44 protein-coding genes and 4 pseudogenes (1 of these 48 only partly in view) are annotated in these 57,417 nt (G+C 68.4%); 23 read left to right on the plus strand and 25 right to left on the minus strand.

Annotated features, from left to right (window positions below):
• Positions 1-146: 146 nt before the first annotated feature.
• Positions 147-707, minus strand: coding sequence for a hypothetical protein (locus ACFVU3_RS19315; protein WP_390067605.1), 561 nt, complete (start codon positions 705-707; stop codon positions 147-149).
• Between the two features lie 569 nt (positions 708-1,276).
• Here ACFVU3_RS19315 and ACFVU3_RS19320 point away from each other — a divergent pair.
• The 6 genes and pseudogenes from ACFVU3_RS19320 (at position 1,277) to ACFVU3_RS19345 (ending at position 5,760) form a co-directional block, all read left to right on the plus strand.
• Positions 1,277-1,798, plus strand: coding sequence for a hypothetical protein (locus ACFVU3_RS19320; protein ID WP_390067607.1), 522 nt, complete (start codon positions 1,277-1,279; stop codon positions 1,796-1,798).
• Positions 1,799-2,255: 457 nt separating this feature from the next.
• The gene (locus ACFVU3_RS19325; protein ID WP_390067609.1) at positions 2,256-3,152 is read left to right on the plus strand and encodes a DUF5655 domain-containing protein; all 897 of its coding nucleotides are present in this window, start codon (positions 2,256-2,258) and stop codon (positions 3,150-3,152) included.
• A 489-nt stretch (positions 3,153-3,641) separates the two neighbouring features.
• Complete coding sequence (locus tag ACFVU3_RS19330; protein WP_179499972.1) at positions 3,642-3,818, plus strand: hypothetical protein; 177 nt, start codon at positions 3,642-3,644, stop codon at positions 3,816-3,818.
• Positions 3,819-3,826: 8 nt separating this feature from the next.
• Positions 3,827-5,038, plus strand: coding sequence for a JmjC domain-containing protein (locus ACFVU3_RS19335; RefSeq protein WP_390067611.1), 1,212 nt, complete (start codon positions 3,827-3,829; stop codon positions 5,036-5,038).
• A pseudogene (locus ACFVU3_RS19340) lies at positions 4,948-5,319 on the plus strand (aldo/keto reductase); the annotation flags it as partial. The gene ACFVU3_RS19335 and the pseudogene ACFVU3_RS19340, both read left to right, overlap by 91 nt.
• Positions 5,320-5,370: 51 nt before the next feature.
• Complete coding sequence (locus tag ACFVU3_RS19345) at positions 5,371-5,760, plus strand: hypothetical protein (protein ID WP_390067858.1); 390 nt, start codon at positions 5,371-5,373, stop codon at positions 5,758-5,760.
• On the opposite strand, the gene ACFVU3_RS19350 is transcribed toward ACFVU3_RS19345, so the two are convergent.
• Both ACFVU3_RS19350 and ACFVU3_RS19355 read right to left on the minus strand, forming a co-directional pair.
• Positions 5,745-6,587 (minus strand): hypothetical protein, encoded by an 843-nt coding sequence (locus ACFVU3_RS19350; protein WP_390067612.1) that lies wholly within the window; start codon positions 6,585-6,587, stop codon positions 5,745-5,747. The two genes, ACFVU3_RS19345 and ACFVU3_RS19350, sit on opposite strands and share 16 nt — an antisense overlap.
• A gap of 122 nt (positions 6,588-6,709) precedes the next feature.
• Positions 6,710-6,955, minus strand: a complete 246-nt coding sequence (locus ACFVU3_RS19355; RefSeq protein ID WP_390067614.1) for a DUF6087 family protein — start codon at positions 6,953-6,955, stop codon at positions 6,710-6,712.
• 338 nt (positions 6,956-7,293) lie between these two features.
• Between ACFVU3_RS19355 and ACFVU3_RS19360 the strand changes: the two genes are divergently transcribed.
• On the plus strand, positions 7,294-7,878 hold the full coding sequence (locus ACFVU3_RS19360; protein ID WP_390067616.1) for a S1 RNA-binding domain-containing protein: 585 nt from the start codon (positions 7,294-7,296) through the stop codon (positions 7,876-7,878).
• Between the two features lie 263 nt (positions 7,879-8,141).
• Here ACFVU3_RS19360 and ACFVU3_RS19365 read toward each other — a convergent pair whose 3' ends face one another.
• The 3 genes and pseudogenes from ACFVU3_RS19365 to ACFVU3_RS19375 form a co-directional block, all read right to left on the minus strand.
• Positions 8,142-8,927 carry an AbiV family abortive infection protein gene (locus tag ACFVU3_RS19365; protein WP_390067617.1) on the minus strand — a complete coding sequence of 262 codons (786 nt, stop codon included), beginning with the start codon at positions 8,925-8,927 and terminating at the stop codon, positions 8,142-8,144.
• Between the two features lie 196 nt (positions 8,928-9,123).
• Positions 9,124-12,378, minus strand: coding sequence for an N-6 DNA methylase (locus tag ACFVU3_RS19370; RefSeq protein WP_390067619.1), 3,255 nt, complete (start codon positions 12,376-12,378; stop codon positions 9,124-9,126).
• Positions 12,379-12,473: 95 nt separating this feature from the next.
• Positions 12,474-12,596 (minus strand): annotated as a pseudogene (locus ACFVU3_RS19375) (IS5/IS1182 family transposase); the annotation flags it as partial.
• 106 nt (positions 12,597-12,702) lie between these two features.
• Between ACFVU3_RS19375 and ACFVU3_RS19380 the strand changes: the two are divergent.
• Positions 12,703-13,287, plus strand: a complete 585-nt coding sequence (locus ACFVU3_RS19380; protein ID WP_390067621.1) for a hypothetical protein — start codon at positions 12,703-12,705, stop codon at positions 13,285-13,287.
• Positions 13,288-13,577: 290 nt separating this feature from the next.
• Here ACFVU3_RS19380 and ACFVU3_RS19385 read toward each other — a convergent pair whose 3' ends face one another.
• From ACFVU3_RS19385 to ACFVU3_RS19400, 4 genes are all read right to left on the minus strand, one after another.
• The gene (locus ACFVU3_RS19385) at positions 13,578-13,994 is read right to left on the minus strand and encodes a hypothetical protein (protein WP_390067622.1); all 417 of its coding nucleotides are present in this window, start codon (positions 13,992-13,994) and stop codon (positions 13,578-13,580) included.
• Complete coding sequence (locus ACFVU3_RS19390) at positions 13,991-14,656, minus strand: hypothetical protein (RefSeq protein WP_390067624.1); 666 nt, start codon at positions 14,654-14,656, stop codon at positions 13,991-13,993. Before ACFVU3_RS19390 ends, ACFVU3_RS19385 begins: the two co-directional genes overlap by 4 nt.
• A gap of 177 nt (positions 14,657-14,833) precedes the next feature.
• A complete protein-coding gene (locus tag ACFVU3_RS19395) occupies positions 14,834-15,124 on the minus strand; it encodes a hypothetical protein (protein ID WP_390067625.1) in 291 nt (96 codons plus the stop codon).
• A gap of 525 nt (positions 15,125-15,649) precedes the next feature.
• Positions 15,650-15,814, minus strand: coding sequence for a hypothetical protein (locus ACFVU3_RS19400; protein ID WP_390067626.1), 165 nt, complete (start codon positions 15,812-15,814; stop codon positions 15,650-15,652).
• A 159-nt stretch (positions 15,815-15,973) separates the two neighbouring features.
• On the opposite strand from ACFVU3_RS19400, the gene ACFVU3_RS19405 reads away from it, so the two are divergent.
• The 3 genes from ACFVU3_RS19405 to ACFVU3_RS19415 all read left to right on the plus strand — a co-directional run bounded on the left by ACFVU3_RS19405 (position 15,974) and on the right by ACFVU3_RS19415 (position 24,038).
• Entirely contained in the window at positions 15,974-19,777 is a 3,804-nt protein-coding gene (locus ACFVU3_RS19405; protein ID WP_390067628.1) for a hypothetical protein, read from the plus strand.
• Positions 19,778-19,951: 174 nt separating this feature from the next.
• Positions 19,952-20,251: a trypco2 family protein gene (locus ACFVU3_RS19410; protein ID WP_390067840.1), complete on the plus strand. Its 300-nt coding sequence runs from the start codon at positions 19,952-19,954 to the stop codon at positions 20,249-20,251.
• 7 nt (positions 20,252-20,258) lie between these two features.
• On the plus strand, positions 20,259-24,038 hold the full coding sequence (locus tag ACFVU3_RS19415) for a trypsin-like peptidase domain-containing protein (protein ID WP_390067629.1): 3,780 nt from the start codon (positions 20,259-20,261) through the stop codon (positions 24,036-24,038).
• A 548-nt stretch (positions 24,039-24,586) separates the two neighbouring features.
• Here the strand turns inward: ACFVU3_RS19415 and ACFVU3_RS19420 are convergent.
• From ACFVU3_RS19420 to ACFVU3_RS19435, 4 genes are read right to left on the minus strand one after another with little or no spacing between them, the layout of a single operon-like run.
• On the minus strand, positions 24,587-24,919 hold the full coding sequence (locus ACFVU3_RS19420) for a hypothetical protein (RefSeq protein WP_390067630.1): 333 nt from the start codon (positions 24,917-24,919) through the stop codon (positions 24,587-24,589).
• Positions 24,916-25,347, minus strand: coding sequence for a hypothetical protein (locus ACFVU3_RS19425; RefSeq protein ID WP_390067632.1), 432 nt, complete (start codon positions 25,345-25,347; stop codon positions 24,916-24,918). The genes ACFVU3_RS19420 and ACFVU3_RS19425 overlap by 4 nt, the downstream gene beginning before the upstream one ends.
• A gap of 38 nt (positions 25,348-25,385) precedes the next feature.
• Positions 25,386-26,117, minus strand: coding sequence for a hypothetical protein (locus ACFVU3_RS19430; protein ID WP_390067634.1), 732 nt, complete (start codon positions 26,115-26,117; stop codon positions 25,386-25,388).
• A 6-nt stretch (positions 26,118-26,123) separates the two neighbouring features.
• Positions 26,124-27,041, minus strand: a complete 918-nt coding sequence (locus ACFVU3_RS19435; protein WP_390067636.1) for a hypothetical protein — start codon at positions 27,039-27,041, stop codon at positions 26,124-26,126.
• Between the two features lie 194 nt (positions 27,042-27,235).
• On the opposite strand from ACFVU3_RS19435, the gene ACFVU3_RS19440 reads away from it, so the two are divergent.
• Entirely contained in the window at positions 27,236-30,295 is a 3,060-nt protein-coding gene (locus tag ACFVU3_RS19440; RefSeq protein WP_390067638.1) for a Tn3 family transposase, read from the plus strand.
• A 100-nt stretch (positions 30,296-30,395) separates the two neighbouring features.
• Complete coding sequence (locus ACFVU3_RS19445) at positions 30,396-30,578, plus strand: hypothetical protein (RefSeq protein WP_390067640.1); 183 nt, start codon at positions 30,396-30,398, stop codon at positions 30,576-30,578.
• 900 nt (positions 30,579-31,478) lie between these two features.
• On the opposite strand, the gene ACFVU3_RS19450 is transcribed toward ACFVU3_RS19445, so the two are convergent.
• Genes ACFVU3_RS19450 through ACFVU3_RS19460 form a run of 3 tightly spaced genes read right to left on the minus strand, consistent with a single transcriptional unit; the run spans position 31,479 to position 36,921 of the window.
• Positions 31,479-32,309: a hypothetical protein gene (locus ACFVU3_RS19450; protein WP_390067642.1), complete on the minus strand. Its 831-nt coding sequence runs from the start codon at positions 32,307-32,309 to the stop codon at positions 31,479-31,481.
• Complete coding sequence (locus tag ACFVU3_RS19455; RefSeq protein ID WP_390067644.1) at positions 32,306-34,792, minus strand: WD40 repeat domain-containing protein; 2,487 nt, start codon at positions 34,790-34,792, stop codon at positions 32,306-32,308. Before ACFVU3_RS19455 ends, ACFVU3_RS19450 begins: the two co-directional genes overlap by 4 nt.
• Entirely contained in the window at positions 34,789-36,921 is a 2,133-nt protein-coding gene (locus ACFVU3_RS19460; protein ID WP_390067646.1) for an AAA family ATPase, read from the minus strand. Before ACFVU3_RS19460 ends, ACFVU3_RS19455 begins: the two co-directional genes overlap by 4 nt.
• 259 nt (positions 36,922-37,180) lie before the next feature.
• Between ACFVU3_RS19460 and ACFVU3_RS19465 the strand changes: the two genes are divergently transcribed.
• The 3 genes from ACFVU3_RS19465 to ACFVU3_RS19475 all read left to right on the plus strand — a co-directional run bounded on the left by ACFVU3_RS19465 (position 37,181) and on the right by ACFVU3_RS19475 (position 38,762).
• The gene (locus ACFVU3_RS19465) at positions 37,181-37,534 is read left to right on the plus strand and encodes a DUF317 domain-containing protein (RefSeq protein WP_390067648.1); all 354 of its coding nucleotides are present in this window, start codon (positions 37,181-37,183) and stop codon (positions 37,532-37,534) included.
• Between the two features lie 110 nt (positions 37,535-37,644).
• The gene (locus tag ACFVU3_RS19470; RefSeq protein ID WP_390067650.1) at positions 37,645-37,935 is read left to right on the plus strand and encodes a hypothetical protein; all 291 of its coding nucleotides are present in this window, start codon (positions 37,645-37,647) and stop codon (positions 37,933-37,935) included.
• A 14-nt stretch (positions 37,936-37,949) separates the two neighbouring features.
• Positions 37,950-38,762, plus strand: a complete 813-nt coding sequence (locus tag ACFVU3_RS19475) for a DUF317 domain-containing protein (RefSeq protein ID WP_390067652.1) — start codon at positions 37,950-37,952, stop codon at positions 38,760-38,762.
• A gap of 131 nt (positions 38,763-38,893) precedes the next feature.
• On the opposite strand, the gene ACFVU3_RS19480 is transcribed toward ACFVU3_RS19475, so the two are convergent.
• The gene (locus tag ACFVU3_RS19480; protein ID WP_390067654.1) at positions 38,894-39,595 is read right to left on the minus strand and encodes a hypothetical protein; all 702 of its coding nucleotides are present in this window, start codon (positions 39,593-39,595) and stop codon (positions 38,894-38,896) included.
• Between ACFVU3_RS19480 and ACFVU3_RS19485 the strand changes: the two genes are divergently transcribed.
• From ACFVU3_RS19485 to ACFVU3_RS19505, 5 genes are all read left to right on the plus strand, one after another.
• Positions 39,539-40,039, plus strand: coding sequence for an HAD hydrolase-like protein (locus ACFVU3_RS19485; protein WP_390067656.1), 501 nt, complete (start codon positions 39,539-39,541; stop codon positions 40,037-40,039). The genes ACFVU3_RS19480 and ACFVU3_RS19485 overlap by 57 nt on opposite strands.
• 176 nt (positions 40,040-40,215) lie before the next feature.
• Positions 40,216-40,665, plus strand: coding sequence for a hypothetical protein (locus tag ACFVU3_RS19490; protein WP_390067658.1), 450 nt, complete (start codon positions 40,216-40,218; stop codon positions 40,663-40,665).
• A gap of 26 nt (positions 40,666-40,691) precedes the next feature.
• Positions 40,692-41,165, plus strand: coding sequence for an NUDIX domain-containing protein (locus ACFVU3_RS19495; RefSeq protein WP_390067660.1), 474 nt, complete (start codon positions 40,692-40,694; stop codon positions 41,163-41,165).
• Between the two features lie 84 nt (positions 41,166-41,249).
• The gene (locus ACFVU3_RS19500) at positions 41,250-41,735 is read left to right on the plus strand and encodes a GNAT family N-acetyltransferase (RefSeq protein ID WP_390067662.1); all 486 of its coding nucleotides are present in this window, start codon (positions 41,250-41,252) and stop codon (positions 41,733-41,735) included.
• Positions 41,729-42,340 (plus strand): nucleotidyltransferase domain-containing protein, encoded by a 612-nt coding sequence (locus ACFVU3_RS19505; RefSeq protein WP_390067664.1) that lies wholly within the window; start codon positions 41,729-41,731, stop codon positions 42,338-42,340. Before ACFVU3_RS19500 ends, ACFVU3_RS19505 begins: the two co-directional genes overlap by 7 nt.
• 663 nt (positions 42,341-43,003) lie before the next feature.
• On the opposite strand, the gene ACFVU3_RS19510 is transcribed toward ACFVU3_RS19505, so the two are convergent.
• On the minus strand, positions 43,004-43,579 hold the full coding sequence (locus tag ACFVU3_RS19510) for a peptide deformylase (protein WP_390067665.1): 576 nt from the start codon (positions 43,577-43,579) through the stop codon (positions 43,004-43,006).
• A gap of 176 nt (positions 43,580-43,755) precedes the next feature.
• Here ACFVU3_RS19510 and ACFVU3_RS19515 point away from each other — a divergent pair.
• A pseudogene (locus tag ACFVU3_RS19515) lies at positions 43,756-43,992 on the plus strand (glycosyltransferase); the annotation flags it as partial.
• 7 nt (positions 43,993-43,999) lie between these two features.
• Here ACFVU3_RS19515 and gltX read toward each other — a convergent pair.
• From gltX to metG, 3 genes are all read right to left on the minus strand, one after another.
• Positions 44,000-45,376 (minus strand): glutamate--tRNA ligase, encoded by a 1,377-nt coding sequence (gene gltX / locus ACFVU3_RS19520; RefSeq protein WP_390067842.1) that lies wholly within the window; start codon positions 45,374-45,376, stop codon positions 44,000-44,002.
• A 127-nt stretch (positions 45,377-45,503) separates the two neighbouring features.
• Positions 45,504-46,208 carry a restriction endonuclease gene (locus ACFVU3_RS19525; RefSeq protein WP_390067667.1) on the minus strand — a complete coding sequence of 235 codons (705 nt, stop codon included), beginning with the start codon at positions 46,206-46,208 and terminating at the stop codon, positions 45,504-45,506.
• A 217-nt stretch (positions 46,209-46,425) separates the two neighbouring features.
• Complete coding sequence (gene metG, locus ACFVU3_RS19530; protein WP_390067669.1) at positions 46,426-48,150, minus strand: methionine--tRNA ligase; 1,725 nt, start codon at positions 48,148-48,150, stop codon at positions 46,426-46,428.
• A 355-nt stretch (positions 48,151-48,505) separates the two neighbouring features.
• Here metG and ACFVU3_RS19535 point away from each other — a divergent pair, with 355 nt between their 5' ends.
• Complete coding sequence (locus ACFVU3_RS19535) at positions 48,506-49,219, plus strand: creatininase family protein (protein ID WP_390067671.1); 714 nt, start codon at positions 48,506-48,508, stop codon at positions 49,217-49,219.
• Between the two features lie 239 nt (positions 49,220-49,458).
• Here ACFVU3_RS19535 and ACFVU3_RS19540 read toward each other — a convergent pair.
• From ACFVU3_RS19540 to ACFVU3_RS19550, 3 genes and pseudogenes are all read right to left on the minus strand, one after another.
• Positions 49,459-49,662: pseudogene (locus ACFVU3_RS19540) on the minus strand (phytanoyl-CoA dioxygenase); the annotation flags it as partial.
• A gap of 71 nt (positions 49,663-49,733) precedes the next feature.
• On the minus strand, positions 49,734-51,878 hold the full coding sequence (locus ACFVU3_RS19545; RefSeq protein ID WP_390067673.1) for a UvrD-helicase domain-containing protein: 2,145 nt from the start codon (positions 51,876-51,878) through the stop codon (positions 49,734-49,736).
• A protein-coding gene (locus ACFVU3_RS19550; protein WP_390067674.1) for a DEAD/DEAH box helicase crosses the window boundary here: on the minus strand, positions 51,878-57,417 show its 3' portion. 1,066 nt of this gene lie beyond the right edge of the window; only the last 5,540 of its 6,606 coding nucleotides appear in the window; the start codon falls outside the window, past its right edge; it ends in the stop codon at positions 51,878-51,880. The genes ACFVU3_RS19545 and ACFVU3_RS19550 overlap by 1 nt, the downstream gene beginning before the upstream one ends.

Genomic DNA, 57,417 nt, shown 5'->3' on the forward strand with positions numbered 1-57,417 from the left:
CACGATCCACGGCCGCGACTGACGTTTCCCCACGGCTAGACCAACGACCAGCCGAACCGAAAGTCACATGATCAACAGCTTCTGTTAGGACCTCTAAGGCAACGAGCATGTGTCTTTCTCCTTGTAAGACGAGATGTGTGCACGGGCTAGTAGACGGGGCGTCTCCACCGCTCGTCTCGGACCTGCTGCTCGATTGCCGCTCTCCGCTGGGCGAATGCGTCAATACCCTCCCCAGCGTCTGGGTAGTGCCGCGCCCGGTATCCGTTCTCGGCGAAGTGCAGCGCCAGGCGGGCGCGTTCGGGAGAGACCAGCCGGGCGTCGAACGTCTCCGTCCATCCGCCCTGCGGCATCTGGGCTTTGGACAGGAACGGGACCCAGCTTTCACGCAAGACGGCTGTAGCGGGAGGCGTTCCGCATGCTTGGCACCCCGCGATGGTGCCGTGCCCTGGGAGCCCGGCCAGGTTGCGTGCCCCCATCCCTGCGGGCACCCATGCCCTGGTCTTCAGTTTATCTAGAACCATCCGCTCGATCGCCTCCGCGTCCCTTCCCGTGGGTACCGGCAGCGCCAGCAACAGCACCCAGTCCTTGCGCTCGTGTGATCGGATTCGCCGCTCCTGCGGCTGCATGCATGCACCGATCTGAACGGCGCCGAGTTCGGCATGGTGCATTGCGTAGACGGCGGCAGGAACCTCAGCCCTCAATCCCATGGAACTATCGCTACCAGCCGCCACTGACAGTGCACCCTTCCGTGACGACCGCTAGCGGCGCGATGTGGACACGACCGAGTATCGGTGTCGCTGAGTCCTGACAGACGACATCGTGAGGGGGTACCCACACGTTGATGGCGGACAGGTCCAGCCGCCCGTTCAGGCGATCCATTGCCTCGGCGGTGCGGACGGCGGCCAGCGCCTACGCCTCGGCGGCTTCCGCGGTGAGGTCGATGACATGTGCGAGGGAGCCGCTTCACCGCCGTCCGGCCGCCCTGGTCCTTCTCGCGGGCCAGCAGTGCGAGCGCGTCCTGGTGGACCGCCACTCCTGTGTCGGGGCCGGTCGTCTTCGGGGCTCCGCCTGGCTGCGCCGACGGGTCGGTGGGCGCGGCGCCCAGGATCGGAAAGATCGGACGTCCGTCACGCCGGCGTCCAAGGGCGTCAGGCGGTCGGGCAGCGGACGGACCACGGTGGCGTTCTCCAGCAGCAGCGCCCCTGCGCCGTAAGTTAGTCTAGCCGCTTCGAAAATCGCTCATGAGGGCCCGTGTCCGCAACCTAGGGTGCGGGCCATGACGAACACCCCTGACACCGCAAGGTGCAACGAGAACGACGGCTGCCGCTCCGACGAGGAGAGCCGGATCCCTGACGCCGCGTGGTGGAACAAGAACTACATGCCGGACGCCCGGACCCGGGACTTCGTGGACATGGCGATGGGCCAGGTCGAGGGGTGCCGCGACTACCTCGTTGCGGGTAAGGACATACCCGGCGTGCTGCGCGTCGCGTGCATCGAGTCGTTCTGGGTGAATGTGCGGCTCCTCGTGGAGTTCCTGGTGAAGCTCACCCACGACAGCCGGAACGCCGATGCCCGCGCCCTCGTGCCCGACTGGCAGAAGCCGACCGGCGACACCGCTGACCGGCTGCTCATGGACTGGAACACAGCCAGCGCGCACGTGATGCACTTCGCCAAGGAACGCGCGCCCGAGGACCTGGCCGACATCGACCCGATCACGGACGAGGACCTCCAGCGGGTCGCCCGCGATGTGCGCACCGTGTACGACCAGTTCTGCCAGACTGCGGACGCACGTCACTGATCGTCCGGCTTCGCCGGCAGCAGCGGCACCGGCGGCACGCCCGGGTCCGCCTCCGGCAGCCCCAGGTGCTCCCGCACGGCCGCGTGGTCGCCGGTTGCGTCCGCGAGGTGTGCCGCACGACCCGAAGGCGCGGCGCTGGATTCGCACGACCTCCTCGGCGGCGGACTCGATGGGATACCCCGCGTCCTGCACCATCCGCACACTGGTCTCCAGGCTCATGACCCCGCATGACACCCTGCTGACGACATCGGCCAGGACCGCCGTGCGGTCGGTCGGGGTGCGCGGGCCCCAGGCCAGGGATGCCGGCAGGGACTTCCCCACGGGACCGTGGCCGCGGGAAGGTGCACCTGGGATCTTGACGCGCCCCCGCACACTTTCTTCACTACAGCGTCGGGCTTGTGCGGAAACAAATCCGCACGCGCCTGACGTTGTTGATCTCCTAACCGAGGAGGGGAAGGTGTCGAGCCTGAGGCTGTTCCGCACGAGCACGACGAATAGCGGCGTGATCGAGGTCACGCCGCGTCTTGCTGAGGTCGAGGCAGATGTGCAGGGTCTCGTCGAAGCGCATATGGAGACGCTGCTGGGGGTCCGTTTCCTGGCGAGCGAGTACAGCACCGGGCCGGTCCACGGCGGCCGGATCGACTCGCTCGGGCTGGACGAGAACGGATCGCCGGTCATCGTCGAGTACAAGCGGGGCGTCGATGCCGGGGTCATCAACCAGGGCTTGTTCTATCTCAGCTGGCTGGTGGACCACCGCGCCGAGTTCGAGCACCTGGTCCGCGGCCGGCTCGGGGGAACGGCCGCCTCCCAGGTGCTGTGGAGCGGTCCGCGTCTGATCTGCATTGCCGGCGACTTCACCCGCTACGACGTGCACGCTGTGCGCGAGCACCGGCGCTCGATCGATCTGGTCCGCTACCGACTCTTCGGCAGCGACCTGCTCGGACTTGAGACCGTGGCGTCCGTCAGCGGCGGCATGCCGGTGGCCCGCCGGGCTCGCCGGCATGCCGCTGCTCGGGCGGCAGCCGATGACCAGGGCGCGTCGATGGTGGAGCTGGCGAGCGCGGTCGATGAGGCGTTGCTCGGGCTCGGGGACGGTGTGAACCGCGTCGAGCGCAAAACCTATCGGGCGTATCAGCGGCTGCGGAACTTCGCGTGCGTCTGCCCGCCGCAGCGGAGCAAGCTCCTGGTCTACCTGAAGGTCGACCCGAAGGACGTTGATCTCGTTCCGGGCTTCACCCGGGATGTGTCTGGTCTCGGTCACCACGGGACGGGTGATCTGGAGGTACAGCTCCGTACGTCGAGGGACGTGGAGCGGGCGCAGGATCTGTTCCGGGCGAGCTACGCGGGGGCGTGATCGGCTGCCGGTCTATTGGCCGTGAGCGCTTCGCGGGTGGTCTCTGGTCGTGCGGAGATGCCTTTCGATGGACGGGCAGGGCGTGGCGGTGGACACCAATGATCTGCGGGATCGCCGGTTTGGCCAACCGGCGATCCCGCCCTATGTTCCCCTGCACCGATTTCGGTGCGTCTGGCCGTGTAAGGAGTTCGTCGCCCCTGACCGACCAGGTCTGCGAGGTGATCTGGAACGTCTGGGGCCACGGAAACCCTGTGGCACTCCCGCAGCGCACCCCACATCTCCGCCGCCTACGCCTTGGGACGGATTGAACGGACGCGAGAGTGCACCGACCGATCCCGCACCACCCTGGCCGGATGTGCGTCGCCGCCGGCGGTGCGGACAGACGCTCCGTATATGTGTCCGAATCGCGCTCTACTGCCATCTGCCGGACGCGGGTTAACTCGTTCCTTCGCCCGGAACCGGGTGGTAGTGGCCGAGAGGAGAGCGTCGATGGCAGACAGGGCGTCCACACAGACGTCGGGGACCAGCCCCGCGCTTCTGATCGCGGTGGAAGAGCTGGCGACCGCGCACGACCGTAGCGAGTCCGAGCGGTCCGACATCACCAGCTCGCAGAACAGCGCGGGCGACGACGGTGAGAACCGTGACCTGAACCTCCCGAAGGAGTAAGGGAATCCATGGAGCACCGGCTCGTCACCCACATCGAGAAAGCTCTCGGCTGGGACGGGCCGGGCTCCGTGGGAGCCGCGTTCGCGCGCGGCCGTCTCACGGACCCGGACCTGCCTGCACGCCTGCTGACCCCGCACAAACTGCTGGACCTGATCAAGCGCCGGCACCTGACCAACCCGCAACTGCGTTGCTACGCCGAGGGCGAGGAGATCCACCCGTCCACGTTCCTGTCCACCAACGTCAACCGGCGCAAACAGCCCGTGAGCCAGGCCGACATGGCGGCCCTCGGCCGCATCCTCAACGAGGGCGGCACCGTGGTGCTGGACCACGTGGACTTCTTCGACCCGACGCTAGAAGTCGCCTGCCGGGCCCTGGGCTGGTGGTCGGGCGAGCTGGCCTCCGCCAACGCCTACCTCGCGGTCGGCGACACCGACGGATTTCATCTGCATTGGGATGACCACGAGGTCATCGCCGTGCAGTTGTCCGGCGAGAAGTCGTGGGAGGTCCGCGGTCCGTCCCGGCCGGCGCCGATGTACCGCGACGCGGAACGCAACCGCACCCCCTCCGAGGAGGTGCTGTGGAAGGGCACGATGCGAGCTGGGGACGTCATGCACATCCCCCGCGGTTTCTGGCACACAGCCACCCGACTCGGCTCCGGCGGCGACGGCCACTCGCTACACGTGACGTTCGGGTTCACCAAGCGGACCGGGGTTACATGGGTCAACTTCCTCTCCGACGCAGCTCGCGCCGATGAGGTGTTCCGCCGCGACCTGGAAGGCGCCGGGGAAACCGGGCCCAAGGCGCTGGCGGACAGGCTCAGCACGCTGGCCGCCGCCCACAGCCCCGAGCGGTACCTGGACGAACTGCGCTCCAGCACCCCGCCCGCACGTCACATGCCCCACGTGGCCGCCTTCGGCCAGCCCGACGGCGTCGTGGCCGTCACCGAGTTCGCCCCCTGCATCATCCGGTCCGGTGACACGGTCCAGGTCCGGGGCGGCGGCAAGCGACTGACCCTCCACGAGCGTGCGGAAGCGGGCCTCCGCACGCTCCTGTCGGGTCACCCGGTCTACCTCGACGGCGCCGACGAGGACACCACCACCCTGGCCGACCTGCTGATCACGGAGGGACTGTGCGAACCACTGACGGAGACGTCGTCCTCGGGCTATACCGGTCTGGTCACGCCCGTGACGTACTCGAAGCAGCCGCCGGCCTCGGCGTAACACGCCTCGACACCGCCTCGAACTACCTACGCCATCGCTCCCACGAGGTACTGAACGCGGTGGCGGGCGACATCCTGCCGAGGTTCTCGGTCTCTACCAAGGTCGGGTACTTCCCCGGGGAACACTCCCTCGCCCCTGCCCGGCTGCGTGCCGCAGTTGAGCGGGCCGCGAAGGATTTGGGGCGGGAACCGGAGGTGGTACTCCTCCACAACCCCGAGCACTCCCGCCCCGACGCTGAGGCGCTGGCACGGGCGTGCGCGGTCCTGGCTGACGCCGTACGAGCGGGACTGTGTGGCGGGTGGGGGGTATCGAGCTGGGACCCGCGTCCACTCGTGGACCTCGACGCGCCTCGTCCTGACGTCCTCATGGTCCGGGCGGGACTACTGGTGGGCGCCGACCTCCTCGACGCGGCCGAGGCACTGGTGAGGCGGTGGAGACCGGCGCAGGTATGGGGCATGAGCCCCTTCGGCGGCAGCACGACTGAGGCGGCGTGGGAGAAGTTCGATCCGCGGATCTTCCTGCGGGACTCCGAGCCGGTCACACCGGTCCAGGCCGTCTACCGCTCCGCCTTCCGACTGCCCCCGGTCGACGCGGTTGCGGTCGGTACGGACAACACCGACCACCTGCGCGAGCTGGTCGACGCCCTGGCGTACGAGGTCGACGACCAGGTCGTCCGGGAGTACAGGCGGCTCCTCCGGGCCCGTCGTCAGCAGTGCGTCTGAAGTTCCACCATCACTTGCTCCGCCGTCTGCCGGGCGGCCCCCAGCCGGGGGTCGTCCGGGTCGGCGTAGGGGCCGAGGATCTTGGCAGCGACGAACAGCGTCATGAGCCGGCCGTCCCGACTCTCCAGATCGTCACGCCGCTCGCTTCGGACTCGGTCGGCGAGGGACGGGACGGCGAGGGACGCCCCCCACAGGTTCGCCGCGTCCAGGCCGCGCGGGGCCATGCCCCAGTCCTCCCAGTCGAATACGCAGAACACCGGTGCTGTCACGTTCGCCCAGTTGAGGTCCGCGTGGGCCGGACGCCACTCACCCAAGCACGTATCGACGCCGGGGAAGACATCGAGGATCGTCCCCGTGACAAGGTCCTGCGTCAGGGTCTCGGTGTCCGGCGTCGCGATCCGGTTGGTGCGCTGCGAACCGAGAGCATCCAGGGAGGCGTTCAACGCGGCCCACCACTCCTCGGACAGCTGAGGCTCCTTTGTCAGCACGGCGCTGCCCACCGGCACCCCGGGCAGCAGCTCCGTCTCGTCCGCCCGCCACATCACCGGCTCTGCCTCGTCCCGCCATCCCACCCCAGCGAGCCAAGCCGGCTTAGCGACCTCGGACAGCGCCTCCGCGGACGCGGTACCGTCTCCGCCCTGGACCCCGATCCGGTCCAGCCCGCGTCGCTCGACACGAACCCATGTTCCACGGTCCGTACGCGCCCCCACCGACCGGCGCTTACGCACCATGGTCTCGCGGTCCAGACTCGTCCCCAGCGACCGTTCGACACGGTCTAGTACGGCTTCCACCGGCTCTTTACGCAGATCCACCGAACGCAGCGTCATGCGCCCGAACGTACCTCAGATGCTGGAGTGGGCATCCCCGAGGACGCGTCGCCTGCCTGCGAGCTGGGCGGCAAGCAGACTCCAGCGGGAACGGTGCCAGCGGTGTCTCCGTCAGCCCAGACCTACTGGTCCCGCTCTTCAGCCGGGGACGGCCTTCGGTGCCGGCCTCGGCCCTTGCCGAGTGGGGGACGGTCCCACTCGGCGGGCTTCTTTTCTGCGGGCGGAGGCGGATACAGCAGGGCCTGGGCGGCGGCTAGATTCTCGACGACGCCGACCACCGTCCACTCTGTGCCGTTCCACTCCTCGATCGCTCTCGGGGTGCCCGGGGCGACGTGGGTCCCGCGGTGGGGGCCACCGCCGAGCGGCACAGCCGCCGCTTGCCCCTCGAGGCATCCTGGCGCGCGGCACGTCGGCGCGCCTACTCCTCCAGCGGTTCGTCATCCTGCATCCGAGCATCGTGGCCGAAAGGCGGTCCGGGCCGCCACCCGGTCACCCGAGCAGGTGATGAGCGAAGGGGGCGGTGCAGGAGCGGCACACGGGATGACCGTGCCGGCGTATGCCGAGGAGCTGTGAGGGGCGCCGAGTTGGCGAAGTCGCCGACTGGGAGCTGTCCGGCCGATCATGGTCCCAGCTACTGGAGCATGGCGGGGGCTGCAGCTCGTCGAGGGCATGGGCGGCCCACGATGCCGTGTGCCAGGGTGACGGTATGGATTGGCAGTCTGAGAGCCCGGAACTCTGGGCGTTCCTGGAGTCCCTGCACCGCGGCGACATCCTGTCCGGCACCGTCGCGGCGATCGAACGGTTCGGGGTCTTCGTGGCCCTGGACGACGGGCCTGCCCATCCGATCTTCCCCGGTGTCGGGTTCATAGGCATCCCCGAGCTGTCCTGGCGGCACATCGACGCTCCCACCGATGTTGTTCAGGTAGGCCAGCGTGTCTCGTGCGAGTTCCTCCAGTTCGACACCTACAACCTGGAGGCCAGACTGTCCTTGAAGGCACTGGAGCCCGACCCCCTCCAGGCTTTCGCCAACCGCACAGCGGTGGGCCAGGAACTCCGCGGGACGGTTGAGAAGGTGCTTCCCTTCGGCATCTTCGTCGATCTCGGGGACGGGATTGTCGGGCTGGTCCCTTTCAGAGAAGTCCACGGCCGCCCTGCGGTGAGTCCGGTGGAAGACTTCGAGGTCGGAGAGGAGATCGCCGTCGTCGTCACGGAAATCGAGCTGCCAACCCGCCGGGTCTTCCTCTCCAGGCCGGAGGGTGGCCGGTACGAAGGTGTCGTGCCGGCCACGTGACGGCCGGCGTGCCCAAGCCGTTGATGTGCACATGGGGCGCGGTGATCAGCAGCAAGGGTCAGTCGCATGCTCCGCCGGATCAGTCCCAGTCTCCTGAGAATCCGAAGATTCCCAGGTGAGTCAGCCTGTCGCCGGAATAGAGGACGACGTAGCAACCGGTCCACCGCATCTGACACTCTCCGAGCAGGCTTTGCTCGAGCTCCTCATGGCTCGCACTCCCGTCACCTGCTCTGTGACCTCGGTGAGGGTGATTCGCGGGCTCACTAGGGTGCGGGCGTCTCGTCGCCGTATTGGGCGGCGATCGCCGCGACCTGTTCGGGGGTCAGCTTAGCGGCGACCGAGTCGGCGAACTCGTGCACGAGCGCGGCGAGGGCGGTGCCCTCCAGGGCCTCCTCGGCATCCACTTCGCCGCGGGCGATCGCCATGAGAGTGGGGAGCAGCGTCAGCGTGTCGTCCTCCGCCAGGGCCCCCGCGCCGCCGTGGGCGGTCCGGAACATCCGGATGAGAGGCGTGAAGAGGTCGATGTTCTCCAGGGCGTCCTCGGTGTCGAGAGAGAGCTCAAGGGCTCTGTCCACTGTGGCGATCAGGTCGGCCGCCTGGGCCTCGGTGACGTCGGCCGGTTTGAGGAGGTGGCCGGTGTGCTTGTAGTCCACGTACAGGCCCCGGAACTTGTTCTTGTTCGTCCGGCGCGCGTCGCGGTCAGCGCGCTTGTAGATCTCCATCCAGTCGGCGGTGGCGGAGTCCTCGACCATGCGCACGACGAGGAACCCGAGGAACGACTTGGCCTCGTGGCTGGCGAACCGCTTCGGGAAGGCGTCCACCTCCGCCTGCCGCACGTAATCGGGCATCGGCAGGATGGAAGTGCACAGCGCCGCCTTTCCCACCTCTTCGAGGGCGAGGGCGGCGTTGGCGTAGGCGACGGACCAGATCTTCGCGTCGAGAATCAGGCGGGCGGCGCGCAGGAGTTCGCGGGCATGCTTGAGCGCTTCACGCCCGACGTCTACGAGGAGCCGGTCCAGGAGGTCCGGATCGCTTGGCAGGGTCGGCATTAGATCACTGTGGCAGGGGTTGTTGTTGAGCGCACCGGGTTTCCCGCGGCTGGTCCGTCAGACAGAGCGGGCTCTGCGAGGGGCAGGTCAGCGGCCAGCGCCTCGGGCTCGAGTATTCAGCTACTCGGCGTACCTCCGGTCGATCCGGTCCCGCACCTGGCGCAGCCGCGCCAGGTCGCTCAGCCTCGCCCCGCCGCTACTCGGGCGGGCCGTACGTGATCTCCAGCGAATGCTCCTCCAGGCTGCGGAGCGTCAGCTGGTCGTCGCGGACCTCGTTGAGCAGGAAGAGCTCCCGGGTCCGACACTCATCGCACAGGCTGACGACGGCGAACGGCCAGAGGTCGACCGGAGCCCCGTACGGGGCACTGTCCACGTAGATGCGGTCGGGCCGCAGCGGCTGGGTGCTCGACCGCTCGAACGGCTCCCAGCTCGGATGGCTGCCCCTCAGCCGGAGCCCGACTATCCGGTACGAGCCCTCGTCGAGGTACTCGCACCGCTCCACCCAGTCCCAGTGCGTCCCGGAGAGCCAGCTGACCGCACTGATCGCCCGCACGATGTGAGGTTCCAGCCGCTCGACGTCCTCCGCCAGTTGGTGGCTGGCGCGGACGCCGTGCGCGTGGTGCGAGGTGTTCCTGAAGTCCTTGATGTGGCCCAGGAGGGCGCGTGCGTTGCCCCGGTCGCGCACGGTGGCGAGCTGCTGGATGCGGGGCGCGATTCCCTCGGCCTCCATTCGGTCGAGGATCCAGAGCCAGGTGCCGAAGGTGGCGCCGGTCCGGAACTGCTTGCGCAGGTTCCGGGAGAAGCCGTTCGACGCGGCGAGCTCGGTGAGCGCCAGCACGCCTAGCACCCGGGCCAGGCCCTCGCCCAGCTTGAGCAGTCCGTCCTTCCGCTCCGCCGGGTGTGTGCTGACCCGGTACCGACGGGACAGCGCGGCGGCGTGGTACGGAAAGCTCCACTCGGCACGCGAGATCGGGTCGTCCAGCGGCCGCACGAGTTCGCCGATCAGGCCGGCCTCGTGGGCGGCGAACCTGATCTCGTTCCGAACCCCCTGGACGTCCCGCTCGCCGCTGCCGAAGACGTTGGGCAGGATTCCCGACATCGTGGTCCGCAGTGCGCGTCGCCCTTCCTGCACGGTCTCCAGGAGGCTCTCCACCTCGCTGTCGGTCACCAGGTCGACGGGGACGTGCGTGTCCAGCAGATCGCGAGCGCTGGGGTACTGACCGTTGTCCTTGCGGGAGTTCAACCACTCGCAGAGCGCCTGGCCGCTGCCGCGGAGCGGCTGCAGCACGAAGAGCGAGGTCGCCGCCTCGCCGAAGCCCTGCGGCAGCAGGCGCCAGTTCCCCGGCCGTCCGACCAGCATGCCGCCCGAGCACAGAGTCAGCACCACCCCGCCCTCCGGGGCGTCGGGGAGCTCAACGGCCGAGTCCGCCTCGTGGAGGTCCTGGGCGCGCAGGTGCTTGGGCCGGTCCGCGCCGTCCTCCTGCTCCTCGCCGCGCTGCGGCGGGTGAACCCGGGTGGTCTCCAACCGAACAATGCTGCGCAACAGTTCGAATTGGCCGTCGAGTTCCGGTCGGTAGAAGAGCGTTGATGGGATCTCGCAACCCACCCGCGTCCTGCTGTCGTCGATCCAGGCGTCCGGAGCGGTCGGGTGCACTTCACGTCGGAGATGGTCGCTCGGATCCACCTGCAGCGGCAGGTGGACGAACTCGCGCAGCTCGGGATCCGGCTCGTACGCCTCGCCGATCCGCTGCGGCTCTCCGTCGCCATCGCGCACGCCGACGGCCTTGCGGACCGCCGCCTCGAAGACCTTCCCGCGCGGCCAGCTCACGCCGGCCGAGGCGACCGCCCGGCGCAGCGCCGTGACGGCCTCCTGGCCCTTCGTCCACGTCGAGCCGACCAGCGGACGCAGGGCGGCCACCAGGGCAGCGGGATCACGGGTCTTCTGGATCACGCGCGATTCGGCGAGCCGAGTCAGGACCTCCTCGGACAGCTCGTACCTGAGCCGCAGCGGCTGATCGATCGTGACGCGCTGGTACATCAGTTCGTGGGCGGAGACCACGCGGACCCGGTCGTCCGGCTGCTGGGCGGGGTCGACGGACAAGGTGTCCAGGTAGAGCCCGGTGATCTCGGCGATCTGGTCCGACGTGATGTATTTGCGCTTAGAGCCGATGGAGCGACGCATCCGCTGCCACTGGTCCTGAGCGTTCAGCAGCAGCACCTGACCCCTGCGCTGTACCGGCTTGCGGTTGCTGAGGACCCACAGATAGGTGCCGATGCCGGTGTTGGGGAAGAGTTGGTCGGGCAGCGCGACCACGGCCTCGAGCCAGTCGTTCTCCACGATCCACCGCCGGATGTCCGATTCGCCGGACCCCGCGCCCCCGACGTACATCGGGGAGCCGTTGAAGATGACCGCTATTCGGCTGCCGCCCTCGCCCGAGGCGCTCACCGGCTTCATCTTCGCCAGCATGTGCTGCAGGAAGAGCAGTGAGCCGTCGTTGATCCGGGGAAGACCGGCCCCGAAGCGGCCCGCGAAACCGAGCTGCTCGTGCTCCGACCGGACCGCGTACTCGCTCTTCTTCCACTCGACGCCGAACGGCGGATTGGCGAGGAGGTAGTCGAAGGCGGTTCCCTGGTGCCCATCCTCGGCGAAGACGTTCCCGAAGGCGATCGTCGAGGCCCGGCGGCCACTGGTCATCATGGTGGCACGGGAGATCGCCCATGACTCCCGGTTGATCTCCTGGCCGTACAGCGTGACGTCCGCCTTGGGATTCATCGACGCGATGTACGAGGCAGCCTCGGTCAGCAGGCCAGCCGTCCCGCAGGCCGGATCCAGGATGGTGCGGACGGCATGCGGCGACGTTAGGAGGTCCGAGTCGGCGGAGACGAGGAAGCCAGCCATCAGGTGGGCGACGTCCCGGGGAGTGTAGTGCTCCCCGCTCGACTCGTTGCCGCTCTCCGCGAACCGCCGGACGAGTTCCTCGAAGAGGTTCTCCATGTGGTCGTCGGTGATCATCTGCCCCAGGTCGATCGAGGCGAACTGTGCGACGACGTGGTAGAGGAGTCGGGCCTGGTGAAGGCGGGTGACGGTCCGCTCGAACTCGAAGCCGTCCAGCAGTTCCCTGACGTTCCGGGAGTACCCGTCGACATGGGCCAGGAGCAACCGGTCGGCGTTCTCCGGATCGCTGAGCACACTCTCCATGGAGAACCGGCTGACGTTGTAGAAGGGCCAACCCGAGGCGGCCGTCAGGCGCCGCTCCAGCTCCTGCTCGCCGTCGGTCCGCTCGGCCTCGTCGAGCACCGCCTGCCGGCTCGGGGCCAGCAGGCAGTCCAGCCGGCGCAGCACCGTGAACGGCAGGATCACCCGCCCGTACTCGGAAGACTTGAAGTCGCCGCGCAGCAGGTCGGCCACCGACCAGACGAGCTTGGACAGATGCCCGGTGCCGTCACTCATGCTGTCCTCCGTAGGCCGGTGCCTTCCATGGGACTGATGATCCCATGGCGGGCGGCCGGGCCGGGCCCACGAGGCGTACGGGACGCCGACATGCCGGTGACGGTACCCGGAGACCTGGTTGCCGCCACCGTTGAATCAGTAACCAATGCACGGGAGTTCTTCAGCCGGTTGATGGTCCGCTTGACTTCGTTGCGGCGCCGGCTATGAGCTGTGGGTCGACGGTGCCGGTGAGGGAGGGCAAGCGGTGAACGCCCCGCAACGGCGGCGGGCTGCGCTGACGGAAAGCTGGTAGCGCGCCTCGCTGGTGCTCTGGATACTTGCCTGGTGGCTAAACAGATTCCGTACTACGGCGAGCGTGTGGTCAAGGCCGACTCGGTCCTGGCGGACATGCACGAGGAGTACCGCGAGGAGTTCGGGCGTCCCGTGCACGGGAACGCGACTCGTCTCAACCACCTGCGTGGCCTGATCGTCGCCCAAGTCGTTGAGGTCGACATCGTGCTCAAGAGCGTTCTGCACAAGATCGAGCCGGGCATCCTGGCGACGAGATCCTGGTGGACGTCCGGCGCGCTGTACCACCAGACAAAGGGCAAGTTGTCGGCGGCCAAGGGCAGTAGCACTGCCGGGCACCTCAAGGTGATCAAGGACGCCGTCGAACGCCGGAACATGGCGGCGCACGGCTCCTTGGACGTCGTCGTCATGGTGGACAGGGTGCCCTGCCCCGGGTTCCCGGACTGTCCCGCGTGCTCTGAGGACGCCGCGTGCTCCGAACGGGACCTCCGAGGAGAGCAGTACGAGTACGCCTACCTGAACGGCAAGGGGGTGACGGAGGCCGACCTGATCGCGGATCTCGCGTTGCAGCAGGACGCGCTTCGGGCCGCCGTGCAGATCTGGATCGATCTGCACGAGTAAGCGCGCGGTGAGTCTGCAAGGTGCCTTCGTGTAAGACGATCAGCGCGTTCCAGTGCTGTGAGCGGCGTCGGAGACGAGGCCCCGCCGCTCGCGTGGAGGATGAGGCCGTGAGGTCAGCGGGTACCGTAGGGATTGCGCAATGACTTCGTGATCGTCTTCATCAAGTCGCTGACCAGCAATTATCACTGCTGAGGACAAGGGTCACCTGGCGAGCACAGCCAACGCAACCTTGATCCGCCGGACAGTGCCTATCGTTGGCCGAGACGATGTCCTCCGGAAGATCAACCGCATCATCGACCGTCGCGACTGACTCGCCTCTCGGCTGCACAGATGACGAACTCGGGGTCGCGTGCCCGCATGGCCAGGGGCAGGCCGGCGGCCCGGCGCGCTCGCCGGTACGTCAGCGCCCACCCCACGGTGTGCCGGACCGAGTCACCGGGGACGAGTTCCGCGCGCCACCACAGCCAGCCGATCATGTGCTTGCGGCCGTCGGTGCCGGGCGCTGCGAAGGCGACGGCTGCCTCGCCGGTCTTGAGTGCCAGGGCCTCGACCACGGAGCGGTTCTGGCCGAGGGCGATCAGGTCGCGGCGGACCTGCTCCCGTGCGGACTGCACGGCTCCCCGGATCACGCCTCGGGCGAAGCCCCAGACGATCAGGCCGGCGGCCGGGACCGAGATGGCGAGGAACACGGTCCACCCAGACGTCATCGGGGTGAACCGCCCAAGGGGACCTCGGCGACCGGCTCCCACGACATGCGCCACCCGCCGCTTCCCTCATCCTCCGTCCAGGTCACGGCGAGCAGGTGCACGCGGTCCACATACATCGGCGCTCGCCGCGGCACGACCTCGTTCCGCAGGCGCGAGTTGAGCCGGTCGGAGGAGCCGGTGCCATCGGCGTAGCCGAGCGAGATGTGCAGCCGGCCGCCCGAGTGCTGGAGTGCGGCCTCGCCCCGTGCCTTCCGGATCGCCGTACGGGTCGCCTCCCGCACCACCTCGGCTTCCGCCTCCGGCCACACGTCGAGAACGACCCCCGCGATGTTTGCCAGAGGGGGCCCTACCTTGGTCGTGAACGGCGCGACATCGGCGAGCTCCGCCCCCATGGCCTCGACGAGCAGCCGGAGCGCCGGCTCGTCATAGTCGGTGGCCGGGGTGTCCGCCAGCATCTCCACTGTCAGGTGCAGCAGCCCGGCATCGTCCCCGGTGCCCGGGAGCTGAGGGTCGATCGGGTACTCCGCCATCAACGGGACGCAGGACCGCGCGAGCGTCAGCAGTTCGTCATCGGCCCCTGGGCGAGGCAGTACGTAGACATGCAGTACCGGCATCCCGCTCGGCCACGGGCGGCCCTGAAAACGAGGAACGAACCGTTCCATCAATCCCCCTCGTATCGTGCTCCAGCGCGCTCGGACGAACGTCCATGCCCATCCATCCTGACCCGAGCCGATCACTCCGCGCAGCCGAACCGATCAGCACTACCCGCACCCAGTCTGCCCGGCCGGTGCCCCTGACGGCACGACGTTGCCCGTCACGCCCGCTGGCTCAGGGTCTCCTCAACCGAACTCGTGCCGGGCCTCTGCCATCACCGAGTGGATAGTGTCGCGCAGCATCACCAGCTCCATCAGACGCTCCTCGTGCTCCTTACGTCCCAGGCTCCCGTCGGCGGGCAGCGCCGACGTCGCCGTGATCACCGCCTTCAACGCCGCCTCGAACGACGTGACGCACTCCGGGTTCCTCTCCGTCCGCTCCCAGCGGGCGCAGCTCAGCAGTGCCTTGGCCAGGCGCTTGTAGCGACGGGTCTTCTCCAGGGCAGGTGGGCCCAGGATCTCGTCAAGATCAGTCATGGGGCCACCGTAGAGCGCTCCCGGGCCTGCTCTCAGGTGAATCCGGGTAGGGGACGCCTTCGCGCAACTACCCTGCTCCGAGGGGCCGTCAGCCGCGTCCCGCCGACGAGGAGGACCCCGACATCGTGGATACGTTCTTCACACCCCGCAAGATCTGGCCGGGCGGCGGGCCGTTCCCTCACTTCCTGGTGCTACTCGACCGCTACCCGGCGTATCGGGCCTTCGCCCGGGCGCACGTGTAGGCTCGCTTTTCCCGTGCCCCTTTCTCATTGACGATGGCCCTTGTCTGGCCCAAGGGACAACGTGTTGAGACGAACTCCTGTTTGATCGTTCACTCGTTTGACCTGCTCGTCGTGCGGGGCCGTGCCCGCGCCGTGGGGAACTGGCCGGCCGCGACAAGTCTGGGCTGATTTCGGGTCCCGGCTGTCATACGTCTTCGCCGTGCACGCTGTACATGCTGTCTAGGCACCCGCACGTGCTGCTGCCGGAAGGGCCGTGGCCGCGTCGGATGGACGCGGCCGGGGGTCACATCTGCTCCCACAGCCCCAGGACATACCTCAGGACCTCCCGGGCAGCGCCGGAGGCGGTTTCCTGCACGATCCACTTGCCCAGCTTCTTCGCCGCCTGCGCGATCCCGGCCCTTCGACCCGCGGGCTGCTCGCCCTGCGCCTGCTGCGTGGTGATGTTCATCGCCTGTTCCTCGGTGTCGTCGTGGTGTGACGACGACAAAGAAGCCGGAACGTTGGGGTGTTCAGCAAGGAGCCTGAACCTCTGAACAGGGCGTCAGACCAGGCCAGCGCGCGTGAGAATAGTGTTCAACAGGGGGTTCGGACTGAACAAGGGAGATCCATGGGGGAGTCGTCGGCACAAGACCGGCTGGCCGCGGAACTGCGGAAGCTGAAGGACGCCTCCAACCTCTCCTACACCCAGATCGAAATGCAGGGCAGGCAGCAGACTCCGGTGGCTCATCTGGGCAGAAGCAAGCTCAGCGGCTGGCTCAAGGGCGACTACGTCCCCGAGGACGAATGGCCGTTCCGGTACCTGATCTCGCTGCTCGAGCCGAAGGCTCAGAGGAACGGATTCCCCGCAAAGGGGGTCAACTGGTGGCGTGACCTGCGCCAGAGAGCGGCCGCCCAAAGGGGCACCTCCCCAGCACCGAAGCGGCCAACGGACGACTCCCTACCACCCGCCCCACCCGCGGGCCCCCCTGGGGCGGTTCAGCTGCAGGATCCGGCGTTCGAACATCGAGACAGGGTTTTTCACAGCCATACGGCATGGGTCGAGCAGTTCATCCTCCCTGCCCGCCTACTGGACCGGGACGGTGAGTTGCGGGAGTTGGAGGCGTTCTGCACCGCAGCTGAAGTCGAGGGTGAGTCCGGGTATGCCTGGTGGCAGGCTGAGCCGTGGGCCGGCAAGTCCGCCCTGATCTCAGAGTTCGTCACCCGGCACAGGCCGGCGGACGTGGATGTGGTGAGCTACTTCATCGCCGATCGCCTGGACAACAACGACCGTGACCTGTTCCTCGAAGGGGTGACGCGGCAGTTGGCTGCTGTCGCCGGCCGGGACTCGGTGCCCCCTGGCAGTCGGGCGGAGGCATTCCCTGCGCTCTACGTGGCCGCTGCGGAGGCTTGCCGCACTCGCGGGCGGCGGCTTGTGCTGATGGTGGACGGCCTGGACGAGGATCGGGGTGCGGGTCCCGGTGGGTTCAGTATCGCCGCCCTATTGCCGAAGCACCCGCCCCGGGGCATGCGCGTGGTGGTCACGGGCCGGCCCAACCCGCTCGTACCCGACGACGTCCCCTGGGATCATCCCTTGCGTGACGCGGGTATCGTCCGTTCTCTGGCCGCCTCACCCCACGCGCGGGCCATCGGCGATATGGCCGGTCGGGAACTGCAGCGGCTCCTGGACGATGAGCCCCTTGGCAACGACCTGCTCGGCTTGTTGGCGGTCGCCCGGGGCGGCCTGACGGACAAGGACCTGGCCGACCTGGTCGGTGCCCGGCCCCACCAGGTACGCAAACGGCTTCGCGGCATCACCGGACGCAGCATCGTGCCCAACCAGAGCGGTCACGTCCTCGTGGCGGACGCGGAGAATGACTTGCGTGCGCACGTCCTGGGGCACGAAGAGCTGCGCCGGCGGGCCATGGCCGAGCTGGGTGACACCGCTATGGCCGCCTACGAGGCTCGGCTGCACGCGTGGGCGGACGATTACAAGGCCAAGGGCTGGTCTGTCGACACCCCGCCCTACCTCCTTTACGACTACCCGCGTATGCTCCGCCGCTCGGGCGGCAGCGAGCGATTGGTGTCCTTCGTCCTCGATCCGTCTCGTCAGCGGGCTCTCCTGGCCCGGGCGGCAGTTGATGCGGCGCTGTCTGAAATCGAGCTGGTCCGCCAGGTGATCGAGGATGAGGCTCCAGGCGATCTCGCCACGATGGCGGCGCTCGCAGTTTCACGCGATCTTCTCTACGACGATGCCAGGGCCCTGCCCTTGAGCGTTCCGGTGGCCTTCGCCCGGCTGGGATACCCGCAGCGCGCCCTGGACCTCGCGCTGACTGCTCCGTATCCGGAGGACAGGGCCGTCAGGCTGGCGAAGGTGACGCGCGCGCTTGCGAGCGTCGGTGACGGCCACGCCGTCCAGGCGGCGCAGGAGGCTGCCCTGTGGGCCGAGCGAGCCCGCCGGGAATCGGCGCCGTCGAACGGTGACGAGTACGAAGCCGAGGTCGCTGTGGGCGAGGCCGCGGTGGCTCTGATCTCAGTCGGCCAGGACCGCCAGGGGCGCGATCTACTCGATTCCTTGCGGCTCCCTGCTGGCGTGGGCGAGACACTCAAGTGCGAGAAGACAGCAGAAGCATCCGTCCTCGTCCGCTCCCACAGTCCCGAGTTGGCTGAGGAATTGCTGGACCAGGCGGAGCGCTACGCGGACGAACTGGCATCCGATTCGCCCTCGGACCCGACCGCGCCCGTTACGTCGTTGGCGGGCATCGCCCAAGCCGCCGACTCCGCCAGAGCGTCCAGGCTCTACGAACGGATCAGGCAGTACGCGAACACGTTCCCGGCGGGCCTTGAAGCGTGCGCCGTTCATGCCACCGCCGCCTCGGCACTGGCGGCAGACCACCCCGATGAGGCAGCCACGTTGGCGCACCGTGCAGCACAGCGGTTGGGAGCCGCGCTGCGCGCTCCCGAAACGCTGCCGCGCAATGACGCGATGAGTCTGTCCATCCTTGGCGGACTCATGCTGACGAGCGTGACTCAAGCGCTTGTGGATACCGGGGCGGTGGAAGAGGCTCGCGAGCTGGTGGCCTGCGTACCCGAGAACATGCGGACGCTCCCATTCGGCATGGATGTGCTCGCCGGGGCTCGCGCCGCACTCGGCGATGCCGCGGACAGGCCGGAGTCGGAGCCAGCCGCGGAGGCCCTGGCCCAACAGGCATGCCGCCTCGCGGAGCAAGGACAACCAGCCGAGGCGAAGAGTCGCCTGCATGAGGCGCTGGCGGCGTTCGCGTCATCCCCTCGTAATGGCCGGACACGGCAAACGTGGCTGATCCCCCTCTGCGAAGCCCTAGCCACAATCGGCTGGCACGCCGACGGAGAACGGCTGGCCAGGAGCGTTCGGGACCCGGTCAAGCAGGTACGGGCGCTGGCGACCGTCGCCGCCTCGGCCGCGGCCGCGGGGTATCGCGCTGAAGCACGACGGCTGGCGCACGAGACAGCCGATCGCTCCCGGACCCTGGAGGGCGTCGGCAACTTCTCCCTTCTCCAAGGCGCTCCTGGCCAGAACGTGGCGGCCGCACAGGGCGCCGCCGCACAGGCCCTGGCGCACGCGGGAGAACACGAGGCTGCTCTGTCACTCGCCGCCGAGGTGGATGAAGCGAACGGCGGCCGCAGCCGGCGTGCGCTCATCGCCGTGGCGGCCGGACTGCGCGCCCACGCCCCCATCACTGCCGCGGAGCTCGTCGACCGGGAACGAGAGCGCCTGTTGACCGCGGAGCTTGGGTCAGGTGGCTCCGGAGGCCGTATCGCTCGGCTGGCAGAGCTCCTTACGGCCATCGGCGGTGTGGACCCGGAGTGCAGAGACCGCCTTCACCGGGCAATCGAGCACGTGTGGTCAGAGCGCCGCGCTGCGAGGAAGGCGCCGCTGGAGGTGGAGGACATCCTCGTGATGGTCGTCCTGGCTGCCCAGGAGCAGCGTGAGGATGCCCGCAAGCTGTTGGAGGCTTCGGAGAAGGGGCGGGCAGGCGTTCCTCCATGGGACTTGCCAACCGCAGGTTTCGCGATCGCCCACGCGGTCTTCGGGGACTACGACGCCGCCCGACGCAGCGCGAGCCGCCACAATGTGCCGTACGACCGCGCCGAGGCGCTCGCGTCCGTCGCCGCGTACCTCACCCGGACACCGGCAGTCCTGTGGTCGGCGACTGACTTCGCCCGGACGCTTAGGACCCTTGCCTCGTTGGAGATGCCTCCCGGCGCGGCAGGGAGTTCGGGTGCCGCAATCCGTTTCCTGGCAGACGCACTCGCTGGCGATGGATGGCACCACGCTTTGCCTCCCCTGGCCCGCATCTCTCCCGAAGCCGTAGAGCGTGTCCGGAACATCGTCTTCACGCATCGCGGCTTGGAGATCAGCGCCGATCGGACCGCACAGATATCGCCGAAGTAAGCGCTTCGGAAAGGCCGGCTCCCAGGCCCGGGGCGCCCTCAGATCTGCCACCGTCCTTCCGGGCCGAGCGCGTTCGGCGTGGGTCTCATCCCAGGTAGGCCGACCTTGCTCGGGTTGGGTCACCGGTATGCTTTGCGACACTGGAGTAGTGGCGAGGAGTAGAGCGTAATCGAACTGTCCGAGATGATCCGGCAGTTGCGGCAGGAGCTGTACACCGCGATGGCGGACGGCGCGGCTGGTCCGGTCCGGTTCGAGCTCGGCCCGGTGGAGGTCGAGGCGAGCGTGGCGGTGGACCGTGAGGCCGAGGCGGGAGGGAAGGTCAAATTCTGGGTCGTCGAGGCGAACGCGGGCGGCAAGCTCGCCACGTCGCAGACGCACCGGATCAGTCTTACTCTGCAGCCGAAGCTGGTGGCGCCGGACGGGACGCAGCGGTCTGTCCTGATCGCCGGTGATGAGGCCGACGGCGAACGCTGACCGCGACATGGTGGGCGTGGCCGGGCTGCGAGCCGAGCGCGTAGCGGAGATTCTCGTCACTCTGCCGGACGGCCGGGCTCGCCGTGGTTCGGGCTACCTCGTATCGTCCGGCAAGGTACTGACCGCAGCTCACGTCGTCGCGGACGCTACCGGTATCCGGGTCCGCTTTGACGCCGACCAGCCAGGCGAGTGGATGGTCGGAGCGGCGGTGGAGTGGGCGCACACGGTGATCGACACAGCCGTGCTCACTCTCCCGGGCACCGGCAGGGACACCGGGCATGTCACGCCCTCCGCCTTCGCCCGGGTCGACGAGCGTGACGTCGAACTGCACTGCAGCGCCACCGGATTTCCGCGGTTCAAGCTCCGTAATGATGAAGATGGCACGCGCTACCGGGACTCCGAGCACATCAACGCCAGCTGTGCGGTGCTCTCCAGCCGGCGCGAGGGCACCTTCGACCTGACCGTCACCCCACCCGCCGCGTACCCGGACCCGCAGACCTCGCCGTGGGAAGGCATGTCGGGCGCTGCTGTGTTCAGCAGCGGCAGGATCATCGGAATCGTTGGCAAGCACCACCTTTCCGACGGCCTCGGTCGCCTTGCCGCATACAGAGTCGACCGCTGGGCCAGAGAGCTATCGCCGGACGAACTTGGACAGCTGGAGCAGGCGCTGGGGTGCCGCCTGAGCCCGGAGCACTTGCCGGACGTGGCTCCGCCATCCAGCCCCGCCTGGAAGGTCCTCGACCGGTACGCCGGGATGCTGCGTGACCACACCCGCCCGCGCCTGACCGACACGCACAGCCACCTTGAACTCGACCGCCGCAGCGCCCGCCATGACCTGGTGCAGAGACTCGCCGAAGCCGCCTCCGGCCCCGGCGCGCTGGTCATCCTCGGCGAGCCGGATGTCGGCAAGTCCGCACTCACCTTGCGCGCAGTGGAGGACCTGAGGCAGACCGATGCCACCGTGGCGTGCGCCGGCCTGCGGCACCTGCCGTCCTCCGTGACCGCCCTGGAATCCGAACTCGGCGCACCTCTGAGCGAAGTCCTGCAAGAGGCGGAAGCCATCCCGGTTCGGCTGCTGGTCATCGACGGCGCGGAAGCAGTGCTGGAAGGCCGCAGGCAACTGCTCACGGACCTGGCGGCTGCCGCTCTGCGAGCTGGATTCGGGGTGGCCGCGGTGACCCGCACCGACGCGGCACGGGCGGTGTCAGAAGCCCTGCAACAGGCCGCCGACACCCTAGACCTGGCCCTTTCCGGCGCTCGGCCCGCCGAGCATGAGGTGCAACGGCTGACCCATGCCGAGGCAGAGGAATTGACCCAGACGTTCCCTGCCGTGGCCCGCTTCGGGCAACAGCCTCGCGCGGCCTGGCTGTTGGGCCGTCCGGGACTGGTCGATCTGCTGCTGCGGGCCGACGCCGCGCAAGCGCTGCCTGACGGTGCGCTCTCGGAGGCGGACGTGTTCGCCGCGGTATGGAGCCAGCTGGTCCGCCGAGGCGAAGACGCACCTGCGGGCGGCCCGTCGCCCGATGACAGGGAGCAGGCGATGCTCGCTCTCGCCCGCCGACGTCTGCTGCCCGACTCCACGTCCCTTGCCGCTCCGGACTCGGCGGCGCTGCCATCGCTGCGCTCGGACGGACTCCTGCTGCCCGCCGGCCCACACCGTGCATGGAGGCCCGCCGACGATTTCGCCAGCGACCTCGTCCGCGACTTCGCGGTCGCTCATCTTCTGCTCACCGATGGCTGGGAGCTGATGGAGGCCGCTGGCGCCCCGCGGTGGACACTGCGCGCGGTGCGCCTGGCCTGCCAGGTGACACTCGCCGATGCCCGCTCGGACAGCGAGCCGACGCGCCGCCGCCTCCAACAGGTCTTCGACGCCCTCGCGGTCGACCACGGTGACCGGTGGGGCGAACTCCCCTTCGAGGCTCTGCTCACCCTCGGCTCGGCTGCCGAGGCCCTGGCCGCAGCCTGGCCCGCCCTCACCGAAGAGCACCCAGACCAGCTGACCCTGCTGGTCCGCCTGGCCCTGGACGGGCACAGCCGCCACGGAGTCGGCGACCCGGTGATCCTGGCGCCCCTCGTGGAACTCACCTACGGCACCGGCCTTTACCCGGACAACGGGGACGCCCCCCACACATCGCCCGGAATCGCTCCCTTGGTGCGGAGACTGGCGCTGGTCTGGCTCCGCGGCCTGGCTGACGCAAACGCCGAGGCACTTCCGCTTCGCCAGCGGGTCCGCGATGTGCTCCTGGACGCCGAGCCGGCACAACACGATGAGTTCGCCGTCGAGGCGATCGCGATGCTCGGCGCGGACCTAGACACCCGAGCGGAAGGCTTCCTGCACGCCCTCGCCGAAGACGGTGGCCGCTTCCTGGCACCCGCCGTCGAATCGGGGCACGTCGCACGGTCGATGTCGCGGACCCGCCCGAAGCTGCTGCTGTCCCTGGCCGAGGCGTACTACATCAAAAAGCCCCGGACGGGAGACCTCTGGTACTCCCAGCCCGACCCCCTGGACGAGGGAGTACGCCGACACACCCAGTGGTCTGGCGCCTTCGCCCCGATGGCGGGGTGGAACTTCGGCCCGTTCTTCCCTCTCCTCGCCGCCAAGCCGACCGAAACTCTCCAGATGATCCACCGGCTGATGGACCACGCTGCCGCGAAGCGTGTCGGGCGCCGTGCCTCCAATAGGCAACGGGAATTGGAGGGACTGGAACTCGATCTTCCCGGAGCCGGTCGTCGGCTGTGCGTCGGCGATGAGCACGTATGGTCCTGGTACCGAGGCACCAGCGTCGGCCCGTACCCGTGCATGAGCGCACTCCTCGCCGTCGAAGTGTTCGCCGATCATCTGATCGAGACGCTCGGTCTGCCGCTGAGCGAGGTCACCGGGCTGCTCCTGCGCGGCTGCGGGAACCTGGCCATGCCCGGTCTCGTTGTCGGCCTGCTGGTACGCCACCTGGAGCGTGCTGGCACGGAGCTGGACCGCTGGCTGATCCGGCCGGAAATCTGGCATTTGGAGACCCTCCGTGCCGTGGCCGAGCTCAACTCCCACGTCCAAGGCCCAGACCCAGCCGATGTCGCCGGCCGCGACAGACGCCGCCTCACCTTCCTCGACGTGTCCACGCAGATGACGGTCACGGCCCTTCTCGCCGGAAACCAGGAGCGTCTCACCGTCCTCCACGGTCTCGGGGACGAATTGCTGCGTCATGCCGGTGACGAGGTGTTCGGGGAGCAGATCGGCGCTGAGAGCAACACCCTTACGATGATCAAAGGGTGGGCGGGCCGGCTGCAGGCGCGTAATTATCACTTCGTCGAACTGGGCGACGGCCGTAACGGCCTGAGCTACGAACCACCCCCCGACGTCGTCGCAGAACTCGCCGCCGAGAACGCAGAACTCGCACGAGGCCAGCAAGCGATCCGGCTTCTGACGACGTACGCCGTCAACGAAGACAGGTCGGCCCCTCTCGACACCCTCGCCTCCGATCTGGAACTGGCCCGGACTCTCGCCGCCGATCCGCCCGCGCAGGGCTCGCTGTACCCCATGGACCCCATGGTGGGAACCGCTGCGGCGGCCATGGTCGCGCACGCCGACGGCCACATCGACCTTGCCGAAGACGCCATTGATTGGGCAGCCAGCCTGGTCCTCGATGCAGCCCTGCACCCGCACGAGGGTGGCTACGCTGGCATGTCGAGCCTGCACTCCATGGGCGCCGACCGCTCAGCCGCCATCGGTGTGCCGCCCCGCCTGCCGGCGCTGGGTATCCGGCCGGAATGGTGTGCGGAGCTGACACAGTGACGGTGCCGACCAGTACGTTTCCGTTCATTGCGACCCAGCACTCGCCCTTACTCAGGCGGTGTTGTGTGTCCTGCGGAGATTGGTAGGAGGCGAAGAAGACCCGCCCGGCAGCAGCGTGGTCTGCGTAGGCGCGGTGGAGCAGGTGAGTGAGCTGCTCCACCGAATCGCCGTTGCGGAAACGCCTGACCTGCACGGTTACAGCCGGACTTGGCTCCGGCGAGTTGGTGTTCATCCTGGCAGTCAAGCGCACTTCTGGGATCTGTCGAGCTCAGTCACGTGAATCGCCTTGGCTCAGGACGTTGTTCTGGGCATAGGGCGGGGTGATCTGACGGATGCCGAGGCGGCCTCTCCGGCGGCACGTCCATGTGGAGGTCGGTACATGGGGACGAAGGAGGCAAGGCTCCCTCTGATCCTGTCCCGGTTCTGAGCCCCGGAGCCGATCGCGCACCGTTGCCTAGGGAAGATCCTTCGCTGCCCCAGGCAACGTCATCGCGGGCGGGCGTGCGCACCGCCGAACGGCTTGGCTCACCCGAAACGGAGGGTGGCGCTCATGCACCTGCGGCGGAGTGGAAGCTGGTGATTCGATAGTTGAGCTGCTGGTACTGGATCGTAAACCCCATCACCCATCGCTCGCCGAGGTTGTCGATGACGATGAGTCTGGGGTCGGTGCGTGCGGTGGGTCGGTGCAGCGCCATGGGCACGGGGTAGGGGCATTCGCCGAAGCGGGACTCGGCGTGGAAGGCGCGGACTGTCACCATCCGTCCCGCGAGGGTGCCGTTCGAGTGGTACTCGGCCGGCACTCGCCGGAGGAGACCATCCAGCTCGATGATGACGGTGCGGTGCCGTGGCGCCTGATACGGGGGGCTTGGCTCCTCGATCATCTGGCGGCCGCCTCATCCTGCGCGAGGGGAGTGCCGTAGCGCATCCAGGAGCGCATGGCGGCCGCGGTGTGCGTCCGGCCAGTTCCATGGGCCCGGTGCCCCTCAAAGTTCCAGCTGGTCACTTCCAGGAAGCTGCCCTCGCCGGTGGCGAGGTCGAGGGACAGGTTGAGGAAGACGGGGCGCTTGGCCACGGCAAAGCCCTTCCAGACATGGTCCCAGCGGAAGAGCCGGCCGAAGCGAGGGTCCTCCCAGACCAGTACTCGGCCACAGCAGTGTGCTGCTGTGCAGTCGAGGATCCACAGGTCGGTGTGTGCTTCCCGGCCGGCGACTTCCCGTCGAGCCAGCGGGCGGCGCTGGACCTCGGCCCGCTGGCCGCAGCACAGCACGCAGTCCGCTCGACGGTCATGCACAGGAATCTCGGTTGCCACGCCCCAGCTCTTGATCTCTCTGTGCCAGGCGGACTCGGTCACAGCGCACCGGCGTAGCGCAGGAGCTCGGCGTCCTCTTCGTCCAGGCCCAGGGCCTCGGGGGCGACCTCGGCGAGGTAGTCAGCGAGCGTGAAGACGCCGGGGAGGCTGTCGATGCCGACCACGAGCCGGTCGTACCGCTTGGCCAGTGCGAGGTAGCGATTAGCGGTGGCCCGGTGGTACTTGGCGTCCTGGGCACTGCGCTTTGCGGCACGCTCGGCCTGGTCGGCCTCCATGAAGTGGCGATCGGCGAGGGGAGGGATGACCTCCATGATGCGGTCGATGTCTTCGATCACCAGTTGCCGGGCCGTCTTCTCCGTCAGCTCCCCGTTCTCATCGATGAGCACCTTCGCCACGACCTTCTCCTCGTCGGCTGCTCCACCACGCAGACCGGGGACCACCAGGTCGCCGTGATCGGTGCCGACCGTGCCGCAGCCGGGGCCCATTTCGGTGTATCCGGGCTCGGCCGACCCGGGCGGGCCAGTCAGCGAAGCGATGGCGAGTTCCCGGCGGACCTTCTTGAGGGAGGTGGCGCACATGTTCCTGACCATGCGGCTGACCACCGGGACGTACTTGGCGTCGCGTACCTCGAACTTCGACGAGACGACGCCGCACATCATGGCGAGTTGCTCGGGTTCGCTCGTGCGCTTGCGGATGCAGTGCAGGGCTTCCCGGTCGAGTACGTCGCGTACGGCGTTGGAGTAGCGGCCGGCGGCGCTGCGGCTGGGCATAGTTGCCTACTTTCCGGTGAGGAGTCGGATGGTGCGAGGGCGCTTCTGCAGGACGCGGTCGGCCCAGGAGACGACGGAGTCGCGGATGGACTCGACGGACTGCCATACGTCGGGGTCGTCGACGTCCAGAAAGTCGTCGGGACCCAGCAGGAGGATTTCCCGGCACTTGTGGGCCAGGTCGAAGTAGCGGATGGTCCAGTCGGCCCGCGGGTCGCGCTCCTCGCTGCCGAGGAGCTCCTGGAGCAGTTCCTCGTCCGGGTCGGGCACAGGGCGCATCTGCTCGCGCACGTACCGGGCGATCTCCTGGTCCCGCAGCATCTCGCGCACGGCGGGTTCGCGCAGGACGCCCAGAACGGCGGCGGGGCTCTTTGTCAGTTCCGCGAGGACGGCCTGGCGGACCTCCTTGCGGTCGAGCTGCGCGACGATCTCGCGCGGCGAATCCGAAGTGCACGCCGTTCCGTCCGCCAGCCCCAGGGCCCTGCGGTACTCCGAGGCGTCCAGCACGGCCGGCCAGCCCGCCCGCTCCGCGCTGGCCAGCCTGCCGAGCAGCAAGCCGACACGGCGTGCCTGCTCCTCCAAGTCGGCCACGCAGGCTGTGGTCACGCACTTCCACGGCACCTGCACGGACGTCGTGACCAGACGATCCCGAAGCTCCGGACTGGTCAGCCGAGTGACGCGCATGTACCGCTCAAGGGTGTAGGTGGCGTAGCCCAGTTGACGCGCCAGCGGATCCAGGACGCTGCTGGTCCCCGTGCCGGACTGGTCGACGATCTCCGCGCAGACGTCGCCGAGGCCGAAGCGAGCCGAGAGCTGCGCCCGGATCGCCTGAAGGTCCTGTTCCGCGCACGCTCTTGCAATTCTGAGCTGCTCGCTGGTGTAGCCGGGATCGGGATTCCCGTCCGGCTGAATCCGCACATTTTCCATGACCGGGGACGCTAAGGGGCCAAACCGCCTGAACCTTGCGTGACCCACCCAAACAGCCGGTCGCCGAGTGGCCCGGAGACCAAGATCGCAAAAATGTGGGTTAGGGGCGCTGCTGCGTGCCAGGCAGTTTGACCCCGAGTGATCGGCGCCCCGAATCTGCCCTCACAGGTCATCCGATCGTCATAGGAGAGGCAGTGGAATCGACCGAGGAAGAGCACGAACGGCTCGCTGGTTACCCGACGTTCGTCGGCGGGATCCCGGAGTCCGACTGGCCGCGGCTGCGCCTCAGCGAAGGCGATCTCCAAAGGGTTCGGAAGAAGCGGGGCCCGCACACGCAGCTCGGCTACGCCGTGCAGATCGTCGTGCCCCGCTTCCTGGGCCGGGCCCAAACCGACATGAGCCGGATTCCGAAGGATTTGGTGGAGCGCGTCGGCGAGCAACTCGGCATCGCAGATCCGCTGGCCGCAATCCAGCGCTACGGGGAGCACGGTGACACAGTTCGAGCGCACGCGAGGGAGGTTGAGCGCGAAGACGGCTGGACCTCCTTCGCCGAGGGAAGACGCCGGCTCGAAGAGCAGATGAAGCACTGGCTGGAGAGCGCCCCGGTCGGCCCGAAGGCGTTGAGAGCCAAGATGCTGGGCTGGCTCCTCGAGCAGCGCATCATGCTTCCCGCGCTGTCCACCTTGGACACTCTCGTTGGGAAGCACCGCAACTCGGCCGAGAACCACGTCATCGCCAAGCTCTACCGGAGGGTCACACCCGCGCAGATCCGCGTCATCGATGAGCTGTTGGAGGCCCCCGAAGGCCGGCCCAGCCAGCTGAGCTCGTTGCGGGGCCGTATCGTCGGCGACACCGTGCCAAGCCTGGAGAGGGCGCTGAAACGGGCGGAGGACATCGCCGGTCTCGGGTTCGTCGACGTCGACGTCTCTGATATTCCCCAGTCCTGGCTGGCGGCCCTAGCCGAGCGCGCGATGACCGCGAGAGTGCTCCGAGTCAGGGGGCACTCCACCAAGCATGCAGCGGCCCTGGCGGCGATCAAGCGCCTGGAGAAGAGCGCCCTGGACGATGCGATCGACATCCTGGACAGGCTGATCACAGGCAGGTTCATCAACAAGCCCAAGAGGTGGGCGGAGAAGGAGCTCCTGCGGGCCTATCCGGAGTTCGCGGCCAGCGGCGCCCTGGTGGCCGAGGCAATTCTCGCTGTGCTGAAGTCGGTGACTGAGCAGGTAGATACCGAAACCGGGGAGATCACCGACCCCCACACCGACACCGCATCCACCCGAGCCTTGCTGGAGACGTTCGCCGACCGTCCCGTCCTCGCCGAGGCAGCCAAGCGCCTCCTTACGTACGTGCCGGCCCGTGACTCCGACGTCGACGAAGCCCGTCGTACCAAGGCACTGGAGCAGTACCCAGTACTGCGCAAACTCGTGCCCCTCCTTGTCAACAGGAGGCTCTTCGGAGCGAACCCGTCTGGGCGGCGAGCGCTCACCGCGCTCTCCGACCTGCCCCGCCTCATGGAAGCCGAGCACGCGAGGGACGGCGAAATCGACACTGAACTATTGAAAGGATCGTGGCGACGCCTGGTGCTGGGGACACCGGGGACAGAGCCCGGCAGCGTCAATCTGCAGGCGTATGCCATGTGCGTGGTGGAGACCTTCCATCAACGCCTTTGCGAGCGGGACATCTACGTCCCCGGCAGCTCACGCTGGCCAAACCCGAAGGCCGCTCTGCTGCCCCGTGAGACCTGGGCCCGCGAACGCCTCTCGCGGCTAGCCGGCCTCGGCCTCCCCGAAGACGCCGCCACGTACCTCGCCGCGGCCCGCGAAGAACTGCACGTCGTCTTCGACAGGGTCGATTCCCGTGTACCCGACGGCGCCCAACTGGTATCGCCCGACGGACGGCTGGTACTAGCCAAGGCCACCGCGCCCCGCACGTCAGAGCTGAGCCGCAAAGTGGACGAGATGCTCCCCACGGCGGAACTACCCGAAGTCATCTTGTACATCCTGAACCACATCGGCGGCGCGGCCGCGTTCACCACGGCAACAGGTGAGCCCTTCGCGTACACAGAGTTCGACTCGTCCGTTGCTGCCGTGATGGTCGGACACGGATGCAATGTCGGTCTCGCCGCTGTCGCCAGCGACCAGGGCAAGGATGCCCTGACGCTCGAACGACTCGAGCGCGTCAGCCACGGCTTCAGACCCGAGACGATCGAAGCCTGCAACAAGCTCATGGTCGAGGCGGGGAACAGGATCCCCCTCACCAGGCACAACGGGCAGCAAATGGCCTCTGTCGACGGCGTCCGCTTCACCATCCCCAACCCGCAGCCGCACCTGGGCATCGCACCACAGGGCAGCACGGACATCACCTGGATGACCGTGCTCAACGAGCAGGCCATGCAACTCTCCGGGCGGATGGTCAGCGGCAGAGCCAGCGCCGCACTGGAGGCCCTGAGCGTACTGGCCGCACACCGCCCCCCGCGCAGGTCCGGAATCCCGTACGCGGCGATCGTCGCGGAGGCGGGAACCCACGAAGACATCGTCTTCGGACTGCTGACCCTCTGCGGCTACGCCTACCAGCCCACCACCGACCAGATCGCTGACCACCGGCTGTGGCGTATCGATTCGACGACCTACCCCCATCTGCGGGACGCGACCAGGCGGAGCATCAACGTCGACCTGATCTCGGAGTACTGGGACGACATCCTGCATTTGATCGCCTCGATCCACCACGGCGCTGTCAGCCCGGACGATGCCCTGAGGATCCTCACCCACCACGGCAAGCCCAATCAAATGGGGGCAGCCCTCGCAGCCGTCGGACGCATCTGGAAGACCCGCCACCTGCTCAACCTTTACGACAGCCCCGACTACCGTCGCGGCATCGAAGCTCAAAGCCGCCTTCACCAGGCACGTCACAAACTCGCCAAGCGCATCTGCCACGGAATCGACGGACCCTACCCCGAGTATCAGCCCGGCATGGAGAACAACCTCGGCCCGCTCGGTCTCGTGCTCAACGCGGTGGCGCTCTTCAACGCGATCTGGATCCACAAGATCGTCGAGAAGATGCGCGCACAGGGCAGGGATATCCCAGACAGCGAAGCACGCCAGCTCGACCTGCTGCGCTTTGATCACATCAACATGCGCGGCCGATTCCACTTCGAGCTGCGCGCCGAGGCCATCGCGATTCGCGAACCGGATCCAGACCCAGCTTTGGGCGAAGCCGTCGCCGACGGGCTAGACGGCCACGGCGGTCGCTGACGGCGGCAGCGAACAGGTTGAACATGGAGGTCGCGCAAGAGTGCCGGCCAGGTTCGTGAAACCCCCTGCTGACCTCCGCCGCGCGCGGCAGGATGTGCGCATGCCATCCAGGATCAAGTTCAGCGGCGCCGAAAAGGACATGACTCTCGAAGAGCTGGAGACCGCCATCCAGCACGCGCGCAACGCCGGGGCCAAGGGCGACCGCAATGTGTACGCCGTCCTCAGCACCAGCGGGAAGATCAAAGAGGTGGGCGTGGACATCGGCGACGACACCGACTACTAGGCCCCACTAACGCCAAGGCCCCGGCCGCCGTCCCCGGCAGTCGGGGCCTTCGCTGTGGTTGGTGCCGGGGTGTTCTCCGCCGGGCCGTCGGAGGGCGTTGGGGCAGATTCGCAACGAGGGCGAGCCCCGCTCACTTCCTGCGGAAGCCAGCGCCCGGCTTTGAAACGCTGGCTCCATGAAGATCTCGTTCGGGGCATGAGCCATGCCCCTCATCGACACGTCAACTTCGGTATCGCCGTCCTGGGAAAACTTCCCCCGAGCTCGACCCCGCCTAAACGATCACGCCTCTGAAGAGCAGGGACAGCCCCTAGCCCACATTTTTCGGATCTTGGTCTCCGGGCATCGAAGCGACGGCGCAGCGCCTGCTCCTGGATGGGCCGTGACCGCTGGCCGCCGACCGGCGGATCACCTCGACGGCGACCGCGCCGCCTGCTGACGTCCGTGTCGGGATGAGGACTCGGGTGCGCCCAGCTGCACGTATCAGCGCCGGGCCATATGTGGTCCGGGAATGCAGTTGCCGCTGAGAATGTGGCGCGGTTGTTGAGACCCCACACTTCGCTTGTAGGGTCTCGCGGCTCATGCCATGGGACAGCTCGCTGACTTGGTGCTCTGCTAGTTGTCTCAGCATGTGGCATGGACGTTTCGTCTCACGAGGGTGGCCATTTCCTGAGCGCAGACGGCGGCGGACTCCGGCGGTGGCCTCGAACTCGATCCAACCGACCCTATGCCAGCCGACGGCTGCGGAGGCTGTGGGGTAGCCAACCCCCGGTGACGACGTCCTTACGCCGATACGGCAGGGTGCCGATCATCGCTCGGCACCCTGCCCAACGGATCTGGGCGCCCGGGCTGGTGGCACGCTCCGATGGCCGGCTGCCGGTACGTCCCGCCTGCGAGAAGGCCCTACTTGAGGAACGGAGCGAGCGCCTTGGCTGTGGCGGAGCACTTGAGATAGGAGGCGGCCTTGTGGAAGCTGAAGGCGCCGATACCCGCCGAGACGTTCGAGTCCACGTCGTCAAAGTGGTTGGTGAGCGGTTGTGGGATGGCGACCAGGTCTCCGGGATCGGCGATGTTGATCCAGTGGCCCACCGTCTGCGGCCGGACTCCCTTGCCCGACCTGGGGGTGTGCTGGAGGTGCGGGAAGACGATGTCCGGCATGGCCAGCGGCGACCCGATGGTGAGCAGCACGTCGACCTTGTGGGCGTGCCGCCAGAGCGTGTCGTAGGCGACGACCGATCCCAGTGAGTGGGCGATCAGAACCGTGGGGGACTCCTTGGCGATGGCGTCCGCCAGCCGCTGCTGCACCGCTCGGCGCGCGGGGGAGTGCAGGTAGCCGACGAGCTCGGGGAAGTATGAGGCCACGAACCTGCGCACGAGTTTGGTGTCCAGCCCCTTGCGGTGGGCGACGGCGTCCGCGACCCAGCGGACGGGCGTCAGGGCCCGGCCCTGTGCCTTGTTCAGATCGAGGCCGTGCAGTTCGCCCCATCGGCGGGCGGCGTCAGCAGCCTCGGGCGACAGGTGGTCGAGGTCGTCAGTGGCGCCCTGCGCGGCGGGACCGGTAGGACGCAGCAGGTCCGCGTAGTACACCAGGCGCATGTCCACGGCATCCACGGGGACGGGCAGCTCCCGGTTGAGGGCCTTGTGCCAGACCGCGCCAAGGCGGGCGGCGGCCGCTTCGGGTGTGCGCGCCGGGTCGTATTGGTTGACGCCGTGGATGGCGAGAATGCGGGTCATCGGCTTCCTTCTGCTCGGTGTTCCGGTTGGGCCGGCCGGCTTGACGGGGTGAACACGGAGACCTCGCGCCCGTAGCCGATGGCTAGGACGCCGTCGGCATGGGCGACGGTCTGGACGTAATCCGGGAGGTCGATGCGGTCGAGCTGGGTGCCGGTCGAGGTCTCCCAGATGCGGACGGTGCCGTCGGAGCTGCCCGAGACCAGGGCGTCCACGTGACCGACCCGGGAGAAGGCGAGGGAGCGCACGGGGCCCGTATGGGCAAGCAGGGTGCGCAGTACCGTGCCGTCCGTCAGGCGGTTCAGGGTGATCCGGCCGCTTTCGTCGCCCGCCGCGGTGACCGGCTCACCGGCGACCGATCCAATCGCGACCGCCTTGACTGGTGTCTCGTAGCGGTGACTGTGCAACAGCAACGGGCGCCCGTCGCGCAGGAGCAGCGTCCGGCAGGTGCCGTCGTACGCGCCGCTGAGGACCACCGTCCCGTGTGGGGTTGCGGCGACAGCCAATGCGGACACTCCGGCGTCCCTGCCACGCCCGGGGGGAGTGAGGAGCCTGAGTTCCTCACCGGTGCCCGGGTACCAGACGGTCAACGCGCCGTCGTTCCTGCCTGCGACCACCTGGAACCAGCGCCGGTCTCGGGCGAGGATCGCCAGCGCGGTGACTGCGCTGGGGCCGGGGTCTGTGCTTTCCCTCGGCTCCGGCCTGCCGTACTCCCAGAGGTGCAGTCGGCCCTGCTCGCCGCCTGCGGCGATCCAGGTGTACCCGCGGTCCGTGAGGACGTCGGCGGCCTGCAGGGGCTGCCCGTCCGGGTCCGTGCACTCCCCTACGTTCTCACCGGTGCCCGCGTCGAGCACCCGGATGGAGGCGTCGCGGCAGGAGGTGACGGCGTACAGTCGGCCGTCGATGCGGTGGAGGCCGAGGGTGCGGACCCAGTTCGGATGTTCGCCGGGGAGCCGGGCTGGCCGGCGGTTGCGCAGGTCCCAGGTACGCACGGTCCGGTCCTTCGACACAGTCACCGCCACCGGACGGGTACCGGACAGGGCAGGCGCGACGCGGTTGACCCCACTGGTGTGGCCGGCGAGGACGTCCCGCAGTTCGCCCGTCTCCGCATCCCAGGAACGAACCGTGTCGTCCTCCGAAGCGGTCAGCAACACGCGGCGGCCGTTCACGGTCGTGGTCACGAGATCCGTGACGCGGCCAGCGTGTGCGCGCTCCTCGCGCAGCAGCCCGCCGGAGCCGAGGTCCCAGGTGCGCAGCATGCCGTCGCGGTGGCCCGCGACAGCCCGCCAGCCATGCGCCGACGGGTGGATTTCGATGGAGTCGATCTCGTTGCGCTCCCCCAGGGGGCGCCGGCCCTCGGTGACGGCCGGGTGGAGCAGGGAATGCACGAGCAGGCCGCTGTGTGCGTGGAAGGCCGTACAGGCTCCGCTCGCATGGCCAACGACCGCCACACACTGACCGTCGACGTCACGGGTGGCGAGGGCGGTGATCCGGTCCGCCGCGTTGCCGTTGCGACGCAGCACGTCCCGGTACCGCAGCTCGCCGCCGGGCAGGGCGAAGGCGCTGACGTAGCTGCCCTCGGTGACCGCGAGCGCGAAGCGGCTGTTCCCTTCGCGGCAGACCGCCACGAACCGTACCCGCTGCCCTGCGGCCCGCACCGGCCGGGGAGGTTCCGCTTCCGCACGCAGGTCGGCCACGTACGGGAAGGTCTCGGTGGCCATGGCGATCAGACCGGAGTCGTCGATGACGAGCTGCCTGACGGGAGATCCCACGGACAACGAGCCCATCGGACGGCCAGTCGACAGATCCCACCGCGTGACCCGGTCGCTGCCAGTCACCAGGACCGGCCGGCCGTCGAGAAGGGCGGAGGCGAAGCTGGTGACCGGCGAACCGTGGAGCAGCACGTGCCGGGTCCGGCCAGTGGTGAGGTCCCAGATCCGAACCGTATGGTCCTTGCTGCCCGTTGCCGCCACCAGACGGCCGGCGACCTCGGTCACAGTCAGGGCGGTGATGGCCTCGGCGTGGCCGGTCATGGTGGCGCCGGCCGACGGGGAGACGTTGGTGGCGCTCGACCATACGCAGTGCCACGGAAGCACGCGGCCGCCCGGCAGTCGTTCCATGCTCGCCGCCAGCTCCCGGTGGCCGAGGCGCAGGGCGTCAAGGGCGAGGATCTGACGTCGCGCTCTTGGATCCACCCGCTGATGCCAGCTGACGGAGGCGCAGTACACGTCGAGCAGCTGCTGGATGAAGCCCCCGTATACGTCCCGGAAGGGGGAGAGCGCCGAGGTGACGGACCTCGGGTCGGCGTTCACGAGGTACTCGCCGTCGGATAGGAGCTCGCCGAGCAGGTCGCCGCCCACCCGGGCCGCGTGCTCGGCGGCATGCCGCCGCAGGTAGGGATCGGCGAGGTCCCAGCGCCGGCCGGTGCCGTAGCGCGGCAGGCGGGACAGCAGCCGCCGGAAGACGGCCTCTTCGTCCCCGGTCATGACGCCTTCACCGGGCCCGTACCCGGTCCTCCCTCGGGCCGGTCGGCGAGCGACCCCACCGACGGGCCGGGTCCGCCGCGCGGGTGGCACCGCAGATGCTCTACCAGCTCCTGGTGGAAGAGCCGGTAGAGCGTCGTCCCGTACGTCGGGTCCACGTCGCGCCGGAGGTAGAACGCCACGTGGTCCAGCGCCGAACGGACATCGGCACGGGTCGGTCGTGCCTTCCAGGGGTGGAACTCGGGCGCGACATCGGCGATCGCGTCGGCGGGCATTCCGCTGCCCGCGCTGAAGGCCAGGGCCGCGAGGACCGGGCGTGCCCACGGGTGGGTTCGCTCTTCACTCAGCTGTGTCTCCAACAGGGCGGCGAAGGTCAGGGGCAGTCCGCTGAGCGCGCGCTCGACCTCCTCTTCGGTGACCGGGGCCGCGGCCTCGAGGTACCGCACGGACAGCTGGGCCTTGAGGAACTCTCCGCCCTCAGCGTGGCTCTCGATGCGTTCGGCCGCGCCCTTGGCGACCATGCGCCGCTCCTCCCCGCGGGTGAGGTAGGTGTCCGTCTCACTGAGCATCTCGCCGATGTAATCGGTCAGGGCCTCCCTGAGCCCGGCCCGGTCGACGGCGTCCAGATTGACCAGCGACTGGCGTGGGTCACCAGCGGCCTCCGCCAAGTGGGGAAGCTTGTCCCAATAGGGGCGCACACCCACCAGGAGCTGGCATGCCCGCCGTCGGCCGCCGCCCAGGTTCTCCCGGTTCGCCAGCGGCAGCAGCAGCTCCACACTGATCTGCACGCTCTCCATGGCTTCGTCCAGGGCATCCACCACGATCAGAGGTTCCTCCGCCAGCCCGGCGACCGCGTCGACCAGTTTCTGAGTGGTCCAGCCTTCCGGCGGCGGCGGAAGATCGAGCTGGGCGGCGACCGTGTCGACAACCTGGCTCAGAACCATCCCCCGCGCGTGCACCGCGGCCACTCGGGAGCGGGGGTCGGGACGAAGTCTCGTCGGGATGCTCTGCATGACCGGCCTGAGTCCCTTGACCAACTGTGGGTGGGCACAGCAGACCACGACTCCCAGCAGCGCGGACTTGCCGACCCCGGGACTCCCGGTGATGACGCAGAGCGTCGCACCTTCCTCCGCGCCCTTCTCAAGCCAGGCGCGGATCCGTTCCAGCTCTGCTTCACGACCCTTGAAGTGGCAGGTCGACTGGGCCTGCTGTGTGGTGTCGCGCCCGGACGCTCGTGACATGTAGTGATGCACGTCGAGCGACTCGTGCACGTTGCCGACGATGAACTCCTGCAGGTCCCAGTAGTTCTTGAGATTCAGGACCTCTGAGGGGTCCTCACGAAACCACGGGTTGGGCAGGAACTCGGTCACGAGCCCGTAGAGGTCGCTGGAGACGACCTCCTGTACTGGGTGGCCCGCGTCCGTGGACAGCTGTTGCACCCGTTTGTGCACCGCGTCCTTGAACCACGTGAGCCGAACGAAGCGCTCGCTCGGGTGGATCTCACTGTGGCCCTGAGCCAGGCCCCTGAGGACGTCGCTGACCGCCTGGGAGAAACGTCCGTCCCATGCCTGGTCCTTGGACGGGCAGGCCGCGATGACGAACGCACGGCGGTCGGCGAACGTGATCGCTTTGGTCGGATCGATGCCGGCCCCGCTGTGGCAGACGTCGAGCAGCAGCAATATGTGCCCGGAGCACCTGCGCGCCTGGGTGAGGAACCGTGTGATCCCGAAAACTGTCTCGAAGACGTCCCGGTGGTCCGAGGGCAGGGAGTCCGTGGCGACGACGCACAGCTCGTTCGAGCCAGGTTCGATCAAGCCGTGACTGAGGACATGGACGATCGCATCCCCACCGTCCCTGATGTCCCTCAGCAACCGGTTCATGCGACCGGCGACGGCCGAATAGTCCGGGTTGTGCAGGTGATCCGGAGGGCCAGCCAGCACCCCCGACCAGCGCTCGACAACGAGCTCACCAAGGTGCTCAGCGAACTCGAGCTTCCCCCAAGTCGATCGTTCCGGTGGGTCTTCCTCGTCGTCTTCCTCACTGCTGGCGCCAGCGTGCGCAAGCTGGAACTCGGACACCGAAAGGACCACGGCAAGGTCGTCGGCCTTCCCCGGTAAGTCGTCCCTAGCCACGCTTCGCACCTTCTGCCTCGCCCGTGGTCGCCTCAGAACAGACTAGGAGACAGAGCGGATACCGGGATGGGATTTCTGGCCACACGGTGGCCAGTTGGTCTGAGATCTGGCCAGGAAAGCTGAGCCCCTACATCGCTGTCATAGGACAGTTCGCCCGCGGCAGACGGGAAAGATTCTGGAATGACTGGCCAACGGGTGCCTAGGCGTGTCAACGTAGACGACCTTCCCGAGAAGTCCCAGGTCAGAGAGGTGATCGCCCGTGACCGTGGCTCCCGTGAGCCCCGGATTCTCCACCACCGTCCAGGCGCTTCGGCTGCGTGAGTGGCAGCTCGGCCCAGGACAGCCCACGCTCGTCATGGATCAGTTCTCCGCCGACGACTTCCACCTGGTCGTGGACGATCGCGCGGACGTACACGTCAACTCGAAGGACGGCCGCTTCTATCTCGGCTGGTTCCCGCTCGGCCGTCCCGGCACAGACAGGGAAGGATGGAAGATCGCCGTAACTGGTACGGCCAAGGTGCGCGGCTACCACGTGTCCTTCGACATCGAGACGCCGGCCGACATCGTGGCGGCCGCCGTAGCCCGGGTTCTGGAGACATCTCGGCGCGTGTAGCTAGCGCGAAGAGTCCGGACCGGAGACCTGCGACGTGGAGGCAGTTGTCCGGCCTAGCAGCGGAGACGCAGCTGCCACCCCAGTCGCCTTCCTCATACAAGGAGTTGCCTGTGGCGCACACGGAGACAACCGTCGGCGATCTCGTCGACCAGTTGTCCGCCCACGACCGGAGCACACCGCTGCGGCTGGCCATGAACCCGTTTTTCCCGATGGCGCATCGCCTCGAACAGGTCATCCAGGCTGTGGACGAGACCGGGCGGCCCGTCGTCTATCTGGCCGAGGGCCGGGACGCGGACACGCAGCTCGGTCATCTGCCGCCCGAGGTCGCTGTCGCCCTGACCTGGCAGACGCCCGTCCAGGCGCCCCCACGCCGCCCTCGCCGCCGTGTCGGCGTCAAGTAGATCCGCACCAGCCCTTGGAGGCGCCCCTGCATCCCGACTTCCCGCTCGATCCTTCCGCCGCGAACAACACCCAGTCTGCGTACTGGGTCGGCCCCCGGCACCTGGCCGGTGACGACGGGCAGCTCTACGACGCCGTTGCCGACACGCTCGCCAACCTTGGCTGGACGAGCCTGACGATCGTCCGCGGGCGACAGGAGCCGGACGAGGACCGAGAGGTCCTGCGCAGCACCGTCCTGCACATCAGCCCTGACACCCTCCGGTGGGCCCAGTGGGTCCTGGCGGACGAACCGTTCCATCTTGGCGGCCTGCCGATCGCCTGGCAGGTCTCGGCTCGCGCGGACACGAGCAGCCCGCTTGCGACGTGGTCCGCGTACTTCACCCCAGATGTCCCGGGCGAGATCCTCGTCGACTTCCTCGTCGCGCTCGATGCCCGAGATCAGCCCGCCGTGCCCCTTGCCGGGCCCGAGCTGGTCATGGACGCCGTCACGGCACACGGCTGGCTCCGCCACATCGATCAGCCCGACGCCTGGGCGATGGACCCGACCTTCACCTCGCACCTCAGCCTGGGCGAGGTACCGCCCCTCATTCAGGACGGCGACCCGCGGGCCCTGACGACCGAGGCTGACGAGGCCGGCCCCGCTGGATGGCAGGCATGGGCCGAGCCCGTGTTCGGGGCGCGGTATCTGTGGGCTGCGTCTTTCGGCGCAAGCGTGCCGCACGACCTTGTCCGCGTGTTCGCCGCCTCGCTCAGCTCCACCGCGCCGGTCCTGCGCCGGGTCCTGCCCGCGAGCACACAGGATCGCCTCTTGCGCGCCCCGGCCCTCTAGCGCCTAGGCAGGGCCAGAGCGCCACCTCGACTGCATGAAGCTCGGTCACCCCGAATGGGAGGGCCGAGCTTCATGCGTGCTGGCCCCGTGCGCTGACCGCGCACCGTGCTGCTCTGGCCTGGGCGAGCCGCCTATGCGGCGACGAGCATCAGCAGGTCGTCGACTCCTTCTGCGGTGCGAACGCGCTCGAAATCGGGCACGAGGTCTTGCACCAGCTTCTCGCAGCGCGGGGCGCCGATCCGGCGGGCGAGCCTGAGGGCCTCGTCCGCCGCCTGGGCGGCGAGCTCGGGCTCCTTCGACTTGAGATGGCTCGCGGCCTGATAGGCGAGGAAGACCCCTCGGGTCTTGTCGCGGGTGGTGGGCAGCAGTTCCCGCCCCTCGGCGATCAGATGGTGGGCGCGGGCGGTCTCGCCGAGGTCGAGCAGGCACTGGCCGGAGTCGACGGCGAGGTCGGCCTCGGACAGCCACGAGCACCAGGCCGGCAGGGGCCTGGTGCTCGAGGTTCCAAGGAGATGCTCGGCTGCTGACAGAGCGCGCAGGGTCTCACGCTTCTCTCCCTGCGCGGCGTGGGCACGGGCCAGGCGGAGGTGAAGCAGGGACTGTACGTCGGTGACATCGACCGGCAGGTCTACCGTGAAGCCTTCGCCGAGGTAGTCGGCCGCCCCGCCGAGCACCTCCCCGCTCGCGGCACCGGCGTCACGATGCCCCTCGCGGTTCGATCCCTCCTCCTGGACAACGGCGTCTCGGAGGACGACCTCCCCGAGCTGCTGCCGCGGATGGTGGACCTCGTCCCCCAACGCCTCGCCGCCCATACGGATGACCTGCGTGAACACGGCGTCCTCATGCCCGGCGCGGTGGAAGCGCTGCGCTCGGTCCACCAGTGCCCCGACTACGTACCGACCATCGTCACGGGCAACCTCAAGCCGAACGCCCTGCTGAAGCTCGCGGCCTTCGACCTCGGAGGCTACGTCGACGCCGAAATCGGGGGATACGCCTCCGACGACCAGCATCGGCCGGCGCTCGTCGGGATCGCGCAGAAGCGCGCTCAGGCCAAGCACGGGACGATCTTCACCCGTGCCAACACCGTCATCATCGGCGACTCCCTCGAGGACGTCCGTACCGGCCTCGAAGGCGGTGCCGCAGTCGTCGCGGTCGCCTCTGGGAAGACCCCGGCTCCCGTCCTGAGAGATGCAGGAGCCGATGTGGTTCTCGAGACTCTGGAAGACCTTCAGGCACTGCGTGACGCCATGGCAGGCTTTGCCTCGCCGCACGGTTGAACCGCACCGTAGGTGAGCGCGAGCCTGTCGCGAGTGTTCGGCTGCGGCGTTGTGCATGGTGCGCGAGCGTGTGCCGCAGCCTACCGTCGACAGTCGACGCTCAGACGTTCCTGGTGAGCTCCTCAGGCAGGAGTGATCCGGTCCAGCTCGTCACGATCGGCAAGGCGTTCCACTGGATGGACCGTGCCCAGGTCGCCGCAAACCTCGACCAGATCGCCACCCCCGGCGGCACCGTCGGCATCGTCTCCGACAGCCACCCCGACAACCGGCCCCGCGACGACTGGGAACCTGTCACCGCAGAAGTACGCAGCCGCTACCTCAGACCACAGCGGCGCGCCGGGTCGGGAACCTACGAGCACCTCGCCGAGGGGCACAGCGCGCTCCCTGTTCTCCCACGTCGACATCCTGCGATGGGACCGCATCATCCCCGCACCCTGGACGAAGTGATCGGCCTGCAGTTCTCGTTCAGCTACAGCACACACACCCCGCTCGGCGATCACATCGCCGAGCAGGGCGGGAAGTTCGAGGAGCACGTCCGCACCGAAGCCCTGATCGCCGCCCGTTCAAAAGTCGATAGTGCCGGCGGCCGAAATCGGCCGCCGGTCACGGAGGTCCCTGTAGCGTGACCGGCCTTGTCGATCGGAGGAGAGCCATGCCTGAGAAGACCGCAGAGTCCGGCGGTACGTACGCCGCTCACTACGCCGACGTTCACCTGATCGTCCGCCGGGGCGACGAGTTTTTGATGGGGCGACGTCGCAGTCAGCCGGTGTTCCCCGGCATGTACCAGGTACCAGCCGGGCTGATGGAGGACCACGAGCCTGCCGCGCTGGCAGCCGCCCGGGAGTTCACCGAGGAGACCGGCGCCACCGCCGACCCCTCCGACGTACGGTTCGTGCACCTGATGCACCACGTCTCCACTCACGCCGGGTCACGGCGGATCGCCTTCTTCTTCGAGGTCGACCGCTGGCACGGCCAGATCGGAAACCCCGAGCAGGACAAGTGCGAGGGCTGGCAGTGGTACAAGCCCAGCAGCCTTCCCGCGCCTCTGCCTCCGTACCTCGCGGTCGCCCTGCAGCACATCGCCGATGGCATCACGTACAGCGAATACGCCTGGCCCTCTGCATGAGTGCCGGCAAGACGTGGATGCGGCCGGTGCGCAGTACCGGGCACCAACCGCACACTGCTGACACCTCCATGAAAGGAAGAACGCATGCCGGTCAGGGAGTTAGCCCGTCGCGCCGTGGTCGCGGATGCGCCCGAGCTGGTCAGGCTGCGATGGATCATGTTCGGGTCGCCTGGTGCAGCGCCCGCTCCGCGATGGGCGGCGGACTGCACAGCGGCATTCGCCCAGCGCCTCGGCGACCCGCTGTTCGCCATTTTCGTCGTTGACACCGGGAGGGGCGGCCTGGCCGCGTGCGCTGCAGGAACCTGCACTCCTCGACTCCCCAGCCCGGGGAACAGTGCCCCCTATGCCGGGCACATCGGGTCAGTGGCCACCGACCCGGTGCACCGCCGCCGTGGATACGGCCGGGCCTGCGTCACGGCCGCGCGCGATTGGCTAGCCGGGCAGGGCTGCGCAGTCATCGATCTGTACGCATCGGCGGACGGCCGCCCCCTGTACGACACGATGGGCTTCGTTGTCCGGTCTGATGTCGCGATGATCTGGCGCGCACCGAGCGCGAGCCGCGAATGGTGACTGGTCAGGCCCTCGGGCAGGACTGGCAGCCCGCACCGCTGAGTGAGGTCGCCGCGCTGTTCTCGAAGACGGCTGCCCCGTGGTGGATCGCGGGCGGTCATGCCATCGAGCTCGCCACGGGCCGGTCGTTCCGCGAGCATCACGACATCGACGTCCTCGTGCTGCGCCGAGACCAGCTCGCCGTTCAGGAGGTACTTGCCGGGTGGCAGTGGTGGGCTGCTGACCCGCCGGGGAACCTGCGGCCCTGGCGGCCCGGCGAGCTGCTGCCGGTCGGCGTGCACGACGTCTGGTGCCGACCCACCGCGTCGGCACCGTGGCGGATTCAAGTGATGCTCGACGAGGCCGAGGGCGACGACTGGGTGTCGCGGCGGGACCGCCACGTGCGGTGCGGTCTCGCGGACCTGGGGGCAGTCTCCGCGGCCGGCATCCCCTACCTGCGGCCGGAGGTCCAGCTTTACTACAAGGCGAAGCAGCCGCGGCCCCGGGACGTGGTCGACTTTGCCGCGGTGCTGCCGATCCTCGACGCCGGACAGCGGGCATGGCTCGTGCAGTCGATCGGCAGCACGTACGGGCCGCACCCATGGATCGAGCAGCTCGGCGAGTAGGTGCTGAGTCCGTCGCACGCCGACTCAGCTGACCGGCTGGGCGTGGGGATGGGCCTCGTGCCAGGCGTCCCAAATGTCGCTGCGGAGTTGGCCTCGCGGTGGCACTTCCATGCCCTGGTCCTTGGCCCACCGCCGCACCTCGGCCACCGGCGATGTTGTCGCGGTTCTTGAGGGCTCCGGTCGGCGGCGCGCGGGGATAGCGGGGTGGGCGGGCGGCTGTGGCAGGTTGTTGGGGGGTGCTGGCGGTGAAGTCGCGGCGTTCGAGGATGCGGCGCCGCTTGTGGTGCATGCGTTCCAGCCAGGGCACGTCCGCGTCGAGGCCCCAGATCCCACCCCTGCCATGGGGCGATCCAGCCGATGGCCTACCCGCCCGGCGCCGAGTCCGTTGGACGCCCAGGTTCGCGGCCGCGAGGTTCGGCGCAGTTCCTTCGGGCACGTACGCGAAGCCGTCCCAGGACTCCAGGCCCCGCGGTTCCTCGGGCCGCACGTGCGTGGCTCCGCCGCCGACGGGGCGGTGACAGCGGTAGACGTCCATCGGCGCACGCCTGCGATGGTTGGTGCAGGGCGAGCGGGTCGCCGGGGTCGTTGCTCGGGAGGGCGTGGGACGGCTGGTTCGGCGGTCCGGGATGGGCGAGCGTGCCCACGGTCGTTGCGCTGCCTCGTCTACTCGTACGACCAGGCCCGGCCAGTGGCCTCGCCCGTCTTGCGGTACTCGTCGACGGGGATCGGCCTCACGCCGGGCCGCATCCGGTTCAGCAGAAGAAGTCCGTTGAGGTGATCGATCTCGTGTGTGATGAGCCGCGCCTCGCCCCGTTCGTAGACCGCGGTCTCGGTGCTGCCCTCTGGCGTCACCGATTCCACCGTGATCCGCAGGGGCCTGGGGACCAGGGCCCGTACGTCGAAGAACGACAGGCACCCTTCGAACTTTTCGTCGATCTCTTCGGCTGCGGCGGTGATGCGGGGGTTGAGCAGCACGATCGGGTCGGCGGTAGGCGGCTGGACGACGGCCGCGGCCCGGCCGATGCCGATCTGCGGGGCAGCTAAGCCCAGGCCCTTGCCGGAGAAGTCGTGGGCGCGGCGGATGCGTTCCATGGCGTCGAGAAGTTGGCCGACGACGGTGTCGGCGGCCTCCCGCTCGTCAGGGAGTGCAAAAGGGCGGGCGGGGGCGGCCAGGATGGGCGCGCCGTACTGGACGACGCCGAGGTCGCGCATCTGCTGGCTGGGTCGCACCTGGACCATTCCCCTTTCACGGCTGCTGATCGGGATTCTGCCCGATGGGTCGGCGGGGAGGGTCCTGTTTCAGTCCAGAGGAGGCCGGTCAGACCAGGGGCGCTGTCGACGGCCACAGGTAGGATCAGCCGTTCTGGGTGCCGGGGCGGGTACAGACCGTGACGGTACCGCCTAGCCCTCGTCCCTCTCGGGGCGCGGCCGAGGCTCTGCTGCTCGGCCTGATCCGCCCGGTGGCCGGCCTGGGCGACCTCGCCGCGCTGACCAGCCAGCCGGCCCCGGACCTCAGCCGCCTGTCGGCGCAGGTCCGGGAACGCGCGGCCGGGCGCCAGACCGAGGCCAAGGCCGCGTACGAGGCCCTGGCTCGGTTCGATCTGAACTACTTCGGTAACGCCTGGGGCGACCTTCTCGCGAAGGTCGCCTGACCGGCGGCTACGCCTGCGCGGCGGCCAGCTTCTTCGCCGCCGCGTCCAGGCGGGCCAGCACGCGGTCGCGGCCGAGCAGCTCCATGGACTCGAACAGCGGGAGTCCGATCGTGCGGCCGGTGACCGCGACCCGGATGGGTGCCTGGGCCTTGCCGAGCTTGAGGCCGTGCTTCTCGCCGACGGCGAGCAGGACGGCCTTCAGGTCGTCCGCCTTCCAGTCCGCGACGGTGGCCAGCTCGGCGCGGGCGTCGGACAGGATGTCGCCGGCGCCGGCCTTCATCGCCTTGTTCCACGACGCCTCGTCCTCGACCGGCTCGTCGAGGAACAGGAAGTCCACGTAGCTGGTGATCTCCGACAGCAGGGCCAACCGCGTCTGGGCCAGCGGGGCCGCCGCCTCGAAGAGGTCCTTGTCGAACGCGTCCGGGTCCCAGGGCGCGTACGGGGCGACGAGCCACGGCGCGCAGGCGTTGGCGAACTGCTCCGGGGAGAGCGCGCGGATGTAGTCGCCGTTGAACGCCGTCAGCTTCTTCACGTCGAAGAAGGCCGGCGCGGTGTTGACGTCCTCGATCCGGAAGAGCTGCTCCAGCTCCTCGTGCGGCATGATCTCCCGGTCCTCGCCGGGGCCCCAGCCCAGGAGCATGAGGTAGTTCACCATCGCCTCGGGCAGGAAGCCCTCGGCGAGGTAGTCCTCCAGCGCGACCTTGTCGCGGCGCTTGGACAGCTTCTGCCGCTTCTCGTTCACGATCACCGGCAGGTGTGCCCACACCGGCGGCTCCGTGCCGAGCGCCTCCCACAGCAGCTGCTGCTTCGGCGTGTTCGACAGGTGCTCCTCGCCGCGGATGACCTGCGTGATGCCCTCGTCCAGGTCGTCGACGACGTTGGCGATCAGGAAGACCGGGGACCCGTCACCACGGGCGATCACGAAGTCCTCGATCGCACTGTTCGGGAACGCCGGCTCCCCGCGAATGAGGTCGACCACCACGGTCTCGCCCTCGTCCGGCGTCCGGAACCGCAGCGCCCGGCCCTCCTCGAAGGCGAGCCCCCGCTCCCGGCAGAACCCGTCGTACCCGAGGTGATCCGACCCCGTGCGCTCCTTCAGCTGCTCCCGGGTGCAGTCGCAGTAGTACGCCCGCCCGGCCGCGAAGAGCTCCAGAGCCGCTTCCCGGTGCCGGTCGGCGTTGTGCGACTGGAAGTACGGCCCCTCGAAGGCCGCGTCCTCGCCGTGGATGCCGATCGCCGCGAGCGCGTTGATGATCCCGTCGATCCACTCCGGCTGGTTCCGCGCCGCGTCGGTGTCCTCGATCCGCAGGACGAACGTGCCGCCGGACTGTCGCGCCACCGCCCAGTTGTAGAGAGCGGACCGCGCACCACCGACATGGAACATGCCGGTCGGAGACGGAGCGAAACGAACACGAACCGCAGGAGTAGACATGCGCCCCACGGTACCGACGCCGGGCACCGCTCCGGACCACCCCGTCCCCGCACCAGCGTTTTCTGGGCGTCCTCGCTCTCTACTCGTACGTCTCCTTCCACCGCTCCCGGTGCCGCCGGCCCCCTTGTCCCAGGCCGTTGACCGCGCCGAGCGACAGCAGCGAGGCCCCGTTGTTCCACAGCCCGAGGTGATCGCGATGGACGGCGAGGATGTCGTTCTCCGTAGCGAACTTCTCAGCCGGCCCGCTGAAGTACGTGGTGGCCACGAAGATCGCCACGTCGACCTTGAAGTGCACCCTCGCGCCCAGCAGGTCCCGCACCTCCCGGCTAGGGATCTTGCCCTTGGGCGTGTACCGCTTGCACTGGATCACCATGCTCCGCCCGTCGGGAAGGATGCCCAGGACGTCGGCCCCGTTGTCGTGAGAGCCGCCGACCCTGCGCACCTCGGTGCACCCGTCTCGCCGGCACAGGTCCACGACGAAGTCCTCGAACTCCGTCCCGGTCATCGCGTCGACCTCGGCCAGAGTCCGGTGCCCGGCCTTCACAGCCTCGTCGTGCCGCCAGCGCCGATCAGCGCCTCTGGTGGACCGATCGGTTCGCCACAACCACCACCCACCGCCGGCGACGCCACCGAGAACGAGGGCACCCACGAGATAGGGCCAGATCTCCCCCCAGAAGGCCACCAGCACGATGAGGCTCACGCCTCCAGTGATGGCGCCGATCTTGAGTCGCTGCTGGCGACGCTTACGCGCGGCCGATACCCGTCGCTTCCGTGCCGTCGCCATGGCCCTCCCTTTGGTCCAGCACAGCAGGATCAAGGAGGCCGCGCCGAACCGTAAGGGCGCCGATCAGCCAATGGCTGATGTCGTTCGCTCGGCCTGCAAGAGGATGGCGGAGGCACCTGGCCGGCGCCGCATGTGTCGAAACCAGCAACAGCGCCGGGAGCGCTCACACCCGTACCGCCCGATGAGAGTCGGGACGGTACGAGTGCGGGGACGCCTGTCAGGCGTCCGGGGCGCCGCCGAAGCGCTCACGATAGGACTCCAGGTCCTCTTCCGTGATCTTCGCGAAGAGCACCGGCGGCACCGTGAACGCGGTGCCGGCCGGGACGGTGTCCAGGGACTTGGCCTGCTCGGCGGTCACCCAGGTCGCGGTGTCGTTCTCCAGGGCGAAGGCCCCGCGCATGGCGGCCGACGAGGTCGGGATGAACGGCTCGGAGACGACCGCGTACAGGTGGATCAGGTTCATCGCGGTACGGAGCGTCAGCGCGGCGCCCTCGGCGTCGGTCTTGATCTCCAGCCAGGGGGCCTTCTCCTCCAGGTAGGAGTTGCCCGCGGACCACAGGGCGCGCAGGGCGGCGGCGGCCTTGCGGAACTGCAGGGCCTCCATCTGCTCCTCGTACTCGCCGAGCAGCCGCGCGACCTCCTCGCCCAGCTTCGCCTCCGCCTCGCCGGCGGCGTGCCCGGCCGGGACGTCGTCGCCGAACCGCTTGCGGGAGAACGACAGCACGCGGTTGACGAAGTTGCCGAGGGTGTCGGCCAGGTCCTTGTTGACCGTGGCGGTGAAGTGCTCCCAGGTGAAGGAGGAGTCGTCCGACTCGGGGGCGTTGGCGATCAGGAAGTAGCGCCAGTAGTCGCCGGGGAGGATCTCCAGGGCCGCGTCGGTGAAGACGCCGCGCTTCTGCGAGGTGGAGAACTTGCCGCCGTAGTACGTCAGCCAGTTGAAGCCCTTGACGACGTCGACCTTCTTCCACGGCTCGCGTACGCCGAGCTCGGTGGCCGGGAACATCACCGTGTGGAAGGGGACGTTGTCCTTCGCCATGAACTGCGTGTACCGGACGGTGTCGTCGGCCTCGTACCACCACGACTTCCAGTCGCGGCTCTCGCCGTCGGGAGCGGCGTCCGCCCACTCCTTCGTCGCGGCGATGTACTCGATCGGGGCGTCGAACCAGACGTAGAAGACCTTGCCCTCGGCGGCGAGCTCAGGCCAGGTGTCGGCCGGGACGGGCACGCCCCAGTCCAGGTCGCGGGTGATGGAGCGGTCGTTCAGCCCCTCAGTTAGCCACTTGCGGGCGATCGAGGTGGACAGGTGCGGCCACTCCGCGCTGACGGTGGCGATCCACTCCTCGACCTCGTGCTGGAGCTTCGACTGCAGCAGGAAGAGGTGCTTGGTCTCGCGGACCTCCAGGTCCGTGGAACCGCTGATCGCCGAGCGCGGGTCGATCAGGTCCGTCGGGTCCAGGACACGAGTGCAGTTCTCGCACTGGTCGCCGCGGGCCTTGTCGTACCCGCAGTGCGGACAGGTGCCCTCGACGTACCGGTCCGGCAGGAAGCGCCCGTCGACCGGCGAGTACACCTGCCGGATCGCCCGCTCCTCGATGAAGCCGTTCTCGTTCAGCTTCCGCGCGAAGTGCTGCGTGATCTCGACGTTCTGCTGCGAGGAGCTGCGCCCGAAGTAGTCGAAGGCCAGCTCGAACCCGTCGTACACGGCCTTCTGCGCGTCGTGCGCCTGCGCACAGAACTCGGCGACCGTCAGCCCGGCCTCCTTGGCCGCCAGCTCGGCCGGCGTGCCGTGCTCGTCCGTGGCGCAGATGTAGAGGACGTCCTGACCGCGCTGGCGGAGGTACCGGGAGTACACGTCCGCCGGAAGCATCGACCCGACCATGTTGCCCAGGTGCTTGATCCCGTTGATGTAGGGAAGCGCGCTGGTTACCAGGTGTCGAGCCATCCTTGGATGCTCCATTTCGTACGTACGGCGCCGGTGGCGCTGCCACGGCGGGCCCAGGTCGGAGGCCGCAAACGACGCGGACCAGGCAGGTCGCGAGGGAGCGTCACCAACACGCGGTGACGGATTGGGATTGCAGCCACCGCCATCGTATCGAGGGTGCTGGATTCCCTTCGCGGTGATTTCGGCGCCGGCTTGGACGGCCGAAAGTGCTCGGCCGTCCGGGACAGGCGGCCAAGCGAGTCCCGTACGGCCGAGGCATCCCTCATTCTAGGGCCGGGGGCTACCGCGGAGTCGTTGCTGAAGGACCGATGTAGTCGGCGTGAGCCCACACCGTGGCCGACGAAAGGGGAGTGCTGTGAACCTGTTGCCAACCGCTACGAGTGCCGATGTCGAGGAGCGGCAGCCGCGTGTCGCTGTCCTGCCGATCGGTTCCTTCGAGCAGCATGGCCAGTACCTCCCGCTGATCACCGACACAGCGATCGCCTGCATCGTCGGTCAGGAGATTGCCAGTGCCTACCCGGTGCACCTGCTTCCACCGATCACGATCTCGTGCAGCCACGAGCACGCGGCGTTCCCGGGCACGGTCAGCATCAGCGCCAGGACCCTGTTCGCGATGATCGACGACATCCGGGCATCCCTCGCGCGCTCCGGAATCGACAAGCTCGTGATCATCAACGGCCACGGCGGGAACTACGTCCTGTCCAACGTGGTTCAGGAGGCGAATGTCGACGGCCCGACGACATCCCTGTTCCCGCTGGGGCCTGACTGGTCTCGCGCCCGGGAGTGCGGCGGACTGGTGTCAGACCGGCACGGAGACATGCACGCCGGCGAGATCGAGACCTCGATCCTGCTGCATGCCGCTCCCGACCTTGTCCGTGACGGGTTCGCCGACGCAGACCACGATGGCGGTGATCGCCTGTTCCTGCTTGTCCGGGGGATGAGCGAGTACACGAAATCAGGGGTCATCGGCTTTCCGTCGCATGCCACGGCGGATAAGGGGAAGGCCGTTCTGGACAGCCTGCGATCGAGCTTCGCGCAGCACCTTGAAGCGCTGGGTGAGTGGACCTGATCGCGCTGGAGTCTGTCGTACGCAACCTTGGCGGTCGGATGAAACAACTGGCGGCCGGGGCGTGACCGAACATGCCTCCCGCGAGTTCCGCCCCTGCCGCGCCAACCGACAAGCCGTGCTTCCACCGGCCCGCTCGGAGGTCGCCCCAGACTGCAAGTGCAGAGCCGTACCGGATCTCCTTCAACCGACACCGCCGCCGATGAGCGTTCCAACGGGGGCGGTGTCGGCCGACTTCTGCGCTACGAGGAGGTCAAGCCTCGCTGAATGGCGATCTCCACGGGGGAAGGACCATCCTCCCCCGCAATCTGAATCGGCTGTGCCGGGTGCAGTGGCGGCTGGCCGAGGAACCGCGGAACCGACCCTCGGTGTGGCTGCGTCGCGTGCACCAAGAACGGATGGCGCAGGAAGACGTCCCCCACCCGATCGGTAGCCAGTACTTGAGGGGGTCCGGAGGTCGCCTCGAGAGGTCCCGTGGCCGCTAGGTCGTCACTGCTCAGTAGTCAGGTGTTCCTTCCTAGGCGGCAGGATCGCGGAGGAATTGGCTGGGGCGGCCCGACCAGGTGATCGACAGCTGCTCGCGGGCGCGTGTGGCGGAGACGAAGAGCAGAGACTGCTCGCGGCGGAGGTCTGCGGCGTACTGGAGGCGGTCCTCGGCCTCTGGGGTGACAGCGCTGGGTAGCGGCATGTGCTGGGCGCCGGCCCCGACGATGGCGACAGCGCGGTACTCGAGTCCCTTGATGCGGTGCATCGTCATGACGTGGACGCCTTCGTCGGGGTCGGGGACGCGGTAGTCCTCGACCTTCACCGCGGCCAGCTTGGCGTCACGCAGTGCCTGAACAGCGCTGTCGGCGATCGCGTGGGTTCGGGCTACGACCGCGATCTCGTGGGGCTTGATCCCTTCCTGCTGCCAGCTGTCTACGCGCTTGGCCAGCGCTGTCATCTCTTCGGAGGAGGTGCGATAGCCGGTGGTTTCAGGTCTGGCCCCCGCCAGTACGGAGCGGTATCCGCGCAGCTGCTCCGGGTTTCCGTCGAGGTCGTCAAACTTGGAGTCGCCGAGAAGGTTCAGGGAGGCGGCGAGGATTTGCCGGGTGGTGCGGTAGTTGAGGGTCAGCCGCTTGGAGCGCCCACGGATCTTGATGCCGTGGGCACTCAGGGACGTCCGGTTGTCGTAGATCCGCTGGTGCGCGTCGCCGACGATGAACAGGTCGTCGTCGCCGTCAGGGACCAGCGCGCGCAGCAGTTTCCAGTGGGCGGCGTGCAGGTCCTGGGCCTCGTCCACGACGATGTGACGGTACGGGCGCTCTTCGTCGGACCAGCCGGAGGCGATCCGGGCTGCCTGAACGGCGAGCTGGGTGACGCCGGCGGCCTTTTCACGGTCGAGTCTGCGCTCGAATTCCTCGACGAGGGACCAGACCTGGGCGCGTTCGGGGCGGTTGAGGCGTCGTCCGCGCCCGGCGCGGCTGGCGGCGAAGTACTCGTCGCGGCTGCGGATGTCCTGGGCCAGCACCACCTGCTTCCACTCGGCGTCGAGGAAGCGGCCGTCGAAGCGGGGCGTCTGCTGCTCCTGGGAGAGTTCGATCCACCGGTTGAGGATCTCGCCGTCCTTGAGCCTGCTGGGCGCTTCCGCGCCGAAGGTCTCCTTCACGGTGCCGTAGGCGACCTTGTCGATGTTCCGTACGTCGACCTTGGCGAGCAGTTGAGCGCCGCCGAGGTCCTTGAGCATGGACTTGAGCAGGTTGGCGAGGTTGGTGGTGAAGGTGGTGAGCAGGATGGCCTGGCCGGCGGGCAGGCGTTCGGCTAGGGCCTTGACGCGGTGCAGGGCCACGACCGTCTTGCCTGTTCCAGGGCCTCCGGTGACGCGGACGGAGCCCTTGTAAGGGGTCTTGCGCTCGGCCAACGCCCGCTGTGCCGGGTGCAGGAAGATCCGCCAGGCGGACAGGGGCTCGGTGAGGATCCGCCCGAACTCGGCGAAGTCGCCGGTGACCACGAAGGCTTCCTTGGTGGCGGGGCGTTCGATCGCGGCCTCGTAGTCCTGGGTGTCGACCTCGTCGTTGGTGGCCGCGAGTGAACTGACCTGCTCCCAGACCTCTTCGACAGACATGCCGTCGGCGAGGCACAGGATCACGTCGCGAGCCAGCTTGGGCAGGGTTTCGACGATGCCGAGGACCGCGTCCTCGCTGCGGATCTCGCGGAGCGCCGGAACGATGGAGGCGTGGACGCCCAGTCGTTCGAAGTCAGCGTCGGAGACGCTGGCGAACAGCGACGGCGTGTCGGGCGTGGTACTGGCGGCCTTCGCCTGTCCGCTGAGCGTGCCGTAGAGGCTACCGAGATTGATCAGCTCGATGCCGCCGGTGACCTTGTTGATGTCAAAGAGGATGTTCGCGGCGAAGTCGTAGGCGTCGTCGTGCGGCAGCACAGCGACCAGGTAGTAGATGCGGTCGGCATAGTGCATGAGCACGGCCCGGTAGTTGTCGGTGACGCGTGCGGTGCGGACCCTCTTGTCCTTGGCGCCTTTCGGCGGCTTCAGGTTGAGGCCGTTAGAGTCCGGGTCGCGCTGCATCTTCATGATGAACTGCAGCACCTGCGGCTGGACGGAGCCGTCCAGCGCGTCATAGGACTTCCCGAAGACGTCCGCCATGATCACCTTGGCGCCGGACATCAGTTCCCCTCCAACTTCTTGATGAGCTCAGTTACATTCACGGCGCCAGCGCTCGCGACATACCATCCGTCGCGCGCGAAGAGGGCGTCTCGCCGCTCGTCCAGGTCGATGAAGACGGCGACCTTCCTGTCTGGCCAGGCAAGTTCGGCCTGCATCGCCTGGTCCCCGTACTCGAAGCCGACTTCGGGCACGTCGATGCGTCCGTGGCGGGCTTCCTCGACGAGAGCGAGCAGGACGTCCTCGACCTGGGACGAGGCCCATTCGATCGCTTCGGTCCATGCCTGAGGCAGTGGCTGCGGGGCCCCTGCCTCTGTGGGCAGCGCACTGGTCAGCAGAGCCACGGTGTGCGGATCGACCTGACCGCTGGTGGACACCGCGACCTGGTGGAAGGAGCGGGGGAGTTCGTCGGGGCCGGCGGGCTGCAGGAACTGCAGCAGGTTCGACCAGCGCAGCCAGTCCGTCCAGCGGTCCTTGTGCTCGTTGCCTGTGATGGCTTCCGGCCGGTCGTCGAGCACGGCCAGCGCTGACCATGCCCGCATATCCGGTTGCTTGCTGCGCGGCTCAGGCCGACGGTCCAGCAGGCCGATGATCCGCGTCTGGCCTGAGGTGCGAGCGTCGAACGCGACGGCCTCTGTGGCCGAGGCCGAGGCCGACAGGTTCGCGCCGCGCAGTACGTCGTGAAGCACCCGTCCGGTCTCTTCGCGGTCCACCGGCTGGGGGCGCGCCGCTGCTCCGAAGCCGCCCAGCAGGCCGGCTGCCCGTCGAGCCCACTTGGCCCGATCGGGGTCGGCGAGGAACTCCAGCAGGGTTTCAACCGGGTTGCGTAGCACCGGGTCGAGGGTGTCGTCGGGGCGGGCCTGGCCAACCAGGCTTTGATGGATCTGGCGGGCGAGCTGGAGTGCGGCATCTGTGTGAAGCGGCCGGGCATGGGCACGAACCTGCTGCCCTTCCGCCGCACTGCCGACACCTGCTGCCCACGTCATGACGTCGTCCCAGGTCAACTGCCATACCAGTGCGCCGTCCGCCCGGAGGGCCGCGCGCTTGGCGGCGTCGTCGGCGATGCGATTGACCTTCTCGCTCGCGTGGAAGGCGAAGCCGTCGAGGAAGACCGCGACCCGTTCCGCTGGGCCGTCGGTCCGCTCCAGGAGGAAGTCGGGTTCGCTGGGCACGGAGGTTTTCGTCCGTACGTGGTCCCGCATGCGCCAGCGCGTGGCCGCATCACCGCGTGTGAAACGGAGCTCATGCTCCACGCCGCCCTGGCCGGCCTTGGCGGCGACAGACCCGTCTTCTTCGTCCCTGCGTCCCCAGGTGATCAGGGTGCGGACGAACCGGTCCTCCAGTTCGCTGTCGACGAGCTGGTCGATGCGTACGCCGGAGAGGGTGTCGACGGCTTCGACCGCCCAGTCCTTGAGGATCTCGTCCAGGAGTTCCTTCGCGATGCGCAGCGAGACGTGCGGGTGTTCGCTGCTGGATACGAAGGGAAGCAGGCAGCGATGGCAGGGGGTGCGCTGCTCCTCCTTCTGGCAGGGGCAGTCCCGCAGCGCTGTCTGCGCGAGGGTCAGGACACGGTGCAGCACCGTGGCGTCCGCCAGGTGCTCCAGGTAGCCGGTGCCGCCGGGCATCGAGTCGTGCAGGACGAGGAACCGCCGGCGCAGTTCCTGGCTGTCGCCGGGCATGCTGTCGGTGACCACACGGATGTGGTCGGGAGCGCCGCCGAAGTGCTTGGTGATGCCCAGGAGCAGGGCCGCCTTGAAGGAGATGAGGCGGTCGGCGAGGTCGATTGTGGAGACGGGCAGCAGGATGCGCAGCGCCTGGGTGGTGAGCTCGTGGGCGAGCAGCAGTTTCTCCGTCGGCTCGTGGGCGACGCCGTCGTCGCGGTGTGAGCACCAGTACGCGTGGCGGGTGCCGATCCGCTGGGCCGAGGGGTCCCATGCCTGCGGGTGGGTGCCGCGCACGCCTCCGCATTCCAGGCATGTCTCGAAGCCGGAGACCTGGACGTCTTCTCCGCGGATCGCGTGGGTCGACCCGGGTGCGGCTGAGGGCCCGAGGTTGATCGTGCGGATCGTCGCCACGCGGGCAAACTCGACGCCGAAGGGCAGGCCGCTGCCAGAGCGGCGCCACGCCCTCAGTCCTTGCGGCTGGTCCTTGTCGATGTCGACGAGCGTGACCACGTCGAACTGTTTCCGCTCGCGTTCGTCGCGCTCGTCGGTCAGCCGGGCGTCTTCGCGTCGCTCGCGGGCGAGGACCCGCTCGGGCACCAGCACCTTGTGTACGGCCCCCGGGTCGGCGATCTGCGGTGCCTTGCAGCGCGGGCAGGCGGTGATGTCGAGTCCGGTTTCCTCGGTGGCCACGAATCCGCATTCGGGGCAGAACCGCCACAGGGCGTACGCGTTCTCGCCACCGCCGACACCGGTGCCGAGGTCCACGGTGCTGACGATGAACTTGTAGCCGTCGCTGTGGAAGATGTTGCCGGGGGCAAGTTCGGTCAGTGCGAGCCGGGAGCCGCGGCCGTAGTCGGTCGAGCTCTCGTCGAACTCCCCGTCGCTGTCCTTCCACCACAAGGTGGCGTCTAGGACGGTCGCTTCGTCGTGGAGGGTGTAGTTGGGCAGCAGGCCCAGCCGCACAAGGGCGTTGATCGAGTTCTCCGAGACGAGGGCGTCCCGGCGCTTGCGTACGGTCCGCTGCTCGGCGAAGAGCTGGCGCCGCTGCTTGTCGCGCTCGGGGTCACCGGAAGCAGTCGACAGCGCGTCGAAGGCCCGGCCGATCTGCCGCATCCTCGAGCGCAGGGCAGCCACTCGCTTGTTCCACGCGCTGGCCGCGGCTCCGACGGCTTCCTCCAGGCCCTGGGCGGCGAAGTGCTGGACACCCTGGGCCGCGGCCGGGGTCATCGCGGGGAACAGAGCGATGAACGCGTCGGACAGCTGGGCATGGCGGGTGCCCGCGACGTCGAGGAAGCGCCTGAACCAGCCGTCCTCGGCCAGGCCATGTCCGAAGAGCTCCCCGATGCGCGGAGGCATGGGGCGTTCGGGGATCGCTGTGCCTTCCCACAGGCTGCGGTCCGCGGCGCGGTCGAAGAGGAAGGCCAGGTACTGGCGGCGCAGGATCTCCGAGGCGTCCAGGTAACAGTCCGGCGGGATGATCCGGCCCGCCAGCATCTGCTCCGGAACGTGCAGGTAGTAGTGGCTTCGGGCGCCTCGCGGTACGAAGGTGACGGTGAGCGAGTTGCCGGTGCTGCGGCCCGCCCGGCCGATCCGCTGCGCATAGTTGGCAGGCGCGGGCGGCATGGAAGCGAGAAGTACGGCAGACAAGTCGCCGATGTCGATGCCGAGTTCAAGGGTGGGTGTGCAGGTGAGAACGTTCGGGTCGAAGGCCGAGGCCCGGTTCTTGAAGGCAGCTTCAACATGCTCACGCCGCTCGCGGCTGAGCGCGCCGGTATGTTCAGCGGTCAGTACGTCGCCTGGGCGGTCGATGGTGTACAGGTGCCGGTAGTAGTCGGCGGTGTAGTCGCGGTCGTCCTCCACGAAGTGGCCCGAGCAGTGGAACCGCAGGCATGCGGTGCCCAGCCAGTCCTCGCGGCGGCTCGGTGGCACGGTCTGCCGCCAGGTGCAGGTGTCGCAGCGCACCCCGCACGCGTTCACGCCGGCTTCCCCGCCTGGTGCGGCATTGTCGTCGATGCGGTGTATGAGGACGTTGCGGGGCTTGAGCGCGTAAACGAGCGCGCCGCCCTCGGCGTGATAGGTGGCCAGGATTTCGCGCTGGGCGAGCAGTTTCATGGCGAGCTCGGCCACCGCCCGTGCCTCGCGCCGGTCGCAGCCCAGCGAGCGGTGACCCCAGTCCGCGAACCAGGTGTTGTCCCGGGTCAGAGAGTCGAAGCCGGTGGTGCGGGTGCTGCCCGACACGGGGAAAGCGGGGGCAGCGAGTCCCCTGGGGAAGGCAGGCATGCCGGTAGGACGGCCGCCCCAGACAGGCCAGCGCCTTGCGCCGGCCTGCCGGATGTACTCCTGCAGCCAGGGGTGATACAGAGCCCCGCGCAGGCGGAGTCGCTCGGCCAGCCCGCGCAGGAATACCGCGTACGCCCCGTCGTCTGGAGGCAGTGAAATTTGCCCGGGCAGGCGCTGGTGCCGCTCCCGCAGTTCGGCGCAGAGCGCGGGCAGATCCTTGAGGTCGACCTCCGCGGCAGCGGTTCGGGTCAGCTCCAGCGTGCGGCCCAGGCGGGAGCGCAGACCGAACTCCATGAGGGTCTGGAAGACCATGCGACTCTGCAGCATGTCCGCGCCGGCATCGCTGAAGTCCTCTGTTTCATCGAGGAGGGTGAGGATGTCCGGGTTTTCTCGCAGATCAGGCGGGACGATGGAGGCGAGTTCGCTGCGCTTGCCCGCGCCTGCGGCCGTCACGACAGCCTCGGCGGCGTCAGCAGCGAGATCATGTACAGCGACAGGCCGACCCGCGGTGAGGTGCTGGGTCAGCAGACCGCGGAAGGTGAAGCCGAAACTGCGGTTGGCGATGAACGCGGCGCGGTGGGTGGCGTCCTGCACCGAGTCGGTGAACACAAGCAGCTTCCGCTCGTCGCCGGCGAGTCCCCGGTCGGAGAAGAGCTGTGTGGTGGTAACCGAGGCGAGAGTGGCGGTGCCAGCACCGAGGAAGCGCATGCCGTCGTCGAGACCACACGAGGGGCACTCCTCGTCAGGGGCAGCGGGCAACGGCCCATGAGGCGTGATGACCGCGACGGTGTCCTCGGTCGGGTTGGTCGTCAGCCGCTCATTTTCGGCGTGCAGGTGCAGTACGGGGTACTCGTCCGGGCGAGCCCGCAGCATCCAGCGCACGGCCCGCTTCTTCTGTGCCGAAGCCTTGTAGATCTCCAGCGTGTTCGTCTTGAGCTGCTGCCACTCCAGTTCCGTGGACAACGCAGCCCAGCCGGACCGCCCGCAATGACGGCAGTACACGGCAGGAAGATGCCGCCGGTAGGGCGGCCCCACAGGGCGACGCGACGCATCGGTCCGCTCTCCGCCCTCCCCGGCGCTGTCGACTTCCGCCGGCTGATAGATGGCGAGGTTGGCGGGGTTCGGCCGGGAGTCCCCGGTCGGCCCGTCATCGTCGTACCAGCGGAAGTGGGGCTCAGCGGTCGCCGCACGGATGACGCGGCGGACCTCACGCACCCAAAGCTGGGCCTCAACCCGCAGGAATGGACCAGGTTTTCCCGTCACGGGGTGCAGGGTGCGGGCGTGCGAGATCAGTGCGAGGATCCGCGCGAAGGCGAGCTCGACAAGCCGAGGGTTGCTGCGCGCTGCCTCATCCCAGGCCGGTCCGCCGCCGCGCTGGGCGAACTCGCGGGCGATATCTGGGATCGTGACTGGGCTGGTCCCGGCGACGTCGAGGATCGCCTTGACCAGGATGTGCTGCTTGAGCTTGGCGCCGATCTGAACCGGATCACTGAGGGGTTGGCCAAGCATGAGCCGGGCCAGGTCTGCGAGCGCTGACTCGTCGTCCAGGGGGTCGGGCAGCCCTGCCAGAGCCGCAGGGGCTGGTGAGGGGAGCAAGA

It is taken from the genome of Streptomyces sp. NPDC058052 (genome assembly GCF_042885515.1).
Lineage (GTDB): Bacteria > Actinomycetota > Actinomycetes > Streptomycetales > Streptomycetaceae > Streptomyces.

What these genes read in the sequence shown, in the direction of transcription:
- ACFVU3_RS19315 (WP_390067605.1), bottom strand. Translation starts at nt 707, where the DNA reads ATGGGATTGAGGGCTGAGGTTCCTGCCGCCGTCTACGCAATGCACCAT.
- ACFVU3_RS19485 (WP_390067656.1), top strand. Translation starts at nt 39,539, where the DNA reads ATGGTGGACCTCGTCCCCCAACGCCTCGCCGCCCATACGGATGACCTG.
- ACFVU3_RS19505 (WP_390067664.1), top strand. Translation starts at nt 41,729, where the DNA reads ATGGTGACTGGTCAGGCCCTCGGGCAGGACTGGCAGCCCGCACCGCTG.
- ACFVU3_RS19320 (WP_390067607.1), top strand. Translation starts at nt 1,277, where the DNA reads ATGACGAACACCCCTGACACCGCAAGGTGCAACGAGAACGACGGCTGC.
- ACFVU3_RS19445 (WP_390067640.1), top strand. Translation starts at nt 30,396, where the DNA reads ATGCCATCCAGGATCAAGTTCAGCGGCGCCGAAAAGGACATGACTCTC.
- ACFVU3_RS19510 (WP_390067665.1), bottom strand. Translation starts at nt 43,579, where the DNA reads ATGGTCCAGGTGCGACCCAGCCAGCAGATGCGCGACCTCGGCGTCGTC.
- ACFVU3_RS19435 (WP_390067636.1), bottom strand. Translation starts at nt 27,041, where the DNA reads ATGGAAAATGTGCGGATTCAGCCGGACGGGAATCCCGATCCCGGCTAC.
- gltX (WP_390067842.1), bottom strand. Translation starts at nt 45,376, where the DNA reads ATGTTCCATGTCGGTGGTGCGCGGTCCGCTCTCTACAACTGGGCGGTG.
- ACFVU3_RS19405 (WP_390067628.1), top strand. Translation starts at nt 15,974, where the DNA reads ATGGGGGAGTCGTCGGCACAAGACCGGCTGGCCGCGGAACTGCGGAAG.
- ACFVU3_RS19455 (WP_390067644.1), bottom strand. Translation starts at nt 34,792, where the DNA reads ATGACCGGGGACGAAGAGGCCGTCTTCCGGCGGCTGCTGTCCCGCCTG.
- ACFVU3_RS19495 (WP_390067660.1), top strand. Translation starts at nt 40,692, where the DNA reads ATGCCTGAGAAGACCGCAGAGTCCGGCGGTACGTACGCCGCTCACTAC.
- ACFVU3_RS19330 (WP_179499972.1), top strand. Translation starts at nt 3,642, where the DNA reads ATGGCAGACAGGGCGTCCACACAGACGTCGGGGACCAGCCCCGCGCTT.
- ACFVU3_RS19365 (WP_390067617.1), bottom strand. Translation starts at nt 8,927, where the DNA reads ATGCCGACCCTGCCAAGCGATCCGGACCTCCTGGACCGGCTCCTCGTA.
- ACFVU3_RS19350 (WP_390067612.1), bottom strand. Translation starts at nt 6,587, where the DNA reads ATGACGCTGCGTTCGGTGGATCTGCGTAAAGAGCCGGTGGAAGCCGTA.
- ACFVU3_RS19525 (WP_390067667.1), bottom strand. Translation starts at nt 46,208, where the DNA reads ATGGCGACGGCACGGAAGCGACGGGTATCGGCCGCGCGTAAGCGTCGC.
- ACFVU3_RS19370 (WP_390067619.1), bottom strand. Translation starts at nt 12,378, where the DNA reads ATGAGTGACGGCACCGGGCATCTGTCCAAGCTCGTCTGGTCGGTGGCC.
- ACFVU3_RS19395 (WP_390067625.1), bottom strand. Translation starts at nt 15,124, where the DNA reads ATGACTGATCTTGACGAGATCCTGGGCCCACCTGCCCTGGAGAAGACC.
- ACFVU3_RS19390 (WP_390067624.1), bottom strand. Translation starts at nt 14,656, where the DNA reads ATGGAACGGTTCGTTCCTCGTTTTCAGGGCCGCCCGTGGCCGAGCGGG.
- ACFVU3_RS19430 (WP_390067634.1), bottom strand. Translation starts at nt 26,117, where the DNA reads ATGCCCAGCCGCAGCGCCGCCGGCCGCTACTCCAACGCCGTACGCGAC.
- ACFVU3_RS19420 (WP_390067630.1), bottom strand. Translation starts at nt 24,919, where the DNA reads ATGATCGAGGAGCCAAGCCCCCCGTATCAGGCGCCACGGCACCGCACC.
- ACFVU3_RS19500 (WP_390067662.1), top strand. Translation starts at nt 41,250, where the DNA reads ATGCCGGTCAGGGAGTTAGCCCGTCGCGCCGTGGTCGCGGATGCGCCC.
- ACFVU3_RS19335 (WP_390067611.1), top strand. Translation starts at nt 3,827, where the DNA reads ATGGAGCACCGGCTCGTCACCCACATCGAGAAAGCTCTCGGCTGGGAC.
- ACFVU3_RS19490 (WP_390067658.1), top strand. Translation starts at nt 40,216, where the DNA reads ATGGACCGTGCCCAGGTCGCCGCAAACCTCGACCAGATCGCCACCCCC.
- ACFVU3_RS19415 (WP_390067629.1), top strand. Translation starts at nt 20,259, where the DNA reads ATGGTGGGCGTGGCCGGGCTGCGAGCCGAGCGCGTAGCGGAGATTCTC.
- ACFVU3_RS19360 (WP_390067616.1), top strand. Translation starts at nt 7,294, where the DNA reads ATGGATTGGCAGTCTGAGAGCCCGGAACTCTGGGCGTTCCTGGAGTCC.
- ACFVU3_RS19400 (WP_390067626.1), bottom strand. Translation starts at nt 15,814, where the DNA reads ATGAACATCACCACGCAGCAGGCGCAGGGCGAGCAGCCCGCGGGTCGA.
- ACFVU3_RS19545 (WP_390067673.1), bottom strand. Translation starts at nt 51,878, where the DNA reads ATGTCCGGCGCCAAGGTGATCATGGCGGACGTCTTCGGGAAGTCCTAT.
- ACFVU3_RS19450 (WP_390067642.1), bottom strand. Translation starts at nt 32,309, where the DNA reads ATGACCCGCATTCTCGCCATCCACGGCGTCAACCAATACGACCCGGCG.
- metG (WP_390067669.1), bottom strand. Translation starts at nt 48,150, where the DNA reads ATGGCTCGACACCTGGTAACCAGCGCGCTTCCCTACATCAACGGGATC.
- ACFVU3_RS19385 (WP_390067622.1), bottom strand. Translation starts at nt 13,994, where the DNA reads ATGACGTCTGGGTGGACCGTGTTCCTCGCCATCTCGGTCCCGGCCGCC.